The sequence below is a fragment of the Amycolatopsis sp. NPDC059027 genome (assembly GCF_042739735.1).
In the GTDB taxonomy this organism is placed as follows: Bacteria; Actinomycetota; Actinomycetes; order Mycobacteriales; family Pseudonocardiaceae; genus Amycolatopsis.
This window is the reverse complement of the sequence record NZ_JBHYIK010000015.1, coordinates 96,981-148,937: the sequence shown is the minus strand read 5'-3', so window position 1 is coordinate 148,937 and position 51,957 is coordinate 96,981. Positions and strand designations below refer to the sequence as shown.

Here is a 51,957-nt window from a genome sequence, read left to right as displayed (position 1 = left end):
GGATCTCACGAGATCTCCGCCCAATCACACGAGATCGCTACCCGATCACGCGAGTTCGCCGTTCGGGAGGTCAGTCCCAGTCGAGGGCGCCGCCGGACTGGTACTCGATGACGCGGGTCTCGAAGAAGTTCTTCTCCTTCTTGAGGTCCATCGCCTCCGACATCCACGGGAACGGGTTCTCGGTCTCACCGAAGATCGGGGCGAGGCCGATCTGCTGGGCGCGGCGGTCGGTGATGAAGTGCATGTACTGCTCGCACAGTTCGTGCGACAGCCCGAGCATGCCGCGCGGCATGGTGTCGCGGGCGTAGGCGACCTCGAGCTCGCACGCCTCCTGCAGCATCCCGCGCACCTCGGCCTGGAACTCCTCGGTCCACAGGTGCGGGTTCTCGATCTTGATCTGGTTGATGCAGTCGATGCCGAAGTTCAGGTGGATCGACTCGTCGCGCAGGATGTACTGGTACTGCTCGGCGATCCCGACCATCTTGTTCCGGCGGCCCAGCGAGAGGATCTGCGCGAAGCCGGTGTAGAACCACATGCCCTCGAAGATCACGTAGAACGCGACGAGGTCACGCAGGAACGCCTGGTCGGCCTCCGGCGTCCCGGTCTCGAAGTCCGGGTTCTCCAAATTCTGCGTGTACTTCAGCGCCCACGCGTCCTTGTCCGAAATGGACGGAACCTCGCGGTACATGTTGAACAGCTCGCCCTCGACGAGGCCGAGGCTTTCGCAGATGTACTGGAAGGTGTGCGTGTGCACGGCCTCCTCGAACGCCTGGCGCAGCAGGTACTGGCGGCACTCGGGGTTGGTGATCTGGCGGTACACGGCGAGCACGATGTTGTTGGCCACCAGCGACTCCGCGGTGGCGAAGAAGCCGAGGTTGCGCTTGAGCATCGTGCGCTCGTCCTCGGTCAGCCCGTCGGCCGACTTCCACAGCGCGATGTCGGCCTGCATCGCGACCTCGGTCGGCATCCAGTGGTTGTTGCAGCCGGCGAGGTACTTCTCCCACGCCCAGCGGTACTTCATCGGCAGCAGCTGGTTGACGTCGGCGCGGGCGTTGATCATCCGCTTGTCGTCGACGTTGATCCGGGCGGCGCCGACCTCGATCTCGCCGAGGCCGGTGGCGTCCGTGGTCTCCAGGTTGGTCACTTACGGCTCCAATGGGGGTTCGGGGGCAGGTCCGTGAATGCCACATCGAGAGACTCTGGGTCCCTCGATGTGGCATTCACGGACCACGCGGGGATTACTGGCAGGCTTCGCAGTCGGGGTCGTCGATGCGGCAGGCGGCACCCTCGGTGGCGACGAAGTCCACATCGGACACTTCCGGCATCTCCTTCGGCTCCGCCTGCACTGCCGGAGTCACCGGCACCGCGGCCTCAGGCGAGGGCGAAGGCGAAGGCGACACCGCCGGAACCGCGGCGGGGGCCGGGGTGGCCGAGACCGCGTTCAGCTTGCCGTCCGTGCCGCGCAGGGTGCTCTTCTCCACGTGCGTCGCGGACTGCGCCCGCAGGTAGTACGTGGTCTTGAGGCCCTTGTGCCACGCGTACCGGTACAGCTCGTCGAGCTTGCGGCCGCTCGGCGCCGCGATGTACAGGTTCAGCGACTGCGCCTGGTCGATCCACTTCTGCCGCCGGGAGGCGGCGTCCACCAGCCACTTCGACTCGATCTCGAACGCCGTGGCGTACAACGCCTTCAGGTCGTCCGGGACGCGGTCGATCTGGCCGAGGCTGCCGTCGAAGTACTTCAGGTCGCTCACCATGACCTCGTCCCACAGCCCGCGCTCCTTGAGCGAGCGGACCAGATGCGGGTTGACCACGGTGAAGTCGCCGGACATGTTCGACTTGACGTACAGGTTCTGGAACAGCGGCTCGATGGACTGCCCGACACCGCAGATGTTGGAGATCGTCGCGGTCGGCGCGATCGCCATCACGTTGGAGTTGCGCATGCCCACGGTCTTGACCCGCTCGCGCAGCGTTCCCCAGTCCAAAGTGGACGAGAGGTCGACGTCGAGCGCGTCGCCCTGGCGGGCGTCGATGAGCAGCCGCATCGAGTCGATCGGCAGGATTCCCTTGCTCCACAAGGAACCTTCGAAGCTCTGGTACTGCCCGCGCTCCTCGGCGAGGTTGGTCGAGGCCGAGATCGCGTAGTAGGAGATGTGCTCCATGCTCTCGTCGGCGAACCGCACCGCGGCTTCGGACGACAACGGAACGCCCAGCTCGAACAGCGCGTCCTGGAAGCCCATCAGGCCGAGGCCGACCGGGCGGTGACGCAGGTTCGAGCGGCGTGCCTCCGGTATCGTGTAGAAGTTGATGTCGATCACGTTGTCCAGCATGCGGACGGCGGTGCGCACGGTCTGCTCGAGCCGCTCGGTGTCCAAACCGGACGGAGTGACGTGCTTGAGCAGGTTGACCGAGCCCAGGTTGCAGACCGCGACCTCGTCGGTGCTGGTGTTCAGCGTGATCTCGGTGCACAGGTTCGACGAGTGCACGACGCCGATGTGCTGCTGGGGCGAGCGCAGGTTGCACGGGTCCTTGAAGGTGATCCACGGGTGCCCGGTCTCGAACAGCATGGTCAGCATGCGCCGCCACAGGTCGACCGCGCGAACCCGGCGGAACACCTTGATCTCGCCGCGGTCGGCGGCGGCCTCGTACTCGCGGTAGCGCTGCGCGAAAGCGTTCCCGTAGAGGTCGTGCAGGTCCGGGGTCTCGTTGGGGGAGAACAGGGTCCACTGCCCGTCGGCCTCGACACGGCGCAGGAACTCGTCCGGCACCCAGTTCGCGGTGTTCATGTCGTGCGTGCGCCGCCGGTCGTCGCCGGTGTTCTTGCGCAGGTCGAGGAACTCCTCGATGTCCACGTGCCAGGTCTCGAGGTACGCGCACGCCGCGCCCTTGCGCTTGCCGCCCTGGTTCACCGCGACCGCGGTGTCGTTGGCGATCTTGAGGAACGGCACGACGCCCTGCGACTGGCCGTTGGTGCCCTTGATGTGCGCGCCGAGGCCGCGGACCGGGGTCCAGTCGTTGCCGAGCCCGCCCGAGTACTTCGCCAGCAGCGCGTTGTTCTTGTACGCCTGGAAGATCGAGTCGAGGTCGTCGTCCACAGTGGTCAGGAAGCAGGACGACAGCTGCGGGCGCGTGGTGCCCGAGTTGAACAGCGTCGGCGTCGAAGCCATGAAGTGGAAGCTCGACAGCAGTTCGTAGAACTCGATCGCGCGGGCCTCGCGGTCGTCCTCGCGGATCGCCAGTCCCATCGCGACGCGCATGAAGAACGCCTGCGGCAGCTCGAAACGAACGCCGTCGTGGTGCTGGAAGTACCGGTCGTACAGCGTCTGCAGTCCGAGGAACCCGAAGTCGAGGTCACGCTCGGGCCGGATGGCCGCGGTGATCTTGTCCAGGTCGAAGGACGTCAGCTCGGCGTCGACCAGCTCCAGCTGGACGGCACGGCGCAGGTAGGCGCGGAAGTACGGCGCGTACTCGGTCGCCATCTCGTCCTGGCTGGCCTGGCGCGGCGCGCCGGCGAGGTAGCTCAGCGCCTCGCCGCGCAGCTTGTCCAGCAGCAGCCGGGCGGACACGTAGGAGTAGTTCGGTTCCTGCTCGACGAGCACGCGGGCGGCCATGATCTGCGCGAGCGCGAGCTCGTCGGCGCTGATGCCGTCGTAGAGATTGCGCTTGGTCTCGGCGAGCACCGGCTCGGCGGAGACGTCGTCCAGTCCGGCGACGGCTTCTCCCACAACGTGGGACACGCGCGCCCAGTCGAGGGGACGCAGCGAACCGTCGGCGCCCTTGACGGTGAGGGCGGCCTCGGCCGGGACCGGCGCGGTCGCTTGACGGGCCTTCGCGCGCTCCTCGCGGTAGAGGACGTACGCGCGGGCGACCTTGTGGTGCCCGCCGCGCATGAGCGCGAGCTCGACGAGGTCCTGGATCTGCTCGATGTGCAGGGCGGGCTCGGGGCCGGCGTGGCGCAGCAGCGAGGTCTCGACCTGCTCGGTCAGCTCGGCGACCACGTGGTGGACGCGCGAGGACGCGGCGGCGTCGTCACCCTCGACGGCGAGGAACGCCTTCGTCAGCGCGACCGAGATCTTGTTGGCGTCGAACTCCGACACATTGCCGTCGCGCCGGATCACCCGGACTCCGGCTGGCTTGTTGTCCGGAGAGGAGGGTGGGCGATGGCTGGTGTCGACTGACATGCATGACTCCCAAAGGGCGCGTCGGATCGGCGCATCGTCCCCCGGACGAAGCGCTGCTGGTCGGGCAAAGCGTTAGCCGGCAAGTACTCTGAGCGGACTCCCCGCCGCTGGGTGCTGTCGGTCCCCAGAGACTACATGTAGGGGTTGGGGGCCGCACGTGCCCCAATGGGTGGCGTGTCGCGCACTCACCCTGGCGGGTTAGGTGATCACTGAGAGCGCCCTGATCACCGGTCTGCGGGTCACTCCGCAGAGATCGTCAGCCGCCGAAGCGCAGGGTGAAACCGGCCAGTTTCGCGCTGGCTACCGGACGGTGCCCGGCGAGGTAGCCGAGCGGCCCCGCGGGGTTGATCTGCCAGTCCGAGGACGCCAGCCGGGCGCCCGCCTTCGACGCGACCGGGCTGCGCTTGAGCCGTTCGTCGAGGGTCTGGACCACCTCGAAGACAGCAGGGACGGAGAAGGGGAGACCGAGGCGCGGCGTGAACGCGGCGGTCGCGATCCAGTCGTCTTCGGTCGCCGCGGACCCGGTGAACGCGTGGCCGCCCGCGAACTCGAACGCGGCGAGATCCTTCGGGATGCCCCACAGCGCGCGCCCGCCTGCCAGCGACGTCGCGCTGTCGACCCAGATGCCGGTGATCGACGCGGCCGGGCGGCGGCCGTGCACGGCCACGGTCGCGAGCAGTTCGTGGTAGCTCAGCTGTCCCGGTGGCCGGTAGTCGATCCACGCGGTGACGACCGTCGCTCGCCCGCGCCAGACGAGGGGACGGGCTCCCTCGGGCAGGGCCGGAATCTCACTGACTGGGACGCGCCAGATGGACAGCCAGGCGTCCCCGGCGAGGTTCCACGGTTCGGGCGGATAGTCACTCATGGAGCCATGGCAGGTAGTCGGGGAGGTCCTTGTCGACGCGCATGGCGAACTCCGGTGGGCGTTTCTGCAGGAACGACACGACTCCCTCGACCGCGTCGGAGCTGTTGCCGAGGCCGCCGATCAGCCGGGAGTCGAGTTCGTGCACGGGGAACGGCGAAGGTGCGCTCGCCATCCGGTAGAGCAGCTGACGGGTGACCGCGACCGACACCGGCGCGGTGGTGGCGATGATCTCGCGCGCGAGCGCGTAGGCCTCGTCGAGCACGGTGTCCGCCGGGTACAGCCGGTGGACGAGCCCGGCCGAGAGCGCTTCCTCCGCACTGACGAGACGGCCGCTGATCATCCAGTCGAGCGCGGTGCCCATGCCGACGAGCCGGGGGAGGAACCACGCGGACGCGCCCTCGGGGTAGATCCCCCGCCGGGTGAACACGAACCCGAACCGGGAATCCTCGGCGGCGAGGCGGAAATCGCACGAAAGCGTGATGGTGATCCCGCCGCCGACGGCCGCTCCCCGCAACGCGGCGATGACCGGTTTGTTCATCGTGAAGATCCGCTTCGAGCACCGGCCGGCGGGCTCCTGCCACGCCGCGTCCGGCCCGGCCGCCGGGTCGAAGTCGAAGCCGCCCTGGGAAAGGTCCGCACCCACGGAGAAATCCTTGCCCGCGCCGGTGAGGACCACGACCCGGACGTCCTCGTCGCGGTCGGCCCGATCCATCGCGTCGCCGAGCTCGTCGGCCATCCGGATCGTGTAGCCGTTGCGGGCCTCCGGACGGTTCAGCGTCACGGTGGCGATCCGCTCGGAGACCGCGTAGGTGATGTCGGCGTAGTCGGCCATATCCCCGACAGTAAGCCAGCTCACCACTACTGGCAAGGTGTCAATAGTGTGTCCGAGGGCTTCTTCGGTGCCGTAGGCGTACTTTCCGCCCGGGGAACTGTCCCAGGTAGTGAAACGTCGGCACAGGTCAGAGGCCTCGCTACGTCCCAGCCGCAGTCTGGGACGGGCACGTGTTGCCCGGCGTGCCCGGCGTCGAGCACGCTCGAAACGTCGTGGGATATGCGGCAGCGATCCGGACACGGATCGCCGATCAGGGGAGGCACAAGATGACCCGTCGTTCCACCATCGCCACTGTTCTCGGCGCCGGCGCACTGACCGCCGGGATGCTCACCGGTACCGCGGGCCCGGCTTCGGCGACGCAGGTGAGTCCCATGGGTGACCACTGTTCGCGTCCGTTCTGCGGCACCCTCACCAACAACACCTCGCACAGCGTCAAGGTCTGCCGCAGCTGGGGAGCAGCCGGCTGGGACGGGGCCTATCAGCCCGCGGACAAGTGCAAGCGGAACAGCTACGGCTACGTGCTTCCCCACACGACATGGGGCGATCCCCAGAACGTCGATATCGACGCCTTCTACATCCCGCCCGGCACGGTCTACACCGGCGGCGACGGTGGCGGCAGCACCGGATGGTCGCACCAGAAGAGCGGCTGGTGGAAATTCAGCGATCTGACGCACATCTACATCAACTTCGAATTCCACTGAGGCGGACTCCGCAGGGCGCGCGGTTCGTCACCCGACGTTTTTTTTGCCCGGCCGGGTGGTGATGTCGAGCGTGTCGCCCGCGGTGATGGGGTAGTGGTTCCGGTCCCGCGGTCCCCCGGTGCGGGGGGACGGTTCCGCGGTCATCCGGGCGACACCCTTCGCCGTCCAGCGGATGGCGAACGGCCCGGCCGCGTTTTCGAAACGGCACTGCCACACACCGGCGGGAAGCCTCGCGGGAACGCCCTGCCCGCACGCGCGGATCCTGGCTCCGCGGAGCCAGCGGCGCAGTTGCTCCACGGCGAGCGCGGCGGGAGTGGGCGGGCCACCGTCGGGCTGCAGGACGACGGGGATCTTCGTGCCGCCCCAGTTGTAGAAGAAGACCCGCCGGTAGTGTGCGAACAGGCCTACGAGGTACTGCCGGACGGCGTGGTCGACGGCCTTGTCCGCCGGCAGCGGTTGCTGCAGGGGTACGTCGTAGCTGGTCCCGGTGTTCCAGATCGGCGGATGCACGCCGGCGCGGTGAAAGGCGTGGTCGATGTCGCCCGCCAGCCGCAGCATCGTTTCCGGCGGTTCGGCCGAGCCTGCCTGGTAGAGCTTGACACCCGCGACGTCGCAGTAGTCGTAGCCGCCCAGCGCGGCGAAGCGTTCGAGTGTCCGCTGCGCCGAAGAGTTCTGGAGCATGCCCATGGACGGGCACACCACAGTGGCGCCAGGGTCGGCGGCTTTGATGAGATCGTGGGCGCGGCGGGTCATCGCGAACAACGTTTCGACGCTGCCCGAATAGAAATGCGCGTCGTTGACCATGGCCCACACCTCGTAGCCGCCGATACGCCCGCGATAACGCTGGACCACGGCCTTCACGAACTCGTCCCAGTCATCGAGGACTTGCGGTGCCGAGGTCCGGGAACCGTCTTCGTAGAGTGTGCGCGGCCCGGCGGGGTCGGCCCAGGCCGGAGTGCCGCCGAAAGTGAACAGGCTGGACATCCCGGCGTTGCGAGCACCGTCCACCAGCCGGTCGAGCACGGACCAGTCGAAAACGTGCCTGCTGGGTTCGACGGTGGCCCAGCGGGTGTGGCTGTCCCAGAACCGGACGGAGTCCACCCCGAACGTCGGCATCGCGCCAGTCGAGGAATTCACGGTCACTCCGAACAGACCCGGATCCAGCGGAGTGGGGGTCTGCGCCCACATCGGCTCCGGCGGTTCCGGTAGTTCTGCTTCCACGGCCGCCGGAATCGGTGTCGTACTTCCGCGCACCAGCAGGAAAGTCGAAACCAGCACGGCCGCCAGCACGACGACTGCGATCCGCCGGGCACCGGGCCCAGGCCGGGGCGGTACGCGCTCGCCGCCTCCGATGCCGGGAAGCGCCGCCGGCGCTCGTGGTGGCCCGGCGGATGCCTGCTCACCGAGCGCGTTCGACCAGTATCTGTGTAATCGTGCCTTTGCCGTCCTGTCCGCGCCGCATGCCGTCGCTATCGATTCGAGGGTGGCGAAATCGGACGGAATGATCTCGGCGTTGCAATATCGGTGCGCCGACGACCGGCTCAGATGACAGGCCCGGCCGAGTTCCGCGTAGCTCAGACCCCGGGAACGCTTGAGTTCGCCCAGCAACCGGGCGAGTTCTTCCTTCGCCCCTGGCGGCGCCATAGACCCGCTCCCCTGATCGATGCCCTCGCGCAGTCCGAGAATGCCACACCGGGTCGGCGGGGACCACTCCGATGATCCGGCGCCCGTCCCATATCTTCGCCGTTCGCGCTGGTCAACGCGGTGGGACGGGCTGAGACGTCCCACTCTCGTTCCAGCCGGTGCCGTTCGCGGGCGAAGCGGATCACAGTGGTCCATGACGGCGAAAAGCCGGTTATCGAGGGAGGAACGATGCTGAAGAAGAGCACTATGATCGCGGCGCTCGTCCTGACCGTCATGGGGGGCACGACCGGGACAGCAGGGGCGACATCGGATTCGGTGCCCGCGACGAGCGATGTCCATCGCCCCTTCAAGATCCACGCGCCGCATACCGGTGGTTGGGCCGACGGCAACGTCTGGTGGCACTACGACGCGCGTCAGGGCCGTTCGTTCGTGTCGCTGAACAATCTGAACATCCACGACACCCGGTGCGACGCGCACTCGGTGACACTCTGGACCTCGCCGCCGTTCTCGGTGGCCAACGACCAGGGGTGCAACACGAACATGCACGTCAACAACGTGCAGATCCCCGGCGTCGATCCCAAGACCCAGACGTGGGTCATGGTCAAGCTCGGCCGGGTCAACCGCAATGACGAGGACTGGAGCGCGCCCACGATCGTTCGCCGGTAAACCGGGGCCGAAGAGCGCGGGGCCGATACCGCTGGGGGTGGTATCGGCCCCGCGCTTCGTGGTTTGCCGGTGCCCTCGTCGAAGCCGGTCGAGCCCAGTCGCCGGCAAAAACAATCAGGCGTGCTTGATTTTTCCGGCGGCCGGTGCGAGCCTGGGGCGGACGCAAGGAGGCGTGCGATGGCGGACCTCGGCGTGATCCTCGGTGATCTCGCGGCGGAAACACAGACGATCGACGACGTGGTGGCCGGCCTGCCCGCGTCGGACTGGGCGCGGCCGACCCCCGCCCAGGGCTGGACGATCGCGCACCAGATCGCGCATCTGGCCTGGACCGACGAGAAGTCGCTGATCTCGGCGGCGCATCCGGAGGACTGGCAGAACGAAGTCGAAAAACTGCTCCAGATCGGCGAAAACTACGTCGACGCGGGGGCGGTCGAGGGCGCCGGGAAGGCGCCCCGGCAGCTGCTCGAAGACTGGCGGACGGGCCGTACCGCGCTGGCGAACGCGCTGGCCGCCGTGCCCGAGGGACAGAAGCTGCCCTGGTACGGCCCGCCGATGAGCGCGGCCTCGATGGCCACCGCGCGCATGATGGAGACCTGGGCCCACGGCCAGGACATCTTCGACGCGCTCGGCCTGGTCCGCGAACCGACCATGCGGCTGTGGCACATCACCCGGTTCGGGACCCGCACCCGTGACTTCGCCTTCAAGCTTCACTCGCTCGCCCCGCCCGCCGAGGAGTTCCGGGTCGAACTGGCCGCGCCGGACGGCTCGACGTGGGTCTTCGGGCCGGAGGACGCCGAGCAGCGGCTCACCGGCAGCGCGGTGGATTTCTGCCTGCTCATCACGCAGCGGCGGCACCGCGACGACACCGATCTCGTCGCCACCGGGGACGGCGTCGACGAGTGGCTGGGCATCGCGCAGGCGTTCGCCGGACCGCCAGGGGCGGGCCGCAGGCCGGGGCAGTTTTCGTGAGCGCCCAGCCGCTGCGGATCGGGAACGCGTCCGGGTTCTACGGCGACCGGTTCTCCGCCGTGCGCGAGATGCTCACCGGCGGCCCGCTCGACGTGCTGACCGGGGACTACCTCGCCGAGCTGACCATGCTCATCCTCGGCAGGGACCGGCTGAAGGACCCGAACCGCGGCTACGCCAAGACGTTCCTGCGCCAGCTGGAGGAAAACCTGGCGCTGGCCAAGGAAAACGGCGTCAAGATCGTGGCCAACGCGGGTGGTCTCAACCCCTCCGGGCTGGCCGGCGCGCTGCGGGAGCTGGCCGCGAAACTCGGCGTCGACGTCTCGATCGCGCACGTCGAAGGCGATGACCTGATCGCCCGCGCCGACGAACTCGACCTCGGAAAACCCTTGACCGCCAATGCTTATCTCGGTGCCTGGGGCATTGTGGAGTGCCTGAACGCCGGTGCCGACGTCGTCGTGACCGGGCGCGTCACCGACGCCTCGGTGATCGTCGGGCCCGCCGCCGCGCACTTCGGCTGGGCCCGTGACGACTACGACGCGCTCGCGGGCGCGGTCGCCGCCGGGCACGTCATCGAATGCGGGACCCAGGCCACCGGCGGGAACTACGCGTTCTTCACCGAGCACACGATCGGCGTGCCGGGCTTCCCGATCGCCGAGATCGAGGCCGACGGTTCCAGCGTCATCACCAAACATCCCGGCACCGGCGGCGTCGTGAACGCCGGGACGGTCACCGCGCAGCTGCTGTACGAGATCGCCGGCGCCCGCTACGCCGGGCCGGACGTCACCACCCGCTTCGACACGGTCAGCCTCACCGAGGACGGGCCGGACCGGGTGCGGATCAGCGGGGCACGCGGCGAGGCGCCGCCCCCGACGCTCAAGGTGTGTCTCAACAGCCTCGGCGGCTTCCGCAACGAGACCACATTCGTCCTCACCGGACTGGACATCGAGGAAAAAGCCGCGCTGGTCAAGGAACAACTCGAAGGCGCTCTCAAGCAGCGACCCGCCGAGGTCAAGTGGACACTCGCGCGCACCGAGCACCCGGACGCCGACACCGAACAGCGGGCGAGCGCGCTGCTGCACGTCGCGGTCAAGGACGCCGACTCGAAGGTGGCGGGACGGGCCTTCAGCGGCGCCGCGATCGAGCTGGCACTGGCCAGTTACCCCGGGTTCCACGTCACCGCACCGCCTTCGGATGCCTCGCCGTACGGGCTGTACACCGCGTCCTATGTGGACGCCAAGGAAGTCCCGCACGTCGCGGTCCTCCCGGATGGGTCGCGGGTGGACATCGCCCCCGCCGCCGACACGCTCGTACTGTCCGAAGTGGAGGAACCGGAGCTACCGGAGCGGCTACCGGACGGGCCGGTGCGCCGAGTCCCGCTGGGCCGCGTGATCGGCGCGCGCAGCGGCGACAAGGGCGGCAACGCCAACCTCGGTGTCTGGGTACGGTCCGAAGAGGCCTGGCGGTGGTTGGCTCATCGCCTCACCGTGCAGGAGTTCCGCCTGCTGCTGCCCGAAACCGCGGACCTGCCGGTGACCCGGCATCTGCTGCCGAACCTGTGGGCGATCAACTTCGTCGTCGAAGGCATCCTCGGCGAGGGCGTCGCGTCGCAGGCACGGTTCGACCCGCAGGCCAAGGCGTTCGGCGAATGGCTGCGGTCACGGGAGATCGACATTCCGGAGGCGCTGCTGTGACTCTCGATCCTTTCCGGACACCCGAGCGCGACGAGCTGCGCAAGACCGTGCGCACGTTCGCCGAGCGCGAGGTCCTGCCGCACCTCGACGACTGGGAGCGCGACGGCGAACTCCCGCGTGAGCTGCACAAGAAGGCCGGGGACCTCGGCCTGCTCGGCGTCTCCTTCCCGGAGCCGGTGGGCGGTGGTGACGGCAACTATCTCGACTCGGTGGTCGTTGCCGAGGAAATGCACTACGCCGGCGGATCCGGCGGGCTGTTCGCCTCGCTGTTCACCTGCGGTATCGCGGTCCCGCACATCGCCGAGGCCGGGGACCCGGTGCAGATCGAACGCTGGGTCCGGCCGACACTGGCGGGCGAGAAGATCGGCTCGCTCGCGGTGACCGAGCCGGACGGCGGTTCCGACGTCGCGGGCATCCGCACCAGCGCGGTACGGGAGGGCGACGAGTACGTCATCAACGGTGCCAAGACGTTCATCACCTCGGGCTGCCGCGCCGACTTCGTGACCACCGTCGTGCGCACCGGCGGCGAAGGCGCGCACGGGCTTTCGCTCATCGTGGTCGAACGCGGGACACCCGGGTTCACCGTGTCGCGCAAGCTCGACAAGATGGGCTGGCTCTGTTCCGACACCGCCGAACTGTCCTATGTGGACGTACGGGTCCCGGTGGAGAACCGGATCGGCGCGGAGAACAGCGGATTCGCCCAGGTGGCCACCCAGTTCGTCGTCGAACGGCTCTCGCTGGCGGTGCAGGCTTACGCGCACGCGCAGCGGGCGCTCGATCTGACGCTGGACTGGTGCCGGCTGCGGGAGACCTTCGGGCGGCCGCTGATCTCCCGGCAGCTCGTGCAGCACAAGCTCACCGAGATGGCACGGAAGATCGACGTCGCCAGGACCTACACCCGCCAGATCGCCGTCCGCCACGTCTCAGGCGAGGAGGTCATCGCCGAAGCCTGCTTCGCCAAGAACACCGCGGTCGAGGCGGCGGAGCACGTGGTGAACGAGGCCGTCCAACTTCACGGTGGGCTCGGCTACATGCGGGAGTCCGAAGTGGAACGACACTACCGCGACGTCCGCATCCTCGGTATCGGCGGCGGCACCACGGAAATCCTCACCGGCCTCGCCGCGAAGCGATTGGGATACACCTCATGACGACACTGCGGTCCTCAGCGGACATCCGGTCCGGCGAGTTCGCGGCGAACCGCGAATCGATGCTGGAGAAGCTCGCCGAGATCGACGCCGAGCAGGCGAAGGCGGTGGCGGGCGGCGGCGAGAAGTACGTCGAGCGGCACCGCAAACGTGGCAAGCTCCTGGCCCGGGAACGGATCGAGCTGCTGCTCGACGCGGATTCGCCGTTCCTCGAACTGTCGCCGCTCGCGGCGTGGGGCTCGGACTACCGGGTCGGCGCGAGCCTCGTCACCGGCATCGGGGTCGTGGAGGGCGTCGAGTGCATGATCTCGGCGAGCGATCCGACAGTGAAGGGCGGCGCCAGCAACCCATGGACGGCCAAGAAGAGCTACCGCGCCGCGGACATCGCCGCGCAGAACCGCCTGCCGACGATCAACCTCGTCGAATCCGGTGGCGCGGATCTGCCCACGCAGAAGGAGATCTTCATCCCCGGCGGGCGGATCTTCCGCGACATCACGCGGGCCTCGGCCGCGGGCTGCCCGACGATCGCGCTGGTGTTCGGCAACTCCACCGCGGGCGGCGCGTACCTGCCGGGCATGTCCGACTACGTCGTGATGGTCAAGGAACGCGCGAAGGTGTTCCTCGGCGGGCCACCGCTGGTCAAGATGGCCACCGGTGAGGAATCCGACGACGAGTCGCTGGGCGGCGCCGAGATGCACGCCCGGACGTCCGGGCTCGCCGACTACCTTGCCGCCGACGAGGAGGACGCCATCCGCCTCGGCCGGAACATCGTCAAGCGGCTCAACTGGACCAAGCAGGGACCGACGCCGAAGCCGGACTACGCCGAGCCGCTGTACGACACCGAAGACCTGCTCGGCATCGTGCCGCCGGATCTCAAGAGCCCGTTCGACCCGCGCGAGGTGATCGCCCGCGTCGTCGACGGTTCGGACTTCGACGAGTTCAAGCCGCTGTACGGCTCCAGCCTGGTCACCGGCTGGGCGAGCATCCACGGGTACCCGGTCGGCATCCTTGCCAACGCCCAGGGCGTGCTGTTCAGCGAGGAGTCGCAGAAGGCCGCGCAGTTCATCCAGCTGGCCAACCAGATCGACACCCCGCTGGTGTTCCTGCACAACACGACCGGCTACATGGTCGGCAAGGAGTACGAGCAGGGCGGCATCATCAAGCACGGCGCGATGATGATCAACGCGGTGTCGAACTCGAAGGTGCCGCATCTGTCCGTCCTCATGGGAGCGTCCTACGGCGCCGGGCACTACGGGATGTGCGGCAGGGCCTACGATCCGCGGTTCCTCTTCGCGTGGCCGAGCGCGAAGTCCGCGGTGATGGGCGGGGCGCAGCTGGCCGGTGTGCTGTCCATTGTGGCCCGCGCGGCCACCGAGAGCCGGGGCCAGGAGTACAACGAGGAGAACGACAAGGCCATGCGCGCGATGGTCGAGGGACAGATCGAAGCCGAGTCGATGCCGATGTTCCTGTCCGGCATGCTCTACGACGACGGCATCATCGACCCGCGGGACACCCGGACCGTGCTCGGGCTCGGGCTTTCCACCATCCACAATGGACCAGTGAAGGGCGCCGAGGGCTTCGGCGTCTTCCGGATGTAAGGGCGGCGTTCGAAGTGATTCAGAACCTGCTGGTCGCCAACCGCGGCGAAATCGCCCGCCGCGTGTTCCGGACCTGCCGCGACTCCGGGATCGGCACCGTCGCGGTGTTCTCCGACGCCGACGCCGGGACACCGCACGCGACCGAGGCCGACGTCGCCGTCCGCCTGCCGGGCAATGCCCCTTCCGAGACGTACCTGCGTGCCGATCTGCTCGTCAAGGCCGCCGCCGGCAGCGGCGCGGACGCGATCCACCCTGGGTACGGGTTCCTGTCCGAGAACGCCGCGTTCGCCCGTGCCGTCCTCGACGCGGGGCTGACCTGGGTCGGGCCGCCACCGGAAGCCATCGCGACGATGGGCTCCAAAGTGGAGTCCAAGCGGCTGATGGCGGCCGCCGGGGTTCCCGTACTGTCCGAACTGGACCCTGGCGAGGTCACCGAGGCCGATCTTCCCTTGCTGGTCAAGGCGTCCGCCGGTGGCGGCGGACGCGGCATGCGTGTGGTCCGGAAGCTGGACGAGCTCGCGGAAGCCGTCGAGAGCGCCCGTGCCGAGGCCGGTTCGGCCTTCGGCGATCCGACCGTGTTCTGTGAGCGGTACCTGGAGACCGGGCGGCACATCGAGGTCCAGGTACTGGCCGACACGCACGGCACGGTATGGGCGCTGGGGGAGCGGGAATGCTCGATCCAGCGGCGGCACCAGAAGGTCGTCGAGGAGGCGCCGTCCCCGCTCGTGGACGCCGCGATGCGCGAGGAGCTGTTCGAGGCGGCCCGCAAGGCGGCCAAGGCGATCGACTACGTCGGCGCCGGGACGGTCGAATTCCTCGCCGGGCCGGACGGCCGGTTCTACTTCCTGGAGATGAACACCCGGCTGCAGGTCGAGCACCCGGTGACCGAATGCGTCACCGGCACCGATCTCGTCGCGTTGCAGCTGCGCGTCGCCGAAGGCGCCCGGCTGCCCGCCGACCCGCCGCCGACCACCGGGCACGCCATCGAGGTCCGGCTCTACGCCGAAGACCCCGCCGAAGGCTGGCAGCCGCAGAGCGGAACACTGCACCGCTTCGATCTGTCCGATGTGGACCGTGAATTCGAGCACGGTCCCGGGCTGCGGCTCGACTCCGGTTTCGTGAGCGGGTCCGTCGTCGGCGTGCACTACGACCCGATGCTCGCCAAGGTGATCGTCTGGGCGCCGGACCGCGCCTCGGCGGCCCGGCGGCTGGCGAAGGCACTGGCCGGCGCGAAGATCCACGGCGTCGTCACCAACCGCGAGCTGCTGGTGAACATCCTGCGGCACGACGCCTTCCTCGCCGGGGAAACCGACACGGCGTTCTTCGATCGGCACGGGCTCGACGTCCTCGCGAAGTCACTGGCCACAGTGGACACGGAACGGCTCTCGGCACTCGCGGCGGCACTGGCGGACGCGGCGGGTAACCGGGCCGCCGCGACGATGTGGAGCAGGCTGCCCAGCGGCTGGCGCAACGTCCGCTCCGCGGGCCAGCGTAAGCGATTCTCCGCCGGGGACAACGAGTACGAGGTCGTCTACACGCTGACGAGGGACGGCCTGCGTGCCGAGGGCTACGACGACGTCACGCTCGTCAGTGCCGAGCCGGAACGTGTCGTCCTCGACGTCGCGGGTGTCCGGCGCACCTTCGACGTCGCACGCTACGGCGATAAGTCCTATGTGGACTCTGTGCTGGGGCCCATCGCGCTGAGCGTCGTGCCGCGCTTCGCCGACCCGGACGCCGCGCTGGCGGCGGGATCGCTCGTCGCGCCCATGCCGGGCACGGTGGTGCGGCTGGGCGCTCGGGTCGGCGACACCGTGGCGGCGGGGGATCCGGTGCTGTGGCTGGAAGCGATGAAGATGGAACACCGGATCACCGCCCCCGCCGACGGGGTGGTGACCGCACTTCCGGTGACGGTCGGGCAGCAGGTCGAAGTGGGCACGGTTCTGGCAGTGGTGGGAGACGAAGCGGTGGGAGACGGGGCATGACGATGAACTTCACCGAACCCGAGGAGCGGACCGAGCTCCGCAAGGCGGTGGCGGAGCTGGGGAAGAAGTACGGCGGCGAGTACTACATGAAGCAGGCTCGCGCCGGCGCCAAGACCGACGAGCTGTGGCACGAGGCCGGGCAGCTCGGCTACCTGGGCGTCAACCTGCCCGAGGAGTACGGCGGCGGGGGTGCCGGCATCGCCGATCTCGCGGCGGTGCTGGAGGAACTGGCCGCGGCGGGCTGCCCGCTGCTGCTCATGGTGGTGTCCCCGGCCATCTGCGGCACGGTGATCTCCCGGTTCGGCACCGAGGACCAGAAGAAGACGTGGCTGCCCGGCATCGCCGACGGCAGCAGGCGGATGGTCTTCGCGATCACCGAACCGGACGCCGGGTCCAACTCGCACCGGATCACCACCACCGCCAAGCGCGACGGCGACGGCTGGATCCTCAGCGGCCGCAAGGTCTTCATCTCCGGTGTCGACGAGGCCGACGCGGTCCTCATCGTCGGACGCACCGAGGACGCCAAGACCGGCAAGCTCAAGCCCGCGCTGTTCATCCTCCCCACGGACGCGCCCGGCTTCGAGTACACGAAGATCCCGATGGACATCGTGGCGCCGGAGAACCAGTTCTCGCTGTTCCTCGACGACGTCCACCTGCCCGCCGAGGCGCTGGTCGGCGAGGAGGACGCGGCGATCGCGCAGCTGTTCGCCGGGCTCAATCCGGAACGCATCATGGGCGCGTCGTTCTCCCTCGGCATCACCCGCTACGCGCTCGACAAGGCCGTGGGCTACGCCAACCAGCGACAGGTCTGGGGCGTCCCGATCGGCTCGCACCAGGGGCTCGCGCATCCGCTCGCGGAGATCAAGGTCGAGCTGGAACTGGCGAAGCTGATGACGCAGAAGGCCGCGACGCTGTACGACTCCGGTGACGACTTCGGCGCGGGGGAGTCGGCGAACATGGCGAAGTACGCCGCCGCCGAAGCCGCGATCCACGCCGTGGACCAGGCCGTGCAGACCCACGGCGGCAACGGCCTCGCCACCGAGTACGGCCTCGGCACGCTGCTGACGTCGGTGCGGCTGGGGCGGATCGCGCCGGTGAGCCGGGAGATGGTGCTCAACTTCGTCGGCCAGCACAGCCTCGGCCTTCCCAAGTCGTACTAGGAGCCGCTTTGTCTACTTTGGACGGTAAGACCATCATCATGTCCGGCGGCAGCCGGGGCATCGGCGAGGCCATCGCGCTGCGCGCGGCCCGCGACGGCGCGAACGTCGCGCTGCTGGCGAAAACCGCCGAACCGCACCCGAAACTGCCCGGCACGATCCACACCGCGGCCAAGGCGATCGAGGAGGCGGGCGGGCACGCGCTGCCCATCGTCGGCGACGTCCGCGACGACGAGGGCGTCGCCGCGGCCGTCGCGAAGACCGTCGAGCAGTTCGGCGGGATCGACATCGTGGTGAACAACGCGAGCGCGATCGACCTGACCCCGACCGAGGCCGTCAGCATGAAGCGCTACGACCTCATGCAGGACATCAACGCCCGCGGCACGTTCCTGCTCTCGAAGCTCGCCATCCCGCACCTGCGCGCCGCGGCGAACCCGCACGTGCTCACGCTGTCGCCGCCGATCAGCCTCGACGAGAAGTGGTTCACCGCCGGGCATCTGGCCTACAGCATCGCGAAGTACTCGATGAGCCTGGTGACCGTCGGCCTGGCCGCGGAACTGAAAAAGGACGGCATCGCGGCCAACTCGCTGTGGCCGAGGACCACGATCGACACCGCCGCGATCCGCAACGTCGTCGGTGCCGAGCTGGCCTCGCGCAGCCGCACGCCGGAGATCATGGCCGACGCCGCGCACGTGGTCCTGACCAAACCGAGCCGCGAGGTCACCGGGAACTTCTTCATCGACGACGAGGTGCTGGCCGCCGAGGGCGTCACCGACTTCGCGAAGTACCGCATCGGGGGCTCCGAGGAGGATCTGCAGCTCGACTTCTGGGTCGAGCCGTCCTGATGCTGCGGGAACCCCAGCGCGAAACCCCGCGCGAACCCCAGCAGGAACGCAGCCGGACGACGCGGCGGCGGCTCGTCGAGGCCGCCGTCGACTGCCTGGCCGAGCGGGGCTGGAACGGCGTCACCGTCGGCGTGATCGCCGAACGGGCCGGGGTCTCCCGAGGTGCGGCGCAGCACCATTTCCGCACCCGGGAGGACCTGGTCGCCGCCGCGGTGGAGATGCTGGGCGAGGCCCAGATCGACGAGCTGCGCGCGCAGGCCGCCGACGTGCCCGAAGGGGCATCGCGGTTCCAGCACGTCGTCGACATGGTGCTGAACATTTACACCGGAACGATGTTCCGCGCCGCGCTCCAGCTGTGGGTGGTGGCCTCCACCGACGCGTCGCTGCGCGCGACCCTGGTGCCGCTGGAGGCCAGGGTCGGGCGGGAAGCGCACCGGGTGACCGTCGAACTCCTCGGCGTCGACGAGTCGCGGCCCGGCGTCCGCGAACTGGTCCAGGCCACTCTCGATCTCGGGCGTGGCCTCGGCCTGGCGAACCTGCTGACCGACGACACCCGCAGGCGCCGCCGCGTCGCCCGCGAATGGGCGCACACCCTGGAGGAGAAGCTGGCAGGAACCGGACCTGTCCCGGAAACGTCTGAAAAACTGGCTAACACCAATGGCCCAATGAGCGATAACTCAGGGTAAGTGCCACACGAGGAAGGTCAGTCCGGTGTCCGGATCTGGGGAAACAGTCGAGCTCACCCACCGCGCGATCGCGATGTTGAAGGCGGTGGCAGCCGGACGGGCGACGATGTCGTGCAGCTGTGAACCGGACCTGTTCATCGACGGTTTCGCCTGCTGCGATCAGATGACCGCGCACGCGCTGGCCCACGCCGGGTACATCCGTCCCGCCACCGAGACCGCCACCGGCTGGGTGCCCGCCACGCTGACCGAGGCGGGCCAGGCCGCGATCGCGGTCAAGGTCGCGGCCTGAGCCGACCCGTCACGGGCGCTCCCCGGCGGCGGCGAGGACGTCGAGGATCGCCCGCGTGACGTCGTCCGGCCGGTCGGTGTGCAGCGAGCTGTGCCCGCCGCTGTCCAGGACCACGTGCTTGCCGCCGGGCGCCGCCACTTCGCCGTAGAGACGCAGCTTCGCGTCATTCTGCGCGGCGAGGTCCTCCTCCGACAGGAACAGCGCCTGGCCGGGGTCGATGCCGAGCGCGGTGACGACGGCGAGCGGAACGTCGGGAACCGGCCCGCCGTCGCGCAGTTCCCCGGTGACGGCGAGGGCGGTCCGATTCTCCTCCATGCCGCGCAGCAGCAGGGCGGGGTCGAGATGCCGGGTGACCGCCTGCTCGCGGAGTTCGTCCGGCCATTCCGCGAAGGCCCTGGCGAAGATGCCGCGGAAGTGCTCGACCAGTTCGTCGGTGAACTCCGGCATGGACTCGCTCGCCGGAGCCTGGGTGGACAGGCGCAGCGGCTCCGGCATGACCCGGTCCCAGTCCTCGTGCAGGGGCTCGAGCAGCACCAGCCCGGCGACGAGCTCCGGGTGACGTTGCGCGAACCGGCGGGCGTACGCACCGCCGAGGGAGTGGCCCACCAGCACGTACGGCACCGGGATTTCCGCTGTGCCCAGGAGTTCGACCAGTTCGTCGACGACCTGGGCCGCGGTGCGCGGCCAGTTCGCCGCCTCGCTCCAGCCGGTGCCGCCGCGGTCGTAGAGCACCGACGTCGTGTGCCCGGCGAGGCGCCGGTGCAGGTTCCAGTAGTCCAGGCCGGTGAGCCCGGCGCCGGGCAGGAACACCACGCTCGGCGCGCCTTCCCCCGCCCGGTCGAGCATCAGCTGCCTGCCGTGCACGCGGTAGTACCGGCCGATGGGCGGGTGCTGTGGCGACATCGGGTCCCTCCCTCATTGATCTCGATGGTGAGAATGATATCAGTTATGAGATCATTGCCGCGTGGACACCATGACGCTGCTCCTGCACCCGGTCCGGCTGCGCATCGTGCAGGCCGTCGCCGACGAGCGGGTCTTCACCACCGCGCAACTCTGCGACCGGCTCCCCGACGTGTCCAGGGCGACCGTCTACCGGCAGCTTGCGCTGCTCGCCGACGGCGGCCTGGTCGAAGTGGCAGGCGAGCAACGGATCCGCGGCGCCGTCGAGCGCAGTTACCGGCTCCGGCGCGGCCACGCGGTCATCCCCGCCGAGGAGGCCGCCCGGATGACCGCCGACGAGCACCGGCGCGGGCTCGCCGCGGTCGTCGCGTCGCTGCTCGCCGAGTTCGACGTCTATCTCGCCCGCGACGGTGCCGACCCGTTCACCGACGGCGTCTCGTACAAGCAGTTCTCGCTCTGGCTCGACGAGGAGGAACGCGCGAGCCTGACCGCGGAGGTCCGCGCGGCCATCGCGGCGCGGGTCGGCAACCGGCCGCGAACGGGACGGACCCGGCACCTGCTCGCGCCGATCTTCTTCCCGGCGGAGCCGGGGCCGCCGTCCTGACCGCGGCGCGACCCGCCGGATGGCGGAGCAGTGATCTCGCCCTCACTCGTTCGGCCCAGCGATCGCGGGAGATCTTTTCTGTTCAGCTCCGGTACCACGACAAACGCGGACGGCGGGCGGACAAGAACTGTCAACGCCCCTTCCCCCGCAGGCCCAGGGCCGGAACCGGACCACCACGGCCTCGTGGATCATGATAAAAAACGGGCCCCGATCCGTTCCGTGGCAAGGCGAAGGGTGAGGCGAGAAGTCGTGAGCGCGGCAGCCCCCATCCGCCGTCGTACCCGGATTCCCGGCTGTGTCCCGACTTTTCGCCTACCGCGACTCAGGAGTTCGTGAGCCCTCGTGCAGAGTAAAGATGAGTCCGGCAAGGCATACGACAAGTCGATCCGCAAGAGGCTTACGCGCACTGTTCTCATCCCCAGTGTGACGCTGCTGGTGCTGTGGACCGCGGTCTCGTCGTACTTCTTCATCAACGGCCTGTATGTGCGGCTGGTCGCGGTGTCCGTGCGCGAGGTGTCGATCCCCGCGGTCACCGCGCTGTCGTCGCTGCAACAGGAACGCCAGGCCGCCCTGCGCTACCTGGACAATCCCGCCGGCGGCCAGTCGCGGTTGCAGGCACAGCAGAAGAGCACCGACGAGAAGCTGGACGGGTTGCGCGCGGCGCTGGACTCGGCGATTTCCACCGCGCCCGACGAGATCGCCACCAAGGTCACCGCGCTGAAGCGCCAGTTCGAGCAGCTGCCGGTGCTGCGCTCGCAGGTCGGCTTCCGCAGCATCGACCGCGCTCAGGTCAACGGCTACTACAACGGCGTGCTGGACACCGCGGCGAACCTGTTCGACACCCAGGCGCGCGTCGTGCCCGACGCCACGGCGGTGCAGGGCGCGATCTCCGCGACCTCGGTCTTCCGCGCCGGCGACCTGATGTCGCGCGAGACGTCGCTGGTGTCCTCGGCTTTCACGGCGGGCACGTTCGCCCCCGACGACTTCCTCCAGTTCACCCAGCTGTCCGGCTTCTACCGCACCCAGCTGAGCCAGATCGCGCCGTTCCTCGAACCGGAAATGCGCGACCGCTACCAGGCGCTGGTGGCGAGCGACGCCTGGAAACGGTTGGAGAACAGCGAAAACCTCCTGGTCAAACACGGCCCGTGGGCACGCGGCGAGCAGAACACCGTGCCGGTCACCGAGTCCGATTGGGACAGTGCGACCACCCAGGTTTCCCGCGCCCTCACCGATCTGACCATCGGGCAGGCCGACAAGGTCTCCGCCGCCGCGATCGACGACGGGAACGCCCAGCTGCGCAACGCGATCATCGGCAGTGTGATCGCGCTGCTCGCCTCGCTCGCGGCGATCATCGTCGCGGTGCGGGTGTCCCGCTCGCTCGTCGACCGCGCGCTGATGACGCGTCTCGAACGCCTGCGCGCCGACTCGCTCGACCTCGCCCGCAACCGCCTGCCCGGCATCGTGGACCGGCTCAAGAACGGCGAACCCGTCGATCTGTCGGAGGAACTGCCCCGGCTCGACCACGGCCGCGACGAGATCGGCCAGGTGGCCGAGGCGTTCAACGTCGCCCAGCTGACCGCCGTCAACGCGGCGGCGAGCGAGGCGAAGGCTCGCAGCGGTGTGCACAACGTGTTCCTCGGTATCGCGCACCGCAACCAGGTCCTGGTCCACCGGCAGCTGCAGATCCTCGACGAGATGGAGAGCAGGGAGGAGAACTCGACCCAGCTGGCCTCGCTGTTCCAGCTCGACCACCTCGCCGCCCGTGCGCGCCGCACCACCGAGAACCTGATCATCCTCGGCGGCAAGCAGCCCGGCCGCCGCTGGCGCAAACCGGTGTCCCTGATGGAGGTGCTGCGCGCCGCGGTGTCGGAAACCGAGCAGTACTCCCGGGTCCAGGTCGACCAGGTCGCGGACGTCGCGATCGTCGGGTCGGCCGTCGCCGACACCATTCACCTGATCGCCGAGCTGGTCGACAACGCCACGTCGTTCTCGCCGCCCGGATCCCCGGTCGAGGTGACCAGCCGGGAGGTCGCCCGCGGCGTAGTGGTCGACGTCTCCGATCAGGGGCTCGGCATGAAGGAAGGCATCCGCGAGTGGGCCAACGCGATGATGGCCGAGGCCCCCGAATTCGACGCGATGGCCCTGCGCGCGGACTCCAGCCTCGGGTTGTTCGTGGTGGCACGCCTGGCATCCCGGCTCGGGATCACCGTCACGTTCGACATCTCGCGCTACGGCGGCACCCGTGCCACGGTCCTGGTCCCCACCCGGCACCTTGCCGGGGAACAACCGGAGGAACCGGACGGAGCGGAGCCGGGGAACGGATCGACGCAGGAGGACACCGTGGTCGTCGAGCCGGTGGGCGCCCCGAGTCCCACCCCACGGAAGCGGGAGCGCGAATCCCATTCGTTCACCGGCCAGATCCCGGTGGTGCGGGAGACGAAGCCACGGCCTTACCCGGCACACGCGCTGACCCCGCCCGATGCTTCCGTTGCCGAAGCGAGCGACGCCGCACCGGACGCCGCGAGCGCGGAATCCGCCGACGATCGGCCCCGGCTGCCCCGGCGCGAACCGCAGCAGAATCTCGTCGCCCAGCTCCAGGACGATCCCGACGAGGGCGGCTTGTTCGACGGGGGTGGCGCCAGCGAGGCGACCGCGCGCACGTTGACCGCCTTCCACAAGGGAACTCGCAGGGGGCGCGCCGAGACCGACGAAGCCTAGCGCCGCGGGCACCCCGGAAAGTCCACAAAGGAACGTCCACAGAGGAAAGTCAAGGTCTGTTCGCATGAACGAGTACGGGAACTCCAAACCCGATCTCAACTGGCTTCTCGACGACGTCGTCAGCCGTGTCGTCGGCGTGCAGAACGCCATCGTGCTGTCCGCCGACGGGCTGCTGATGGGCAAGTCGGCGGGGATGAGCAAGGACGACTCGGACCAGCTCTCGGCGATCGCGTCGAGCCTGCAGAGCCTCGCGAAGGGGGTGAGCAGGCAGTTCAACCGCGGGCAGGTGCTGCAGAACATGATCGAGATGGAGCGCGGGTACTTCTTCGTCTCCGCCGCCGGGCAGGGCGCCTGCCTCGCCGTGCTCGCCGGGGAGAACACCGACGTCGAGATGATCGCCTACGAGATGAGCCGCCTGGTGAAACGGGTCGGCGACTATCTGACCATCGGCCCGCGCGAGGCCGCTACGGTGCTGCGGGAGGCCACGTGAGCGACGCTTGCGAGCGAACCATGGATGTCATGCGCCAAAAGGGATTCAACACTGTCTCGCGGAGCGAGGCGATCGCGTGAGCGACGCTTGCGAGCGAACCATGGATGTCATGCGCCAAAAGGGATTGAACACTGTCTCGCGGAGCGAGGCGATCGCATGAGCGGCGAGATCAGCTGGTACGACGAGGCCGCCGGGCCGCTGGTACGGCCCTACACCATCACCAGCGGCCGGACGCCGTCCGAGCAGGCGTGGCTCGACCTGTCCACCCAGGTGATGACGCTGAAGTCCGCGCAGGAGCCGGTGGGGCTGGGGCCCGAGCACACCGCGATCGTGCGGTTGTGCCGCGAACCGTTGTCGGTCGCGGAAATCGCGGTGTTCGTGAAGCTGCCGCTCGGCGTCGTCCGGGTGCTGTGCGGTGACCTGATCGAACGCGGCCTCGTCCTCACCCGTTCCCCGTCGCGGCAGCCGTTGCACGCGCCGGACCACGAGACTCTTCAGGCGGTGCTCGATGGCCTCATCAAGCTCTGAGGGCAAGGGGATGGACATGATCCCCGTGCCGGTCAAGATCATCGTGGCCGGTGGGTTCGGGGCGGGGAAAACGACGCTGGTCGGTTCGGTCAGCGAGATCCCGCCACTGTCCACAGAGGAGGTACTGACCGAAGCCAGCGACGGCGTCGACGATCTGTCCGGATTGGACCGCAAGAAGACCACCACCGTCGCGCTCGACTTCGGCCGGATCACCATCTCGACGCGGCACGTGCTGTACCTGTTCGGCACCCCGGGCCAGGAACGCTTCTGGTTCATGTGGGACGACCTGGCGCGCGGCGCGATCGGGACCATCGTGCTCGTGGACACCCGGCGGCTGGAATCCAGCTTCGCCGCCATCGACTTCTTCGAACGCCGCAAGATTCCCTTCATCGTCGCGGTGAACTGCTTCGACGGCGCGCCCCGCTACACCGCCGACGAGGTCCGCGAGGCCCTCGTCATCCCGGACCGGGTGCCGATCGTGATGTGCGACGCGCGCGACCGCGATTCCAGCAAGATCGTGCTGATCCGCCTGGTGAAACACGCCATGGCCGCCGCCCCGGTACGCGCCTAGAACGTCGGCTCGCGTACTGGGAAGGTCGGTTCACGTCCCCAGGGAGTCGGTTCACGAACCGACTCCCTGGGGACGCCATCCGACCATCCGGGTACGTGAGTTCGCTGGTGGGGTCAGGCGGGGGCCATGCGGAGGTTGAAGTGGCGCAGGATCTTCGGGGCCTCGACGATGCGGTAGCCGGGGACTTGTTCCGGGTTTTTGGCGATGTCGGCGAGTACGTCGGCGACGTAGTCGTAGTGGGCCTGCGTGTAGACCCGGCGTGGGAGGGCGACGCGGACGAGTTCGAACGGCGCGGGCGTCACGAGTTCGTTGTCGTCGTCCAGGGTGCCAAGGTAGAGCGAACCCAGTTCGACACACCGGATCCCGCCCGCCAGATACAGTTCGCAGGCCAGCGAGTGCCCGGGGAACCGGTTCGCCGGGATGTGCGGCAGCAGCCGCCCGGCGTTGAGGTAGAGCGCGTGGATCCCGGCCGGGCGCACGATGTCCACGCCCGCGGCGGCGGCCTGCTCGGCCAGCCGTGCGGCGTCCGCCGCGCGGGCGGCGAGGTAGTTCGGGTCGAGCACCTCGAGCACACCCTTGGCGACGCGGTCGAGGTCGTGTGCGCCGAGACCGCCGTAGGTCCGGAACCCCTCGGTGGCGATGAGGTTCGTTTCGCAGCGTTGCGCCAGTTCGCCGTCGTTCAGCCCGATGAACGCGCCCATGGGGGAGATGCCGTCCTTCTTCAGGCTGGCGACACAGCCGTCGACGAGGCCGAACGCCTCTTCGGCGACCTCGCGGGGCGTGCGGCCCTGGTAAGCGCTTTCCCGCTGGGTCACCAGCCAGGCGTTTTCGGCGAACCGCGCGGCGTCGAGGAAAATCGGCACGTTGTGCGCGCGGCACAGCCTGCTCGCCGCGGTGAGGTTGGCCATCGACACCGGCTGCCCGCCGCCGCCGTTGTTCGTGATGGTGATCAGCACCATGCCGATCCGGTGTTTCTCCGGACCGGTCAGCAGCCGCTCCACGGCGTCGAGATCGATGTTGCCCTTGAACGGCTCGTCGCTGTCCAGATCGGCGAACTCGGCGCACGGCAGGTCCCGCGCCTCGGCGCCCAGCAGCTCGACGTTCGCCCTCGTGGTGTCGAAATGCGTGTTGCTCAGCGAAATCCTGCCCGCCGCGAGCACGCTCGAGAACAGGACGCGCTCCGCGGCCCGGCCCTGGTGGACGGGCAGGACGTACGGGTAGTGCGTCAGCTCGCTCAGCGCGGTACGGAAGCGGTGGAAGGAATCGGAACCGGCGTACGAGCGGTCCGCGGCGGCCGCGGCGGCCTCCTGGGCGGTGGACACCGCGCCGGTGCCCGAGTCGGTCAGCAGGTCGATGGTGACCATGTTCGCCGGCAGGTTGAACGCGTTGTAGCCGGCCTCGGCGAGCGCGCGTTCCCGCTCCGCGCGGGTGGTGATCGGGATTTCGGCGACGACCTGGGCGCGATAGGGCGGGAAGGTGTGCAATTCAGTTCCTTAATAAACGGAGGCTGTAATAGACGGAGTCTTAATTGGCGGGAACGGGGTGGCAGGTTGTCAACGTTGTCAGCTTGGTTCGCCGAGCAAGGTGCGGCGCCCCGGTGGCATGACCTGATAGGCCTCGGAGGACAGATATACGGTAATTCCGGCGCCGATATCTCCTAACCGAAGCGAAACGTGCGCGATCAGACCAACGCCGTGTCTCAGTGGCCTTTCCGTGACCGCGTCGATGGCTTTGTCCAGTATCGTTCCATCGAGGTCGTACTGCGCCATGATGGCCAGTACCCTGGCGCGGGCCACTTCGTCGTCGGGGACGTAGCTTCGAATGGGGAGGTAGAGACTGTAATTGCTGGGACGGCCTTCGTCTCCCTCGACGAAGGAATAGCTCGAGATGAGCGGCCGCCCCTCGAACGGCCCTTTTCCGCCGCCGAGCACGGCGCAGAATTCGCGGATGTGCAACGGGTCGACGCCGGGTACGAGCTCGGCGGCACGCTCGACGTCGGCGGACTCGGCGGCCTCGTGCGAGACGTACACCTTGACCCGTGACAGCGGGCCGCCGTCGAGGTCCAGCGCGAAGAAGGCGAAGTTGTCCAGTTCCCCGCGGGGCAGTGCGTGCTCGATGACCGGATCGAAGGCGGCGTCGATGCCCAGCCGCCGGAAACCCTCGTTGACCAGGGAATCAGCCATGGTGGGACCGCTGATCTGCGGATTGAGGTAGACCTTGATCTTGGGTTCGTGGCCGGGCCGGAAGATCAGCGAGTACCACATCGTGAACGGGCCCTGCCGTTCCTCGTGGGGGAGGAACAGGTCGGCGATCGCGTCCAGCCTGCGGGTGTCGAGCCGGTACGGTTCCGCGACGGTCCCGAGGAACTCGCCCGGTGTTCTGGCCCCGACGTTTTCCCCGAGTACTCTCACCACGTATTCGCCGGTCGCGTCGAAAGCGAGGGAGAATTCGATCGGGGTAGTGTCGTCGGCTACGTTCGAATTCCACCCCGGTGGCGTCGCGACGCTGTTTTCGCCGCCGGGTCCGAGTAAACCTTCGAGCAGTTCCAGATGCCGCCGGTCCTTTCCGTCGAAACCGGCCACCCGGCAAAGCCGGTCAAGTTGTCCGCCGGTGTGTTCGTAGAGTGACAAATCCGTTGTCGACACACCCGCTCTGGCCATGGTAGTGCGCTCACCGCTCATTCGTGCTGTCGGCCCGGACCGCGCCGCCGTGATCCGGTGGCGCGGTTTCGAGGTCGTCACGAGATTAAACGGTGCATTCTCCGAAGCGCTACCCCAGGCGCCGGGACGTCGTGATGATCACGTGGTTCCCCAGCGTGCGTTCGCCTCGGCAAGTTCACCTGAACATCATCTGGACAGAATGACGAACTGTCGCTAGTGGACCCGGCGGTCTGTCGTCGCCGGACCCCGTCGTGCACGGACGGTGTCCATTGTGGCTCGCGATCTTCGGGGAAGATGTGACCAAGAACACGTGTCCGGAGGCCGCGCGAGGCCGTGCCTGACATGCCGGGCGACGCGTCAGGTACGGCCCCGCGCGGCGGGTCTCAGCCGGTGTAGCCTGCCACGATCTTGGTGAAGTCGTACTTGCCCTGGGAGATCCCGCTGCATTCGCCGCCGCCGGAGCAGTCGCGGTTGGTGGCCCAGAAGGTGAACCGGGCCAGGTGGTGACCGGCCGCGTAGTCCCGGATCGCCTTGAAGTTCGCGACCGTGACGACTTCTCCCGCGTTGTCGGTCTTGCCGTTCATCGAGGACAGTCCACTGTGCCGGTAGGCCACGTCGTCGTTCCAGCCGAACGTCGTCTTGAGCTGGTTCTTCAACCCGTCGACCGCGCTCTTCGTGTGCGCGGCCATGTCCCCGCCGTTCGAGAAGTCGAAGGGCATGACCGACCACACGTCGACGTTCGCGCCGATCGCCTTGGCCTGGTTGATGAGCCGTTTGCCCCAGGTGTTCGGGCCGGTGGTCTCGGTGCCGATGGTGATCACCACGCGCAGCCCGGGATTCTTCTGCTTGGTGAGCTTGACGGCGTTGAGGATGCGGTCCTGCACCGCCGCGTTCTCGAACTCGTCGGTGTTCTCGATGTCGAGGTCGATGGCCTTGAGCTTGTAGGCGTCGATCACCTTCTGGTACGCGCCGGCGAGCGCGCTCGCCGAGCTGCACTTGGCGCCGAGCTTCGTGCCGGACCAGCCGCCGAAGGAGGGGATGACGTCCCCGCCCGCGGACCGGATCTGGTTGATCATCGTGGCGTCCGAGCCGGTCAGCGCGCGGGTGCCGTCCCATTTGGGGGTGCAGCCGCCGTCCGACAGCATGAACGCGAGAGTAAACGCTTTCACGCCGGTCGCGGACATGGCCGCGGAGGCGCTCGTCTGACCGCCCCATTGGTAGAGGTAGGGCGAGGCGAGCACGGGATCCGGGGCCGCGCTCGCGGCGGGGGCGAGGCCGACCGCGGTGACGGCCGCCGCACCGGCGGCAGCCGCGAGGGTGGCCAGGCGACGCAGGGTTTTCATAGGCCCTCCAACGAGTTCACGCACCTCGACGGGCGTGCTGGGGTGGAGCGCCTCCGGTGCCTGATGCGGCGGGATCAGCAGGAGGTCACTGTGTGCTCACACACCGTGGACTAGACCAATGTGCTTGTCAACGCTCCCGATGAGAGGGAAGCCGCGTACTCGACGTGCCCGCCCGGCTGCGGCGCGTGGCGGTGTGACCAGGACAGATGCCCCTGAAGGCGGAGTGACACCAGCCGGGGCGACCGGCTACTTTGCCGTGATGGTGGGGGAATCCGCGATGGCAGCCGGGAACGGGCGCCGTCGCGGCCGGGTCCCGCTGATCGCCGGGGCCGCGGACTGGGCGCTGTGGCGGCTGCCGCGCCGCGGGCTGGTCTGGTATCTCCTCGCCGTCGACGTCGTGGCCGTGGCGGGCACCGCGCTCGCCGCAGTCCGGTTCCCGCCGTCTCGGCCGGTCCTGCTGCCGTTCGTCGTGCTCCTCGCCGGATTACTGGTCTGCGCGGAGCTGTGCCGGACAGTCGAGCGGGTTCGGGTGGACGTCCTTGACTCCGGCATCGACCTTCCGTGGATCTTCGCCGGTGTGCTGATCCTGCCGCCAGGGCCCGCCGCCGGGCTGGTCGTGATCTCGGGCGCGTATCGCTGGCTCCGCGTGCGTCGCCGGCTGCCGCACCGGCAGGTTTTCGGTGTGGCCGCGACGGTCTGCGCGGCGGTGCTCGCGTCCGCGTTCCTCGGTCTCACCGTGGGCGATCCGCTGTCCGGGATCGGCGCCGATTCCCGCGTCGTCGGGCTGATTTTCGCGTCGGGCCTGGTGTTCTTCCTGGTCAATGCCGCTCTGGTGCGCGTGCTCGGCGCCGCGGCGCCGTCCGGGTACGCCTTCGACGCGGCGATGGTCGCGCTGGGTGTCGTCCTCGCTGTGGTGCTGGTGGGTGCCCCGCTCCTGGTGCCGCTGCTCGCCGGTGCCGTCGTGGTCCTGCACCGCGGTTCGCCTGCCCGGGGGCGCGGAGAGGTCACGCTCGACTCGCTCACCGCGGTGCTCACCGCCGAATCCTGGCGGGAGGCGGCGAAAGCGGAGGCCGCCCGGCTGCGGCGAGGTCCCGGCGCGGCCGCGCTGCTGCTGGACCTCGACCGTTTCGGTCAGCTCAACGACTGGCACGGCCGTGGGATCGGCGACGCCGTGCTGCGCGCGGTCGCCGACGCCCTGCGTGCCGAGGTCCGTTCGGCCGATCTCGTCGGACGTTCGGGTGGCGGGGAGTTCGTGGTCCTGCTGCCCGCCACCGGCCGGTTCGACGCGCTGGCCATCGCGGAACGGTTGCGGCTGCGGGTGGCGGCCACCGCCGTTTCGCTCAAGTCGGCGGGCGACGCGCCGCAGTTCGCCGGGACGACCGTGTCGATCGGGGTGGCCGCGCTTCCCGGTGACGGGGACACTCTTGACGATGTCCTCGCGGCGGCGCGGGGAGCGCTGGGCCGCGCGAAGCGGTCCGGGCGGAATCGGACTGTGTGTGCCGAGACCGGTCCGGCCGCTTAGCCGACGGTGATGGCGTCGAGCTTTTCGCGGAGGTAGTCGGCGGCGATGACGTCCGGATACGCCGTGTGGCCGATCGGCGGGCCCAGTGAGGTGATGCGGGCGTCGTGATCGGTCTCGTAGAAGAAGATCAGCGACACCAGGTCCTCGTCGGGGGCGTTCGCGTCGGGCGGGAGGACGCGGTGGCGGGTGGAGCGCCAGCGGCCGCCGGTCCAGCGGGCCATCAGGTCGCCGATGTTGACGGTGAACGCCGCCGGGTCGAACGGCGCGTCCTCCCATCGCCCGTCGGACGTGCAGACCTGCAGCCCGCCCAGCCCGGCCTGGCGGTCGAGCACGGTCACGGTCCCGAAGTCGGTGTGCGGGCCGATGCGGAACTGGTCCGGCGCCGGCGTTCCGACGTGGGTCATCGGCGGGTACCAGTTGACGTTGAAGGTGTACGTCGGGTGGCCGGTGTGCCGGGTGAAGTGGTCTACCTCCAGGGAAAGCGCGACGGCGAACGCCGTCAGCAGTTCGTCCGAAAGGGCGCGCATGCGTGCCATGTACTCGTTCGCGGCGGCCTCGAGTTCCGGGACCTCGGCGGGCCAGACATTGCGCTGGAACCAGAAACCGTCGATGGCCGGGTTTCCGACGCCGGTGTCGGCGCCGGACGAGTACGACTCCTTGAGATCCGGCGGGGTCTCGGTGCCTTCGGCGTAGCCGTTCGCTTCGGCACCCGGCGGCAGCCAGCCACGACCGCCCACGGAAACCGCGTACCGCTGTTTGACGTCTTCGGGCAGCGCGAAGAACCGGCGTGCCAGTTCCCGAGTCCTGGCGCGCAGTTCGTCGGGGACGCCATGACCGGTGACGAGCAGGAAACCCGAATCCCGCAGCGCGCGGTCGAGTTCGGCGGCGACCGCGGCGCGGCCGGACGGGGTGCCCTCGAACCAGGGGGAGAGGTCGACGAGCGGAACGGACGACGGCATGGCGGCCCCTCAGTGACTGTCCGAAATGGATTCTTCGACGCCGATGTCCTCGAACCACAGTTCCGGGTGCTCGGCGATGAACGCGGTCATCAGCGCGACGCACTCGGCGTCGTCGAGCAGGGTGATCCCGACGCCGTTTTCGGCGAGCCAGTCGTGGCCGCCGTGGAACGTCGTGGCTTCGCCGATGACGACGTGGCCGATACCGAACTGCCGGACCAGTCCGCTGCAGTACCAGCACGGCGAGAGTGTCGTGACCATGATCGTGTCGCGGTAGTGCGGGCGGCGCCCGGCGGCGCGGAACGCCGCGGTCTCGGCGTGCATCGAGGGGTCGCCGTCCTGGACACGCCGGTTGTGCCCGCGGCCGAGCAGCGCGCCGCCGGTGGTGAACAGGGCGGCGCCGATCGGCACCCCGCCCTCGGACTTGCCCAGCAGGGCTTCCTCACGGGCGACGGCGAGCAGTGGCGCGGGGTCGAGTTCCTGCATGTGCCCACTCTCCGGTGCCGGGGAGCCGCTGGCAAGCCGGTGGGGGCCGGCCTGCGCCAAGGGGCACGTCCGGTCGAGGCGGGCGTGCCCCTCCTGAGGGAACGCGGGTCAGCAGTTGGCGTTCGTGGACTGGGCGCGGGTGTCCCACGCCGGGTTGCTGTCCGGTCCGTCGATCTCGACGTTGTTGACGTACCAGTAGTAGTGGCCGTAGTAGGGGCTGCCGAAGTGCAGTTCGTAGGTACCGCGGACCTTGGTGCGCATCGGCGCGGCGTAGATGTTCACCGCCTGGCGCGGACCGACGTCCTGCCGGATCTCGTCGGCCTTCGTGCTCGACCAGGTCCATTCGTGCCCGTACGACGCCTTGAAGCCGAGTTCGAAGCTCTTCCCGATCTTGACGTTGGCGCTGATCTCGACGCCGATACTGTTCGTCGTGCTCTGGGAGGACTCCCAGCGGATGACCCGCGTCGAGTTGCTCCCGGAGCAGTTCGTCGCGCCACCGGCGAGCTGGTACTGACCCCGGTACACCTGCGGGGAACCGGACGGGTGGAAGTCGCACACGTCGGTGCGGCCCTGGTTGCACTGGTCGAGCAGCTGCCGGACGGTCGGCTCGTCCTGAGTGGACGCCGCCGCGATACCCGGGGCCGCCGCCGTGGCCGCGACGGCGGCGAGGCTCGCCGCGAGGATTCCCGCTTTTCTGGTGGTATTGCGCATTTCTCTCCTCGTCTCAGCTGAGGCCGACGGTGACGGCCTGGTTGTCGATCTGGCTTCCCACGTCCGGGACGTTCCCGGTGTACGGGCCCTCGCGGGAGTTGTCCTCGCGGTAGAGCCAAACCCAGCAGTTCGCCCAGGACTGCACCGAGGAGATCCGCTTGCGCCAGAACCCTTGCAGATCGAGCCACCAGTCGACCTTGTCGTCCTTGACGCACGGTTTCGGGACGGTGATGGTCAGCGAAGCGCCGCCGTAACTCGGCTGATCGAACACCGTCGCGCCGATGACGTCACCGGAAACGCTCGCCAGTTGTCTGCCGTGGACGGTGGCTTCGGAGACGCTCCGGTAACAGCTGAGATTCTTCGAACCGGCCGAGTAGACGCAGTGTTCCGCCGCGGGCGCGGCGGAGGCGGCAGGGGTCAGCGTCATGGCGAGAACGGCGGCGGAGCCGGCCAGCACCGCCATTCGCTTTCTTCCGGTCTTTCCCGGGGAAATCCTCATCGCGGGCAGGCTCCTTTCCACGAGGCGGATACCTCGTGACCTGGGTCGATCACCGTGACGGCGCCGACTCTAGGGAGAAAATCCGTCGCGGTCCAGACTGGGATTAAGAGATTTTCCGACACGGGAAAACGGTGCGTATGAACAGTCGCTCATGACAAAAGGGGACAGTTCGGTGAGCGGTTCCCCGATCGTGGTGGGCAACAATACCGTGGTGCCGGTGACGTGTTACGTCCTGAACGACGCGTAGAGGACACTCAATGTCCCTTACGCGTCGTTCGCGACATTAAAACCGCGCGGTGAGTGTCTCGACGGGACTCCGTGGCTGTGCTGTCAGACTGCGGGCATGTACACGACCTCGGAGCGGTTGCTGCGGCTGCTGTCCCTCCTGCAGGCGCGGCGGGACTGGCCGGGCCCGGAGCTGGCGGACCGGCTCGGCGTCGACGTCCGCACCGTCCGCCGGGACGTCGAGCGGCTGCGGAACCTCGGCTACCCGGTGCACGCCACGTCCGGTGTCGCCGGCGGGTACCGGCTGGGTGCGGGTGCCGCGCTGCCGCCGCTGCTGCTGGACGACGACGAGGCGGTGGCGGTCGCGGTGGGACTGCGCACGGCCGCGAACGGCACGGTGGCCGGGATCGAGGAGTCGTCGGTGCGCGCGCTGGCCAAGCTGGAACAGGTGCTCCCGGCGCGGCTGCGGCACCGGGTGAGCGGGGTGCGCGCGGCCACGGTTTCACTGGGCGGGGGAGGGCCGGTGATCGATGCCGAGGTGCTGACGGCCGTCGCCGCCGCGTGCCGCGACCACCAGCGGCTGCGGTTCGGCTACGGCGACCGCGACGGCGTGGTCACCGAGCGGGAGGTGGAACCGCTGCGGCTGGTGCACACCGGGCGGCGCTGGTACCTCGTGGCGTTCGACGTCGGCAGGGACGGCTGGCGGACGTTCCGGGCCGACCGCGTCGACGGCGTCCCGGTGCCGGGGTTCCGGTTCACCCCGCGTGAACCACCCGCCGAGGATCTCGCCGCGTACGTGACGCGGGCGATCAGCTCGGCGCCCTATCCGCATCAGCTCGTGCTGCGGGTGGCCGCGCCGGCGGCCGTGGTCGCCGAGCGCGTCGGCCCCGCGGTGGGGACCGTCGAGGCGATCGACGAGGGCAGCTGCCGGGTGCGGACCGGGGCGCAGGGACTGGATCCCGTGCCGTTCCACCTGGCCCACTGGGATTTCGACTTCGTCGTGGAGGAGGCCCCGCCCGAACTCGTCGAACGGCTACGGCTGGTCGCCGACCGCTTCGCGCGAGCGATCCGCTGACGGGATCTCCGGTTCGTCCGTGGCCTGCTCCGGGACTTCGGGCCCGGCGGCGCGGGCGCGGCGGGCGAGGACCGCGATCGAGGCGAGCGAGATGACCGAAAGCACGATGATGTAGGCCGACACCGACATCGACGTCCCGGTGGATTCGAGCAGCAGCACCATGACGAACGGCGCGAGCCCGCCGCCGGCGACCGCGCTGATCTGGTAGCCGAGCGACGCGCCGGTGTAGCGCATCTTCGCCGTGAACAGCTCGGCGAAGAGCGCGGCCTGCGGCCCGTACATGATGCTCAGGAACAGGCTGCCGACGAAGCTGGCCACCACGAACCACAGCAACGACTTCGTGTCGATGAGCAGGAACATCGGGACGGCCCACAGCAGCAGCCCGGCCGCGCCGAAGGCGTAGATCCGGATCCGGCCGATCCGGTCGGAAAGTCCCGCCGCGAACGGGATCACGGCCAGCTGGGTGGTGCTGATGATCAGCGTCGCGGTGAGCACGGTGGTGCGGGACATGCCGAGGTCGCGCGTCGCGTAGTCGAGTGTGCCGGTGAGCAGGATGTAGAACGTCGCGGTGTTGACGGCGAAGGAGCCACCGGCGAGCAGCACGGTGCCGAGATGGTGGCGCAGGATGTCGCGCAGTGGCGAGGACGCGCGCTGCTGCGCGGCCAGTTTCGCTTCCGCCGCACGGTATTCCGGGGTCTCCTCGACGCGGGCGTGGATGTACCAGGCCAGCACGAGCACGAGAACGCCGACCAGGAACGGCAGCCGCCACGCCCAGGACAGGAAGTCGGCGGGCGGCGCGACGCGCGAGGCGATGAGGAAGACGGAGTTCGCGAGCACCACGCCGATCGGCACGCCGAGCTGGACGAGGCTGCCGTAGAGCCCGCGCTTGCCGGGCGGCGCGTACTCGGTGGCCAGCAGCATCGCGCCGCCCCACTGCGCGCCGACCGCGATGCCCTGGACCAGCCGCAGCAGTACGAGGATCAGCGGGGCCGCGATGCCGATCGAGGCGTAGGTCGGCAGCAGGCCGATGCCGGTCGTGGCCAGGCCCATCACCGCGATGGCCAGTACCAGCACGGGTTTGCGGCCGCGCCGGTCGCCCAGCGTGCCGGCGATGATCCCGCCGACCGGCCGGGCGAGGAAGCCGACCGCGAAGGTCGCGAAGGAGGCGAGGACACCGGCCGCCGGGTTCGCGGCGGGGAAGAAGGTCTTCCCGAACACGAGCGCGGCGGCGATGCCGAAGACGAAGTAGTCGTACCACTCGACCGAAGCGGCGAGTGAGGCCGCGGTCGCGGCCCGGCGGCGTTGTTTGATCGACAGGCTGGCGGCGGGGTCCGTCATGTTCGCGCCCTTCGTCCGAAGCAGGGACTTCGTGGTCCGGGCAAAGTAAGCAACCGCTCGGTATGTGGTCAACGTCTCAGCGCACTTTCTCGATACCGACCGGATACCGCGTCACCCTGATGGCGGCGAGCAAACTAGATTGCTAGCATGCTTGCATGGGTGCCGAAGTGAAGCAGTTCAACGTCTATCTGCCCGTGGACCTGATCAGGCAGGTGAAGCACTTCGCGATCGATCACGAGATGTCGCTCTCGGCGCTGGTCACCGAGGCGCTGCGCGCTCACCTCGCCGCCCATGGGCAGCAAGACGAAGACCGTTCGTGAAAGAGGAGAAGGACATGACGACCAAGGGTGTCGAAGGCGTCTACCTGCACACGCACAACTGGGGGAAGACGGCCAAGTTCCTGGAGGCGCTGGGCTACAAGGTCGAGTTCGCCACCGACCACGGGTCCGGGACGCTCCGGCACGAGGAGGGGCCGTATTTCGTCGTCGCCGAGGTCCCCGAGGACCAGGAGCCCGAGGCCCAGCTGGTGCTACGGGTCGAGGACGCCGACGCGTTCCGTCCCGACCCGATCGTCGAGGTGGTCACCCCGTTCGAGGAAACGCACTGGGGAACCCAGCGGATGGTCGTGCGTGATCCGGACGGCCGCCGGTGGAGCGTCGAAGCGCCGCTCAAGAAATGACCACGACACTGGGGGAGACCGTGCCGCGGCGCGGTCTCGGCATGCTCGTGGTGATGGTCGGGGTGCTCATCGCGGGGGTCGACGGCACGATCGTGGTCCTCGCGTTGCCCGCGATCCAAAGCGGTCTCGGCGTTTCGCTGGCCTCGGTCACCTGGGTGGTCGTCAGCTACCTGCTGGTGGTCACGGTGCTCGCCACCCAGCTGGGCAGGCTCGGCGACATGTTCGGCCGGGTGCGGATGTACGAGGCCGGGTTCGCGATCCTGGTGCTCGGCTCGGTGCTGTGCGCGCTGTCGTGGGACGCGCCGACCGTCATCGTTTCCCGCGTGGTCCAAGGGATCGGGGCCGCGCTGATCGCCGCCAACAGCGGCGCGGTCATCGCCGAGCTGTACCCGCCGTCCGAACGCGGCCGCGCCTACGGGTTCAACGCCGTCGGGTTCTCGCTCGGTTCGGTGATCGGCGTGCTGCTCGGCGGCGTCATCGTGACCTACGTGTCGTGGCGCTGGATCTTCTGGATCAACGTGCCGATCGGCGTCGTCGCGCTGGTGCTGGCCCTCCGGGTGCTGCGGGACCGGGGCGAACGGCGGCGCCGCCGATTCGATCCGCTGGGCGGGATCACCTTGGGGGCGGGCCTTTTCGGGGTGTTGTGGGCGATGACCGGGCTCGCCACCGGACCGCTGGACGCGACGATGATCGCGTGCCTGGCCGGCGGCGTCGTACTCCTGGTGGCGTTCGTGTTCATCGAACTGCGGCAGAAGGACCCGACGCTGGATCTGTCGCTGTTCCGGATTCCCGCCATGGCCCCTTCGCTGCTGGCCGCGTTGTTCCAGGGACTCGGCAGCTTCGCCGTGCTCTTCCTCGTGATCATGTACCTGCAGGGGCCACGCGGTCTCGACCCGGTCGACGCGTCCCTGCTGCTCGTGCCGGGGTATGTACTCGGCGCGGCGGCGGGGCCGTACGCCGGGCGGCTGGCCGATCGCCTCGGCCCGGTGATCCCGGCGACCGCCGGGCTGGGGATCTCCGTCGTCGCGCTGGTGATCTTCGCCCAGATGACCACGACCAGCAGCCTGTGGCTCACCGCGATCGGCAACGTGGTCATCATGATCGGGGGCAGTTTCTTCTATCCCGCCAACAGTTCCGCGGTGATGACGGCGTCTCCGCCGGAGTGGCTGGGGATCGCTTCCGGGGTGCTCCGGACGTTCTCCAGTATCGGGATGGTCTTCTCGTTCACTACCGCGATCGTGGTCGCCTCGTACGCCATCCCGCGCGATCTGGCGTTCGCCATCTTCGTCGGCACCACCAGGCTGCACGGCGAGCTCGCCACGACCTTCACCAAGGGGCTCAGCGCGGCGTTCTACGCCATGATGGGCATCATGGCGCTGGCCGCCGTGTGCTCCGCCGTCCGTGGCCGGGTCGATGCGCCGAAGGCGGTGGCTAGTTAGCGACCGCTTGGTATGTGACTCAGGCTACCTTCGTGCCGAGCATGCGGAGGACGAGCTCCCCGTACTCCTCGCCGAGCGCCTTCGGGGTCTTGCGGGAGCGCTCGGTGTACCAGCGGGCGACGTCGACGCCGAGGGACAGCACGGCCCTGGCCGCGGTGCGCGGGTCGCCGACGGTGAAGACGCCCGCCCCGGCGCCTTCGGTGATCACGTCGCGGACGATGCGCTCGATCTTGCGCCGCAGGTCGGCGACCACTTCGAACTCCTCGTCCGGCAGCGCGTGCAGCTCGTACTGCACGACGCGGGCGACCGTGTGCCGCCGGGCGTGCCAGGCCACGAAGTCCTCCACGATCCGGCGGATCCGCTCCACCGGGTCGGCGACCTTGGCGACGACGCTCTGCACGACCGACAGCGTCTGCTCGTGGCCGCTGCGGCTGATCGCGAACAGCAGCGCCGCCTTCGACGGGAAGTGCACGTACAGCGCCGCGGGACTCATCCCGGCGGCGCTCGCGATGTCCCGGGTGGTGGTGGCGTGGTACCCGCGCTGGGCGAAGGATTCGACGCCGGCCAGCATCAGCCGCCGTGCCGTCTCCGGTTGCACGTCCGGCCACAGCTCGGCCGACAGGGACATGGTCATCCGCGGATCCTTCCAGAGCCGGCACGTCGGCGGGCGCGCTTGCCGCCGCCGCGATCACTCCCATCCTACTAAGCAATCGCTTAACGGCCTGCGGGAACCGGTACGCGGGCTGGTCAGTGCTCGCCGTCCCGGTCGTCCGCCGGGCCGTCGTCCCTCGCTGTCGTGGCGTCCGGACCGGCGCGCACCGCCGAGGTGACCGCGTGGTAGATCGGTGTCGGCTCCTCGTGTGCCCGGCCGGTGTCCGCCGGCGCTGCCTCGTGTTTTCCGCGATCTCCCATGGCACGGCATCCTGCCCGACAGCGCGTGCGTGGGTGCTCGTCCGCGCGCCGGGTCCGCACGGGCCGCCGGGTGTCCGGAAAGTCCGGGCCGGTCCCTCACAAGTGGGGGGGCGCGGCCGGGAAACCGTGGTGTGTGCACACCATGGGTAGGACCGCCGGACGGGCGTCCGCGAGCGAGGCTCACCCGGATGGCAGAGGCGGCGCCGCGCGGGGAACGGCACCTGCGTCGCGGTGGCCGGTCATCTTCACTCGCGTGGGGGAAGGACGTTTCCGGGGCCGCCGCTGCTGGATTCGGCCAACCCGCCCCATCTGGGTGAAGGGTGCCGTGGTTGATGCGGGCTATCGTCGTTTCGGGCCTGCTTTCGAGAAGTGCGCGGGGAGGGTTCCATGTCGGTTTCCGATTTTCTGGCGATCAAGATCGGTCGCGGGTTCGACGGTTTGGACGTGGACGGGGATGGCCGGCTCACCGAAAACGATCATGTGGTGATGGGGCAGCGGGCGGCATTGTCGCTCGGGTACGAGCCGGGAACGCCCGCGGAGCGGAAGATCATCGACGCCTATCTGAAGATCTGGCACGAGGTGAGTTCTGGTCCAGCGCGGATCCGGAAGCGCCGGGCAATTGGTGGATGGGACGCCCCATTCGCGGCTGAACTGCGCGCTTCGCGTCTTCTCCGCGCCAGTGGCCTCCGCCAGGGGTGGGCGGAGGCCACTGGGGTGTCAGCGCCGGTCAGCCGGTGACGTCGAGGTGGGCCGGGACCGGGGTCGGGGCCGGGGCCTTGCCGTTCGCGTCGGGCTTGTCGCCGGCGGGCTTGTCCTCGTTGCCGCCCTGGTCGTCCGAGGGCTTGCTCGGCGAAGTGGGCTTGTCGGCCGGTTTCGTCGGTTCGGGGGGCGCGGTGGTCGAGGTGCCACCGTCGCCGTCAGCCTCGGGCGTGCAGGTCGCCGAGGCCAGGCTCAGCTTCTGGATGCCGTCCACGCCGATCTCGATCGCGGTGACCGTGATCGAGCCGTCCTTGTTCTTCGTCTGCTTGTTCAGGGTGACCGAGGCCAGGCCGGGCACGCTGATCGTGGTGTTCGGGGCGGCGGCCGCGTCCAGCTTGGTACCGCCGATCGACGCCTTCGCCAATGACGAGGAAGCCTTGCCGTCCTTGCAATCACTGGTGATCGCCGAGGCGGTCAGCAGCGGCTTGTCCGAGTGGATCAGTACGCCGGGGTTCACGCTGACGTCCTTGATGCTCGCCTTGGCGAAGTCCTTGCCCGCCTGGGCGTTGAGCACGTTCAGCGTGAACATCCCGCCCGGCAGCGAGAACTCGGCGACCGATTTCTGGTCGAAGCCCGCCGAACCGCGCACGGAGGGCAGCGGGTCGATCTTCAGCAGCCCGCTCGCGGCGATCGCGTAGGCGGAGTTGTCCTCGTGCTCGGTGGCGCTCGCCGCGGGGGCGAGCAGGGTTCCGGTCGCGAGGACGGCGGTCAGCGCGCCGACGCCACCGGCGACGGTCTTGCTCTTGGACAATGGGGTGCCTTTCACGGTGGAGGATAACGGTTTCTCGGGGGAGGTGAAGCGGAACCGCCGCGGCTACGTGATGTTCACGATCGTGCCGAGCGGAACCTTGACGAGTGCGTCGAGCGCGTCTTTGGGCACCCGGATGCAGCCGTCGCTGGTGGCCTTGCCGACGAAGCTGTCGTCCGGCCAGGTGTGGATGCCGACCGTGCCCGGCCCGCCGCCGAAGGTCTGGTGCGAGTCCGAGTGGAAGCTCAACGGGAGCACGATCGGGCTGTACTTGTTCACGGTTTCCGCGATCGAGGCGAGGATGTACGCCCGCCCCTGCGGGGTCGGGTACTCCGGCTTGCCGGTGCCGATCGTCCACTGGCCGAGTTTCTTGCCGGATTGCAGCAGTTCCAGGGAGAACGTGTCGCGAGCGACGTTGACGACGTAGTCGTTCCGCGCGTTCTCCGTCTTCCCCGCGTCGACATGCACCCAGCCCGCGGCCGCGTTCGGCCGGGTCGGCAGCAGCACCTCGGCCCAGGAACCCTGTTCGGCGATCACCGGGACCCAGGTCGGCGAACCCATCTGGATCGACGGGAGCTTCGCGATCGCCTTCCCGCCGGCACTGGTGTAGACGATCAGGTCTTCCTTGGGGTGGATGACCTTTCCGGTCGGCTGCGCGCCGGAATCCTTGACCGCCTCGGGAACCGAGCCGAACGTGGTGGCCTCGGGCAGTGCGGTCAGGTCCTCCCGGCTCACCGCGGCCGGGGCCGCCTCGGGGGTGTCACTGCCGCACCCCGCGGTCAGGAACGCCAGGCAGGCGACCGCCGCGACCACGAACCACGCCCGATTCCGTCCCGGCTGCCGGGGACGACTCGGAATAGCGCAGATTTCCATCTATCACGATCCTTGAATGGATGATTTCACGCAGGAAGGAATAGCGCGGTAACCAAGTGCACGAATCGAATGGTCACTTGCCCGCTCAGCGAGATCCGCCGCGCCAACGGATCCTGGGCGATACGCCTAGGGGATATTCACGCGTAACTCGAAAGACTGTCAATCGCTAACGGAACGTCTACGTGTCTGCCCTTCGAGCGACAAGTTTTCTCACCCGGGTGGGTGTAGGCACGCATACTAGCGACACACACAGGCGTACTGCTAGTGGGTCACCGAGGCTAAAAAGTCGACGTTTCTGAGTCTTTCGCGTGGATGGATGCTGATCAGGATGACAAATATTCCGGTGACCAGCGGCGCCGGGAATGACTCGTTTGACGGCGGCAATGCGCGCCGGCGTGGGCCTGCTGTCCGGTTTCATCCGATCGAGTGGAATGGTCAGGCGGGCGGTAACGCGCAATGGTACATACCATTCCGGTGGTATTCGGCGGCCAAACGCCGTTGTCAGCCAGGTTCGGCGCCCCGGCGTCCACGCGGGAGTGGGTCCGGCCGGGCTTCGGCGCCGGTCCGACGCGCCACCCGTCGGGCGCTTGCCGCCCGGGCCTGGACAGCGTCCGCTCCAGGCCCGTGATCCGGTTAACAGCGACAAATCGTCGACTTCCGCCACGGAGCGCGGCTATCCTGCTGCGCTAAGCAGCCGCTTAGGCACGGGAGGCCCTCGATGCCCGACGCAGCGACCTCGCAAGGAGCCGGAATGGTGATCGGAGTCCTCAAGGAAGCCCAGCCGGGGGAGACGCGGGTGGCCGCCACCCCGGCGACGGTGGGCAAGCTCCGGGCGCTGGGGTACGACGTGGTCGTCGAACCGGGCGCCGGGCTGGCGTCGGGGTTCTTCGACGAGGCCTACGCCGAGGCGGGCGCCACGATCGGTGCCGTCGCCGACGCGGACGTCGTGTTCGGGGTGAACGCCCCGTCGGAAGAGCAGCTGACGGCGGTGAAACCGGGCGCGACGCTGGTCAGCCTGCTGTCCCCGGCGCTGAAGCCGGAACTGGTGGAGGACCTGGCGCGGCGGCCGATCACGGCGCTGGCGATGGACGCGGTGCCGCGGATTTCGCGGGCGCAGTCGCTGGACGTGCTTTCTTCGATGGCCAACATCGCGGGGTACCGGGCGGTCGTGGAGGCCGCGCACACCTTCGGCCGGTTCTTCACCGGTCAGGTGACCGCGGCGGGCAAGGTGGCCCCGGCCAAGGTGCTGGTCGTCGGTGCCGGGGTGGCCGGGCTGGCCGCGATCGGCGCGGCGGGCTCGCTGGGCGCGGTCGTGCGGGCGACGGATCCGCGGCCGGAGGTGGCCGACCAGGTCAAGAGCCTCGGCGGGGAGTACCTGTCCATCGAGGACTCCGAGGCCGAGGTCTCGGCCACCGGATACGCCAAGGAGATGGGCGACGACTACAAGGCGCGCGAGGCCCAGCTGTACGCCAAGCAGTGCGAGGACGTCGACATCATCGTCACCACCGCGCTCATCCCCGGGAAGCCGGCGCCGCGGATCATCACCGCGGAGATGGTCGCCTCGATGAAGCCGGGATCGGTGATCGTGGACATGGCCGCGGCCAACGGCGGCAACGTCGAGGGCACGGTGGCGGGGGAGAAGATCGTCACCGCCAACGGGGTCACGATCCTCGGCTACACCGATCTGGCGGGCCGCCTGCCCGCGCAGGCGTCGCAGCTGTACGGCACCAACCTGGTGAACCTGCTGAAGCTGATGACGCCGGAGAAGGACGGCAAGCTGGTCGTCGACTTCGACGACGTCGTGATCCGCTCGATGACCGTCGTCAAGGACGGCGAGCTGACCTGGCCGCCCCCGCCGGTGCGGGTCTCGGCGGCCCCGGCGCCCGCGGCTTCCGAGCCCGCGGCCGAAAAACCGGTCAAGAAGCCCGTGCCGGCGGGCCGCAGCCTGGGCCTGGTGCTGGTCGCCGCCGCGGTGTTCCTGGGGCTGGCGGCGCTGGCCCCGGCCGCGCTGCTGCCGCATCTGACGGTGTTCGCGCTGGCGATCGTGATCGGCTACTACGTGATCGGGCACGTGCACCACGCGCTGCACACGCCGTTGATGTCGGTGACGAACGCGATCTCCGGGATCATCGTGGTCGGCGCCGTGCTGAACCTGGTCAGCACCGCGGGCACGGTCGTCGTCCTCGCCGTGGCGGCGACGCTGCTGGCCTCCATCAACGTCTTCGGTGGCTTCGCGGTGACCCGCCGCATGCTCGCCATGTTCACCCGCAGCTGACCGCCGCCGTCCCCGACCCGGTACTGAGAGGCCCTGAGATGACCGTGCACACCGCGAGCCAGGCGGCCTACATCGTCGCCGCGCTGCTGTTCATCCTGGCGCTGGCCGGGCTGTCCCGGCACGAGACGGCGAGGGCGGGCAACTCCTTCGGCATCGCCGGGATGGCGGTCGCGCTGGTCGCCACGATCGCGCTGACGCTGGACCAGGGCATCAGGGGCGCCGCGTTCGGCCTGCTGGTCGCCGCGATGCTGGTCGGCGCGCTGATCGGGCTGTGGCGGGCCCGGGTGGTGCAGATGACCGGGATGCCCGAGCTGATCGCGCTGCTGCACTCGTTCGTCGGGCTCGCCGCGGTGCTGGTCGGCTGGAACGGTTTCCTGCTGGTCGAACACGAGCCCGGCGGCGTCGAGGCGCGGCATCTGGACTCGCTCGGCACGCTGGGCATCCACCACGCCGAGGTGTTCATCGGGGTGTTCATCGGCGCGGTCACCTTCACCGGCTCGATCGTGGCCAACCTCAAGCTGTCCGCGAAGATCAAGTCCGCGCCGCTGACGCTGCCCGGCAAGAACCTGCTCAATCTGGGCGCGCTGGTCGTGTTCGTCGCGCTCACCGCCTGGTTCGTGATCGATCCGCAGTTGTGGCTGCTGATCGCGGTCACGGTCGTCGCCCTCGCGCTCGGCTGGCATCTGGTCGCGTCCATCGGTGGCGGCGACATGCCGGTGGTCGTGTCGATGCTGAACTCCTATTCCGGCTGGGCCGCGGCCGCGTCGGGGTTCCTGCTGGAGAACGATCTGCTGATCATCACCGGCGCGCTGGTCGGTTCCTCCGGTGCGTATCTGTCGTACATCATGTGCAAGGCGATGAACCGTTCGTTCGTCTCGGTGATCGCCGGTGGTTTCGGGATCGAGGCGGGTCCGAGCGGGGACAAGGACTACGGCGAACACCGGGAAATCACCGCGGAAGGCGCTGCGGAACTGCTGACCGGCGCGTCGCGGGTGATCATCACGCCCGGCTACGGCATGGCCGTCGCCCAGGCGCAGTACGGCGTGGCCGAGCTGACCCGCAAACTGCGCGACAAGGGGGTCGAGGTCCGCTTCGGCATCCACCCGGTGGCCGGCCGGTTGCCGGGACACATGAACGTGCTGCTGGCCGAGGCCAAGGTGCCCTACGACATCGTGCTCGAAATGGACGAGATCAACGACGACTTCGCCGACACCGACGTGGTCCTGGTCATCGGCGCCAACGACACGGTGAATCCCGCCGCGACGGAGGACCCCGGCAGCCCGATCGCGGGCATGCCCGTGCTCACCGTCTGGGAAGCCGCCAACGTGGTCGTGTTCAAGCGTTCCATGGCCTCCGGTTACGCCGGGGTGCAGAACCCGTTGTTCTTCCGGGACAACTCCGCGATGCTCTTCGGCGACGCGAAGGACCGGGTCGGCGACATCCTCACCGCTCTCTGAACCGGTTACCGGCCGCGGCGGAGTGCGACGCACTGCCAAACGAGAAAACCCATGGCCAGCAACAGATAGCTGTTGCCGGCCACATGCTCCAGCGGCCGCCAGGTGAGCTCGCGGAGCTGGGTGGCGGGCAGGAACGAATGCGGTGCGACGGCGAAGACCACGAGGACGGCCACCAGAGCGGCCACCGCGCGGCGGCTTCGGGCGCGGGCGCCGAGCAGGACGGCGGCGGGGACGATCCACACCCAGTGGTGCGACCACGAGATCGGTGAGCACACCAGCACCATGGCCGCGTTGAGCAGGAGTGCCATCGGGGCGTCGGCGCGGCGCATGGCCCCCACGGCGAGCAGCAGGGCGGCCGCTGTCGTCACCACGATCGCGACGAGCGTCGGCGTGGGCGGCAGCCCGAGCCGGTGGACCGCGCCCTGGATCGACTGGTTGGTGGCGTAGACCGATCCGCTCAACCCCGAGGCCGTGGTCAGCTGGCCACCGAACCAGTAGTCCGCCGATGCCCTCGGCGCCACCGCGAATCCGGCCAGCCCGGCGGCGAGGAACGTGACGACGGCGGTCCCCGCGGCGCGGAAGTCGCGCTTCAGCAGGAAGAACAGGACGAAGCCCGCCGGGGTGATCTTCACCGCCGCGGCCAGCCCCAGCAACAGGCCGCGCGGCCAGCGTGTCTTCGGGGCCAGGCAGTCGATCGCCACCAGCGCCATGAGCACGAGGTTGACCTGGCCGAACCACAGCGTGTTCCGGACCGGTTCGAAGGCCAGTGCCGCCGTCCCGGTCAGGACCGCGGCGAACACGGCGGTGCGGCGTCCGGTGTGCGGCCGCACCACGACGTACACCGCCGCGCCCAGCGCCGCCAGCGAGATCCCGAGCATCAGCACCGCGGCCAGTGGAATCGGCGGGGCCAGGAACACCAGGAACACCACGGCGGCGAACGGTGGATAGATGAACGGCAACTGCAGGCCGCCCCTGGTCGGCGGGAGCGGTCCGTAGACGTCACGCCCGTGTAGCAGGGCTTGCGCGCCGGATCGGTAGACCTCCAGGTCCACCGGCCACAGTGTACAGACGATGGCGACATTTCCCGCTGTCACCACGGATGCGGCCACGACCAGCGTCACCACCGCCCACCGGCGGGTGCCGAGCGCGTCGAGCCGTCGCCGCAGCATCCCGCCGAACGTCGTCGTGTTTCCCCGGCGCAGGAACGGAACTACCACATCACTGTCCATTGTGCTCACTCCGTCCGGTCGCGAGAGGACTCACGCGGGGTGGCCGGCCGCCCCGCGTCGGCGGGCGACCGGCCACGTCCGTGTCAGCTGGTGAACTTCTTGCAGGACGGGGCTTTCGCCGCGGCCTCCTCGACGCTCTTGTCGGTTTTGGTGTCGAAGTCGAAGTTGACCTTGCCGATCTCGGTGCCGGTGTCCTCGCCGATCTTGATGAACGCCGCGCCGTCCGCCGGATCCGCCTTCCCGACCCTGTCCTTGAGGGTGTCGACCACCTGCTTCAGCTGGCCGAGGGACGCGGTGAGCTTGCGGGAACCGTCGTCGAGACTCGTCATGGGGGCCTTGCCCAGTGCGCGGAACTTGTCCATCGCGCCACCCACCGTCGTGGACACCTGGTCGAGGTGCTTGCCGAGTTCGGCCTTCATCTGGCTGGGCGAGGTGGATTCGTCGAACTGCGGGGCCTTCTTGGCGAGGTCCGTGATGCCGTCGGCCGCGGCGCAGAACTGGTCCAGCCATTTCACGGTGTCGGCGCCGGTGTTCGGCGCGGCCACCGACGTCGGGGTGGGTGCGGCGGAGCGGTCCGCGGCCTTCGGCGTTTCCGGCTTGGAACCGCACGCGCCGAGCCCGAACGCGCAGGTGACCGCGAGCAGCGCCGCGCCGATGGTCTTACTCTTCATGGAACTATCCCTTTCACAACAACATTTCACTGACGCGCCGCGGGCGCGCGGAAGCACCGTTCCGATGCCGGACGACTATGCCGTCCGCTGGATGCCGATCGGTCAACGTCCGATCAACGCGCGGAGTCCCGGCCGTTGACGGCGGCGGGGACGTCGTCCCGTTCGGACGGCAACGCCACCAGGTCCGCGTAGCCGGCTTCCCGGTGGGTTCGCGACAGCTTCTCGGTCCCGCTCATGATCCTGTCCACAACGGACAGTCCGATCGCGGAGAGGATGAAAATGGAGTGCAGGATCGCCTGCCACATCACCGCGGTCACGTCGATCTCACCGGTGCCGTGCACCCGTTCGGGGGGCTTGATAAAGGTCCGCAGCAGGTGGATCGAGGAAATGCCGATGATGGCCGTGGCCAGCTTGGCCTTGAGCACGTTGGCGTTGACGTGCGAGAGCCATTCGGGTTCGTCCGGGTGACCTCGCAGGCGGATCCTGGACACGAACGTCTCGTACCCACCCACGATGACCATGATCAGCAGATTGGAGATCATCACGATGTCCACGAGCTGGAGGACCGTCAGCATGACGTCCGACTCGGTGAACGCGCCGCCGTCGGCGCCCCGGCCGCTGAAGCCGTGCACGGCGAGTTCCCAGGTCTCCAGGAGGAACCGCCAGACGTAGACGGCCTGGGCCACGATCAGCCCGACGTAGAGCGGGAACTGGAGCCATCGGCTGAGGAACAGCGCGTAGCCGAGCCGGTTCGGGCGTCGCCGGCCGGGGTACGCCTCGTTGTGGTGCACGCTCGCCGCCTGCTCGTTCATCGGGGGAAGTGCTGGCCGGGCCAGCCGGGCTGGTGTCCCTGCTGGACAACGGGGCCGACCGGGGCCAGTGGCGCCGTCATCACCATCGGCGGAGGTCCCTGGGCTGGTGGTTCCGGTTGTTTCTCGGCCGCTTCCTTCTTCGCGTTGGCGCGTTCGACGATGTATCCGAACACCACCGTGGTGATCAGCGAAATGGAGATCAGCGCCTCGGCCATGAAGAACGCGCCGAAGTCGGCGATCGCGCCGATGGGCGGCGAACCGGGCAGCGCGTTGCGCAGCGGCACCAGTGCGAACAGCAACGCGCCCATGAAGCTGAGCGACGGCCAGAGCAGCCCGCGCCTGCCGCCCGCCGCGAACCAGGCGGCGATCACCGCGGCCAGGCTCAGGCCCCACATGAAGGCCATGATGAACACCGCGAAGGCCATCGTCCCGGTGGACCGCCCCGCCTGGGCGGTGAAGGCCAGCGCGCCGCCGTCGGTCTTCAGGTCGGCGGGCTTGATCTTGAAGAACGAGTCGGCGTTGGTGAACGTCACGCTCACCGGGACCGCGTGGTTCCCGGTCTCGGCAGCGAACAGGACATCGAACTTGTACCGGTCGAACGGGTAGTCGGTGACCACGCCGTCGTGCAAGGCGATCTTGAGGTCGGACACCCCGGGGTTCTTCCCCGGTTTGAGTGACAGGGTCTCTCCTTTGAGCCCGTTGGTGTAGACCGTGATCTCGCGCCGCGGTGCGCCGGTCTCGCCGTCCAGCAGCTGCCCCTGCGGGTGCAGCTCGACCTGGACGGACAGCTCCTGGGCCGCCGCGTCGACCTTCTGGGCGAAGACGGCGACGTCCACCCGGTCGGCCGCGTTCGTGTCCCCCATGACGATCTGGCTCTGGCCATTGCCGCGTTCGACGGCGTACACCCACAGGCTGACGCCGGTGAGCAGCGCGACGACAGCCGCGACGATGACCGCTCTGATCCAACCTGCCAAGCCGCGCTGGGCAGTCCCCTTCGAATTCATTTCATCCTTCTCTGGTCCGGCGTGCGCCTGGCAGGCTAGGAACGCGTGGCCAACGCGTGCTCAACAACCGGTAAACGTGCTGGGGCGAAGGGGTCCTTCATGGCGCCCAGCGCACCGAAGGGCCCCTTCGCAGCGCTGAAGTCCACAAAGGACGGCCCGGGTCGTACTGCCGAAAAGCGGCCGTTACGCTCGCTCGTGGTTATACTCCGCGAAACGCGGCGGGTGGTTTCCCCGCCCGGCACGCGGTGCGGGGAGGAGGGGGCCGGTGGAACAGCCGGCTGGCGCGGTGCGGTTCACGGTGCTCGGACCGGTCCAGGCGTGGCGGGGGGAGGCCGAACTACCGCTCGGGACGCCCCAGCAACGCGCGGTCCTCGCGATGCTGGCGCTCAGACCGGCCCAGGCGGTGTCGGTGGACCAGCTGGTGGCCGGTCTGTGGGGCGAGGACCCGCCACCACGGGCGCTCGGCACGCTCCGGACCTATGTTTCCCGGCTGCGGACGGTGTTCGGAGGCGAGGATCTCCTGGTTTCGGTCGGCAGCTGCTACGCCCTGCGCTGCGGCGCCGAAGACGTCGACGTGGGAGTGTTCGAGCGGCTGGTCGCCGAGGCGGGACAGGCCAAAGCGGACGGTGACCTCGGCGAGGCGGGCCGGCTGCTGACCGCCGCGTTGCGGCAGTGGCGGGGCGAGCCGCTGGCGGGCGTCCCCGGCCCCTACGGCGTGGCACAGCGGACCCGGCTGGCCGAGCGGCGGCTCACCACGCTGGAGACCCGCGTCGAGGTCGAACTGGCCAGAGGTGAGCACGCCGGCGTGGTCGCGGAGCTGACGGCGCTGACCTCCGAACATCCCCTGCGCGAGCGGCTGCGGGAGCTGCTGATGCTCGCGCTGTACCGGGGCGGGCGCCAGGCGGAGGCGCTCGGGGTGTTCACCGACACCCGGCGCACGCTCACCAAGGAGCTCGGCATCGAACCGGGTGAGCGGCTTTGCGCGCTGCACCAGGGAATCCTCGCCGCCGACCCGGATCTCGCGGGCCCGGCACCAGCGGCAGGGCCCAGTGCGGAGCCCGTCGTGCCGAAACCCGCCCAGCTCCCGGCCGACGTCGCCGATTTCACCGGTCGTGCCACCCGGGTCGGTGAACTCGCCGCCGTACTGCGTGCCGGGGCGGATGGTGCCGTGCCGATCACGGCCATCAGCGGGATCGGCGGGATCGGGAAGACCGCCCTCACCGTCCACATCGCACACTCGGTCCGGGGTGACTATCCCGACGGACAGCTCTACGTGGACCTCGAGGGGACGAGCTCCCGCCCCCGCGATCCGGCCGCCGTGCTGGCGGGTTTCCTGCGGGCGCTCGGGGTCGCCGACTCCGCCGTTCCCGAGGAGGCGTCCGAACGGGCGGCGCTCTTCCGGTCCTGCCTGGCCGGGCGTCGGGTGCTGCTGGTGCTGGACAACGCGCGCGACGCCGAGCAGGTCGGCCCGCTGCTGCCCGGTGCGGGCGGGAGCGCGGTCCTGATCACCAGCAGGACGACGATGGCCGGGCTGCCCGCCGTTTTCGTCCCGCTCGAAGCGCTGGAGCGGGCCGAGGCGGCCGCGCTGTTCGGCGCGATCGTGGGGCAGCGGCGGGCCGGCGAGGAACCGGACGCCGTTCTCGATGTGCTCACCGCGTGCGGGTTCCTCCCGCTCGCCGTGCGGATCGCCGCGTCCCGGCTGGCCTGCCGTCCTGATTGGACGATCGCGTCGTTCGCCCGGCGCCTGCGTGACGAGTACCGCAGGCTGGACCAGCTCCGGGTGGGCGATCTGGCCGTCGAAGCGACCTTCGAGCTCAGCTACCGCCAGCTCGGCGCCGAGCACGCCGAGGCGTTCCGGCTGCTGTCCGTGCCCGACACGGCCTTTCTCCCGCTGGCCACCGCGGCGGCGGCGCTGGATCTCGCCGAGCAACGGGCCGAGGACATCCTCGAGTCCCTTGTGGACACCGGACTGCTCGACTCGCCGCGGCCCGGCCAGTACCACTACCACGATCTGCTCAGGTTGTACGCCCGCCGCAAGGCCGAGGACGTCGACCCGGCCGGGGAGCGCGGCGCCGTGGTGGGCCGGGTCCTCGACTTCACGCTGGCCACGACACGCAACGTGTTCCGGCTGCTCGAACCCGGCGACAGTCAGCCCGGCTACGTGGTACCGACCTACGCGGCCGGGCTGTCGTTCGCCGGCCACGACGAGGCCCGTGACTGGCTCGATGTCATGCGGGACAGCACGATGCGCATCGTCGGCCAGACCACGGAGGACCCGGCGGGCGAGCTTCGCCAGGCCGCCGACCTGATGCTGCTCCTCGCCCTGCTCATGGACCGGGTTTCGCCCAGCGGGGACGTGGGGCTGGCGGCGCGGGCGGTCGCCGCGGCCGCGCGGCGCCGGGGTGACCGCGGCAGCGAGATCCGTTCCCGGCACGCGCTCGCCGTGTTCCTCCACCACGCGTGGCGGATGCCGGAGGCGGAGGCCGAACTCACCACCGGGCTGGAGCTGAGCACGGCGTCCGGCGACACCCAGTGCGTCGCCCAGTCCCTGCTCGGCCTCGGGATCTGCGCGGTGGAACGCCGCGGTTACGCGGACGCTCTCGCGCTGCTGGACAAGGCGCGCCCGCTTTACCGCTCTCTCGGGGACAACGCCGCCGTCGCGTTCACCGTGGCCACCAGTGCCTGCGCGCATCTCGGCGTCGGTGACGGCGATCGCGCGCTGGCCGCGGCGGCCGAGGCGCTCGCCGTCAGCCGGGACATCGGGGACAGCATCGCCACGCCGAACGCCCTGCACCAGATCGGGATCGTCCTCGGCGAACTGGGCAGGACCGAGGAGGCGGGTGCTCATCTCCGCGAAGCGATCGCGATGTACAAGAGGGCGCGGCTGCGGACCCAGACCGCCCGTGTGCTGCTCTGCCTCGCCGAGGTGCACCGGAAGGCCGGTGAGTTCGGCCAGGCGCTCGACGTCGCCGAAGAAGCGTTGGCCATCGGAAGGCAGTCGCACCACGCCTATGTCATCGCCGGTGCGCTCGCCGCGCTCGGCAGCGCCCTTGATGGTCTGAACCAGCCCGGCCGCGCGCTGACCTGCCGGCAGCAGGCGCTCGGACTCTTCGAAAGCTGCGGCGCCCCTGAGACCGAACACGTTCGCGGCCTGCTGAGCGGGGCCGTCCCAAGTCCGTGAAGGCCTCCTTCACCACAGCGTTCAGCGCTGTGAAGGAGGCCTTC

General features: G+C 69.0%; 47 protein-coding genes. 25 read left to right on the top strand and 22 right to left on the bottom strand.

What is annotated here, in order from left to right; genetic code table 11:
* Positions 1-70: 70 nt before the first annotated feature.
* The 4 genes from ACFWY9_RS13275 to ACFWY9_RS13260 all read right to left on the bottom strand — a co-directional run bounded on the left by ACFWY9_RS13275 (position 71) and on the right by ACFWY9_RS13260 (position 5,875).
* Entirely contained in the window at positions 71-1,144 is a 1,074-nt protein-coding gene (locus tag ACFWY9_RS13275) for a ribonucleotide-diphosphate reductase subunit beta (protein ID WP_378331480.1), read from the bottom strand.
* 94 nt (positions 1,145-1,238) lie between these two features.
* Positions 1,239-4,178: a ribonucleoside-diphosphate reductase subunit alpha gene (locus ACFWY9_RS13270; RefSeq protein WP_378338955.1), complete on the bottom strand. Its 2,940-nt coding sequence runs from the start codon at positions 4,176-4,178 to the stop codon at positions 1,239-1,241.
* Positions 4,179-4,434: 256 nt separating this feature from the next.
* On the bottom strand, positions 4,435-5,043 hold the full coding sequence (locus ACFWY9_RS13265) for an acetoacetate decarboxylase family protein (RefSeq protein WP_378338954.1): 609 nt from the start codon (positions 5,041-5,043) through the stop codon (positions 4,435-4,437).
* Entirely contained in the window at positions 5,036-5,875 is an 840-nt protein-coding gene (locus tag ACFWY9_RS13260; RefSeq protein WP_378326211.1) for an enoyl-CoA hydratase-related protein, read from the bottom strand. The genes ACFWY9_RS13265 and ACFWY9_RS13260 overlap by 8 nt, the downstream gene beginning before the upstream one ends.
* Before the next feature lie 266 nt (positions 5,876-6,141).
* On the opposite strand from ACFWY9_RS13260, the gene ACFWY9_RS13255 reads away from it, so the two are divergent.
* Positions 6,142-6,576 (top strand): hypothetical protein, encoded by a 435-nt coding sequence (locus tag ACFWY9_RS13255; RefSeq protein ID WP_378338953.1) that lies wholly within the window; start codon positions 6,142-6,144, stop codon positions 6,574-6,576.
* A gap of 27 nt (positions 6,577-6,603) precedes the next feature.
* On the opposite strand, the gene ACFWY9_RS13250 is transcribed toward ACFWY9_RS13255, so the two are convergent.
* A complete protein-coding gene (locus ACFWY9_RS13250) occupies positions 6,604-8,220 on the bottom strand; it encodes a helix-turn-helix domain-containing protein (protein ID WP_378338952.1) in 1,617 nt (538 codons plus the stop codon).
* A 228-nt stretch (positions 8,221-8,448) separates the two neighbouring features.
* Between ACFWY9_RS13250 and ACFWY9_RS13245 the strand changes: the two genes are divergently transcribed.
* The 10 genes from ACFWY9_RS13245 (at position 8,449) to ACFWY9_RS13200 (ending at position 19,248) form a co-directional block, all read left to right on the top strand.
* Complete coding sequence (locus tag ACFWY9_RS13245) at positions 8,449-8,886, top strand: hypothetical protein (RefSeq protein WP_378326208.1); 438 nt, start codon at positions 8,449-8,451, stop codon at positions 8,884-8,886.
* Between the two features lie 177 nt (positions 8,887-9,063).
* Complete coding sequence (locus tag ACFWY9_RS13240; protein ID WP_378338951.1) at positions 9,064-9,855, top strand: TIGR03084 family metal-binding protein; 792 nt, start codon at positions 9,064-9,066, stop codon at positions 9,853-9,855.
* Positions 9,852-11,546 carry an acyclic terpene utilization AtuA family protein gene (locus ACFWY9_RS13235; protein WP_378326206.1) on the top strand — a complete coding sequence of 565 codons (1,695 nt, stop codon included), beginning with the start codon at positions 9,852-9,854 and terminating at the stop codon, positions 11,544-11,546. Before ACFWY9_RS13240 ends, ACFWY9_RS13235 begins: the two co-directional genes overlap by 4 nt.
* On the top strand, positions 11,543-12,694 hold the full coding sequence (locus ACFWY9_RS13230) for an acyl-CoA dehydrogenase family protein (RefSeq protein WP_378326205.1): 1,152 nt from the start codon (positions 11,543-11,545) through the stop codon (positions 12,692-12,694). Before ACFWY9_RS13235 ends, ACFWY9_RS13230 begins: the two co-directional genes overlap by 4 nt.
* Positions 12,691-14,289: an acyl-CoA carboxylase subunit beta gene (locus ACFWY9_RS13225; RefSeq protein ID WP_378326204.1), complete on the top strand. Its 1,599-nt coding sequence runs from the start codon at positions 12,691-12,693 to the stop codon at positions 14,287-14,289. The genes ACFWY9_RS13230 and ACFWY9_RS13225 overlap by 4 nt, the downstream gene beginning before the upstream one ends.
* Before the next feature lie 14 nt (positions 14,290-14,303).
* A complete protein-coding gene (locus ACFWY9_RS13220) occupies positions 14,304-16,271 on the top strand; it encodes an acetyl/propionyl/methylcrotonyl-CoA carboxylase subunit alpha (RefSeq protein ID WP_378326203.1) in 1,968 nt (655 codons plus the stop codon).
* Between the two features lie 2 nt (positions 16,272-16,273).
* Positions 16,274-17,431 (top strand): acyl-CoA dehydrogenase family protein, encoded by a 1,158-nt coding sequence (locus ACFWY9_RS13215; RefSeq protein WP_378326219.1) that lies wholly within the window; start codon positions 16,274-16,276, stop codon positions 17,429-17,431.
* Positions 17,432-17,439: 8 nt separating this feature from the next.
* Entirely contained in the window at positions 17,440-18,273 is an 834-nt protein-coding gene (locus tag ACFWY9_RS13210) for an SDR family oxidoreductase (RefSeq protein ID WP_378326202.1), read from the top strand.
* Positions 18,273-18,959, top strand: coding sequence for a TetR/AcrR family transcriptional regulator (locus ACFWY9_RS13205; RefSeq protein ID WP_378326201.1), 687 nt, complete (start codon positions 18,273-18,275; stop codon positions 18,957-18,959). The genes ACFWY9_RS13210 and ACFWY9_RS13205 overlap by 1 nt, the downstream gene beginning before the upstream one ends.
* A 25-nt stretch (positions 18,960-18,984) precedes the next feature.
* Positions 18,985-19,248, top strand: coding sequence for a hypothetical protein (locus tag ACFWY9_RS13200; protein ID WP_378326200.1), 264 nt, complete (start codon positions 18,985-18,987; stop codon positions 19,246-19,248).
* Positions 19,249-19,257: 9 nt separating this feature from the next.
* On the opposite strand, the gene ACFWY9_RS13195 is transcribed toward ACFWY9_RS13200, so the two are convergent.
* Positions 19,258-20,151, bottom strand: a complete 894-nt coding sequence (locus ACFWY9_RS13195) for an alpha/beta fold hydrolase (RefSeq protein ID WP_378326198.1) — start codon at positions 20,149-20,151, stop codon at positions 19,258-19,260.
* A 70-nt stretch (positions 20,152-20,221) separates the two neighbouring features.
* On the opposite strand from ACFWY9_RS13195, the gene ACFWY9_RS13190 reads away from it, so the two are divergent.
* From ACFWY9_RS13190 to ACFWY9_RS13170, 5 genes are all read left to right on the top strand, one after another.
* The gene (locus ACFWY9_RS13190) at positions 20,222-20,752 is read left to right on the top strand and encodes a helix-turn-helix domain-containing protein (protein ID WP_378326218.1); all 531 of its coding nucleotides are present in this window, start codon (positions 20,222-20,224) and stop codon (positions 20,750-20,752) included.
* Between the two features lie 342 nt (positions 20,753-21,094).
* Positions 21,095-23,470: a nitrate- and nitrite sensing domain-containing protein gene (locus ACFWY9_RS13185; protein ID WP_378326197.1), complete on the top strand. Its 2,376-nt coding sequence runs from the start codon at positions 21,095-21,097 to the stop codon at positions 23,468-23,470.
* 64 nt (positions 23,471-23,534) lie between these two features.
* Entirely contained in the window at positions 23,535-23,960 is a 426-nt protein-coding gene (locus ACFWY9_RS13180; protein ID WP_378326196.1) for a roadblock/LC7 domain-containing protein, read from the top strand.
* A 156-nt stretch (positions 23,961-24,116) separates the two neighbouring features.
* Complete coding sequence (locus ACFWY9_RS13175) at positions 24,117-24,488, top strand: DUF742 domain-containing protein (RefSeq protein WP_378326194.1); 372 nt, start codon at positions 24,117-24,119, stop codon at positions 24,486-24,488.
* Between the two features lie 16 nt (positions 24,489-24,504).
* Positions 24,505-25,059 (top strand): ATP/GTP-binding protein, encoded by a 555-nt coding sequence (locus ACFWY9_RS13170; protein ID WP_378326193.1) that lies wholly within the window; start codon positions 24,505-24,507, stop codon positions 25,057-25,059.
* A gap of 113 nt (positions 25,060-25,172) precedes the next feature.
* On the opposite strand, the gene ACFWY9_RS13165 is transcribed toward ACFWY9_RS13170, so the two are convergent.
* The 3 genes from ACFWY9_RS13165 to ACFWY9_RS13155 form a co-directional block, all read right to left on the bottom strand.
* Complete coding sequence (locus ACFWY9_RS13165) at positions 25,173-26,543, bottom strand: tryptophanase (protein ID WP_378326192.1); 1,371 nt, start codon at positions 26,541-26,543, stop codon at positions 25,173-25,175.
* A 78-nt stretch (positions 26,544-26,621) separates the two neighbouring features.
* Positions 26,622-27,719, bottom strand: a complete 1,098-nt coding sequence (locus tag ACFWY9_RS13160) for a tryptophan dimethylallyltransferase family protein (protein WP_378326191.1) — start codon at positions 27,717-27,719, stop codon at positions 26,622-26,624.
* A gap of 383 nt (positions 27,720-28,102) precedes the next feature.
* Entirely contained in the window at positions 28,103-29,062 is a 960-nt protein-coding gene (locus ACFWY9_RS13155) for a chitinase (RefSeq protein WP_378326189.1), read from the bottom strand.
* A gap of 259 nt (positions 29,063-29,321) precedes the next feature.
* Here ACFWY9_RS13155 and ACFWY9_RS13150 point away from each other — a divergent pair, with 259 nt between their 5' ends.
* Positions 29,322-30,584: a diguanylate cyclase gene (locus ACFWY9_RS13150; RefSeq protein ID WP_378326188.1), complete on the top strand. Its 1,263-nt coding sequence runs from the start codon at positions 29,322-29,324 to the stop codon at positions 30,582-30,584.
* On the opposite strand, the gene ACFWY9_RS13145 is transcribed toward ACFWY9_RS13150, so the two are convergent.
* The 4 genes from ACFWY9_RS13145 to ACFWY9_RS13130 all read right to left on the bottom strand — a co-directional run bounded on the left by ACFWY9_RS13145 (position 30,581) and on the right by ACFWY9_RS13130 (position 33,236).
* The gene (locus ACFWY9_RS13145; RefSeq protein ID WP_378326187.1) at positions 30,581-31,543 is read right to left on the bottom strand and encodes an isopenicillin N synthase family dioxygenase; all 963 of its coding nucleotides are present in this window, start codon (positions 31,541-31,543) and stop codon (positions 30,581-30,583) included. The genes ACFWY9_RS13150 and ACFWY9_RS13145 overlap by 4 nt on opposite strands.
* Before the next feature lie 9 nt (positions 31,544-31,552).
* Complete coding sequence (locus tag ACFWY9_RS13140) at positions 31,553-32,026, bottom strand: nucleoside deaminase (RefSeq protein WP_378326186.1); 474 nt, start codon at positions 32,024-32,026, stop codon at positions 31,553-31,555.
* A 108-nt stretch (positions 32,027-32,134) separates the two neighbouring features.
* Entirely contained in the window at positions 32,135-32,737 is a 603-nt protein-coding gene (locus ACFWY9_RS13135) for a hypothetical protein (RefSeq protein ID WP_378326185.1), read from the bottom strand.
* A 13-nt stretch (positions 32,738-32,750) separates the two neighbouring features.
* Positions 32,751-33,236, bottom strand: a complete 486-nt coding sequence (locus ACFWY9_RS13130; RefSeq protein WP_378326184.1) for a hypothetical protein — start codon at positions 33,234-33,236, stop codon at positions 32,751-32,753.
* A 343-nt stretch (positions 33,237-33,579) separates the two neighbouring features.
* On the opposite strand from ACFWY9_RS13130, the gene ACFWY9_RS13125 reads away from it, so the two are divergent.
* Positions 33,580-34,536 carry a helix-turn-helix transcriptional regulator gene (locus ACFWY9_RS13125; RefSeq protein WP_378326183.1) on the top strand — a complete coding sequence of 319 codons (957 nt, stop codon included), beginning with the start codon at positions 33,580-33,582 and terminating at the stop codon, positions 34,534-34,536.
* Here the strand turns inward: ACFWY9_RS13125 and ACFWY9_RS13120 are convergent.
* Positions 34,495-35,874 carry an MFS transporter gene (locus ACFWY9_RS13120; RefSeq protein ID WP_378326182.1) on the bottom strand — a complete coding sequence of 460 codons (1,380 nt, stop codon included), beginning with the start codon at positions 35,872-35,874 and terminating at the stop codon, positions 34,495-34,497. The two genes, ACFWY9_RS13125 and ACFWY9_RS13120, sit on opposite strands and share 42 nt — an antisense overlap.
* Positions 35,875-36,029: 155 nt before the next feature.
* Between ACFWY9_RS13120 and ACFWY9_RS13115 the strand changes: the two genes are divergently transcribed.
* Genes ACFWY9_RS13115 through ACFWY9_RS13105 form a run of 3 tightly spaced genes read left to right on the top strand, consistent with a single transcriptional unit; the run spans position 36,030 to position 37,992 of the window.
* Entirely contained in the window at positions 36,030-36,194 is a 165-nt protein-coding gene (locus tag ACFWY9_RS13115; RefSeq protein ID WP_378326181.1) for a CopG family transcriptional regulator, read from the top strand.
* 14 nt (positions 36,195-36,208) lie between these two features.
* Positions 36,209-36,553, top strand: coding sequence for a VOC family protein (locus ACFWY9_RS13110; RefSeq protein ID WP_378326180.1), 345 nt, complete (start codon positions 36,209-36,211; stop codon positions 36,551-36,553).
* The gene (locus tag ACFWY9_RS13105; protein ID WP_378326179.1) at positions 36,550-37,992 is read left to right on the top strand and encodes an MFS transporter; all 1,443 of its coding nucleotides are present in this window, start codon (positions 36,550-36,552) and stop codon (positions 37,990-37,992) included. Before ACFWY9_RS13110 ends, ACFWY9_RS13105 begins: the two co-directional genes overlap by 4 nt.
* A 19-nt stretch (positions 37,993-38,011) precedes the next feature.
* Here ACFWY9_RS13105 and ACFWY9_RS13100 read toward each other — a convergent pair whose 3' ends face one another.
* Together ACFWY9_RS13100 and ACFWY9_RS13095 are read right to left on the bottom strand one after the other, a co-directional pair.
* On the bottom strand, positions 38,012-38,626 hold the full coding sequence (locus ACFWY9_RS13100) for a TetR/AcrR family transcriptional regulator (protein WP_378326178.1): 615 nt from the start codon (positions 38,624-38,626) through the stop codon (positions 38,012-38,014).
* A 113-nt stretch (positions 38,627-38,739) separates the two neighbouring features.
* Entirely contained in the window at positions 38,740-38,904 is a 165-nt protein-coding gene (locus ACFWY9_RS13095; protein WP_378326177.1) for a hypothetical protein, read from the bottom strand.
* Positions 38,905-39,291: 387 nt separating this feature from the next.
* Here ACFWY9_RS13095 and ACFWY9_RS13090 point away from each other — a divergent pair, with 387 nt between their 5' ends.
* On the top strand, positions 39,292-39,642 hold the full coding sequence (locus ACFWY9_RS13090) for a hypothetical protein (RefSeq protein WP_378326176.1): 351 nt from the start codon (positions 39,292-39,294) through the stop codon (positions 39,640-39,642).
* On the opposite strand, the gene ACFWY9_RS13085 is transcribed toward ACFWY9_RS13090, so the two are convergent.
* Positions 39,632-40,429: a choice-of-anchor P family protein gene (locus ACFWY9_RS13085; protein WP_378326175.1), complete on the bottom strand. Its 798-nt coding sequence runs from the start codon at positions 40,427-40,429 to the stop codon at positions 39,632-39,634. The genes ACFWY9_RS13090 and ACFWY9_RS13085 overlap by 11 nt on opposite strands.
* 48 nt (positions 40,430-40,477) lie before the next feature.
* Positions 40,478-41,284, bottom strand: coding sequence for a L,D-transpeptidase (locus ACFWY9_RS13080; protein ID WP_378326174.1), 807 nt, complete (start codon positions 41,282-41,284; stop codon positions 40,478-40,480).
* A 751-nt stretch (positions 41,285-42,035) separates the two neighbouring features.
* Here ACFWY9_RS13080 and ACFWY9_RS13075 point away from each other — a divergent pair.
* Together ACFWY9_RS13075 and pntB are read left to right on the top strand one after the other, a co-directional pair.
* Entirely contained in the window at positions 42,036-43,559 is a 1,524-nt protein-coding gene (locus tag ACFWY9_RS13075) for a Re/Si-specific NAD(P)(+) transhydrogenase subunit alpha (protein ID WP_378338950.1), read from the top strand.
* 38 nt (positions 43,560-43,597) lie between these two features.
* Entirely contained in the window at positions 43,598-45,016 is a 1,419-nt protein-coding gene (pntB, locus tag ACFWY9_RS13070) for a Re/Si-specific NAD(P)(+) transhydrogenase subunit beta (protein ID WP_378326172.1), read from the top strand.
* Positions 45,017-45,021: 5 nt separating this feature from the next.
* Here the strand turns inward: pntB and ACFWY9_RS13065 are convergent, their stop codons facing one another.
* The 4 genes from ACFWY9_RS13065 to ACFWY9_RS13050 form a co-directional block, all read right to left on the bottom strand.
* Positions 45,022-46,245 carry a glycosyltransferase 87 family protein gene (locus tag ACFWY9_RS13065; RefSeq protein WP_378326171.1) on the bottom strand — a complete coding sequence of 408 codons (1,224 nt, stop codon included), beginning with the start codon at positions 46,243-46,245 and terminating at the stop codon, positions 45,022-45,024.
* 83 nt (positions 46,246-46,328) lie between these two features.
* A complete protein-coding gene (locus ACFWY9_RS13060) occupies positions 46,329-46,916 on the bottom strand; it encodes a hypothetical protein (protein WP_378338949.1) in 588 nt (195 codons plus the stop codon).
* 113 nt (positions 46,917-47,029) lie between these two features.
* Complete coding sequence (locus ACFWY9_RS13055) at positions 47,030-47,728, bottom strand: TIGR00645 family protein (RefSeq protein WP_378326168.1); 699 nt, start codon at positions 47,726-47,728, stop codon at positions 47,030-47,032.
* Positions 47,725-48,702 carry a DUF4436 family protein gene (locus ACFWY9_RS13050; RefSeq protein WP_378326166.1) on the bottom strand — a complete coding sequence of 326 codons (978 nt, stop codon included), beginning with the start codon at positions 48,700-48,702 and terminating at the stop codon, positions 47,725-47,727. Before ACFWY9_RS13050 ends, ACFWY9_RS13055 begins: the two co-directional genes overlap by 4 nt.
* Positions 48,703-48,997: 295 nt before the next feature.
* On the opposite strand from ACFWY9_RS13050, the gene ACFWY9_RS13045 reads away from it, so the two are divergent.
* Positions 48,998-51,913 carry a BTAD domain-containing putative transcriptional regulator gene (locus ACFWY9_RS13045; protein ID WP_378338948.1) on the top strand — a complete coding sequence of 972 codons (2,916 nt, stop codon included), beginning with the start codon at positions 48,998-49,000 and terminating at the stop codon, positions 51,911-51,913.
* Positions 51,914-51,957 lie beyond the last annotated feature (44 nt).

Bases quoted from the DNA above. Each gene is read 5' to 3' on its own strand.
- ACFWY9_RS13125 (WP_378326183.1), top strand. From the start codon at position 33,580: ATGTACACGACCTCGGAGCGGTTGCTGCGGCTGCTGTCCCTCCTGCAG.
- ACFWY9_RS13100 (WP_378326178.1), bottom strand. From the start codon at position 38,626: ATGACCATGTCCCTGTCGGCCGAGCTGTGGCCGGACGTGCAACCGGAG.
- ACFWY9_RS13105 (WP_378326179.1), top strand. From the start codon at position 36,550: ATGACCACGACACTGGGGGAGACCGTGCCGCGGCGCGGTCTCGGCATG.
- ACFWY9_RS13160 (WP_378326191.1), bottom strand. From the start codon at position 27,719: ATGGCCAGAGCGGGTGTGTCGACAACGGATTTGTCACTCTACGAACAC.
- ACFWY9_RS13265 (WP_378338954.1), bottom strand. From the start codon at position 5,043: ATGAGTGACTATCCGCCCGAACCGTGGAACCTCGCCGGGGACGCCTGG.
- ACFWY9_RS13155 (WP_378326189.1), bottom strand. From the start codon at position 29,062: ATGAAAACCCTGCGTCGCCTGGCCACCCTCGCGGCTGCCGCCGGTGCG.
- ACFWY9_RS13090 (WP_378326176.1), top strand. From the start codon at position 39,292: ATGTCGGTTTCCGATTTTCTGGCGATCAAGATCGGTCGCGGGTTCGAC.
- ACFWY9_RS13245 (WP_378326208.1), top strand. From the start codon at position 8,449: ATGCTGAAGAAGAGCACTATGATCGCGGCGCTCGTCCTGACCGTCATG.
- ACFWY9_RS13175 (WP_378326194.1), top strand. From the start codon at position 24,117: ATGAGCGGCGAGATCAGCTGGTACGACGAGGCCGCCGGGCCGCTGGTA.
- ACFWY9_RS13215 (WP_378326219.1), top strand. From the start codon at position 16,274: ATGAACTTCACCGAACCCGAGGAGCGGACCGAGCTCCGCAAGGCGGTG.
- ACFWY9_RS13205 (WP_378326201.1), top strand. From the start codon at position 18,273: ATGCTGCGGGAACCCCAGCGCGAAACCCCGCGCGAACCCCAGCAGGAA.
- pntB (WP_378326172.1), top strand. From the start codon at position 43,598: ATGACCGTGCACACCGCGAGCCAGGCGGCCTACATCGTCGCCGCGCTG.
- ACFWY9_RS13190 (WP_378326218.1), top strand. From the start codon at position 20,222: ATGACGCTGCTCCTGCACCCGGTCCGGCTGCGCATCGTGCAGGCCGTC.
- ACFWY9_RS13260 (WP_378326211.1), bottom strand. From the start codon at position 5,875: ATGGCCGACTACGCCGACATCACCTACGCGGTCTCCGAGCGGATCGCC.
- ACFWY9_RS13140 (WP_378326186.1), bottom strand. From the start codon at position 32,026: ATGCAGGAACTCGACCCCGCGCCACTGCTCGCCGTCGCCCGTGAGGAA.
- ACFWY9_RS13130 (WP_378326184.1), bottom strand. From the start codon at position 33,236: ATGAGGATTTCCCCGGGAAAGACCGGAAGAAAGCGAATGGCGGTGCTG.
- ACFWY9_RS13225 (WP_378326204.1), top strand. From the start codon at position 12,691: ATGACGACACTGCGGTCCTCAGCGGACATCCGGTCCGGCGAGTTCGCG.
- ACFWY9_RS13060 (WP_378338949.1), bottom strand. From the start codon at position 46,916: ATGAAGAGTAAGACCATCGGCGCGGCGCTGCTCGCGGTCACCTGCGCG.
- ACFWY9_RS13135 (WP_378326185.1), bottom strand. From the start codon at position 32,737: ATGCGCAATACCACCAGAAAAGCGGGAATCCTCGCGGCGAGCCTCGCC.
- ACFWY9_RS13250 (WP_378338952.1), bottom strand. From the start codon at position 8,220: ATGGCGCCGCCAGGGGCGAAGGAAGAACTCGCCCGGTTGCTGGGCGAA.
- ACFWY9_RS13255 (WP_378338953.1), top strand. From the start codon at position 6,142: ATGACCCGTCGTTCCACCATCGCCACTGTTCTCGGCGCCGGCGCACTG.
- ACFWY9_RS13240 (WP_378338951.1), top strand. From the start codon at position 9,064: ATGGCGGACCTCGGCGTGATCCTCGGTGATCTCGCGGCGGAAACACAG.
- ACFWY9_RS13080 (WP_378326174.1), bottom strand. From the start codon at position 41,284: ATGGAAATCTGCGCTATTCCGAGTCGTCCCCGGCAGCCGGGACGGAAT.
- ACFWY9_RS13145 (WP_378326187.1), bottom strand. From the start codon at position 31,543: ATGCCGTCGTCCGTTCCGCTCGTCGACCTCTCCCCCTGGTTCGAGGGC.
- ACFWY9_RS13170 (WP_378326193.1), top strand. From the start codon at position 24,505: ATGATCCCCGTGCCGGTCAAGATCATCGTGGCCGGTGGGTTCGGGGCG.
- ACFWY9_RS13180 (WP_378326196.1), top strand. From the start codon at position 23,535: ATGAACGAGTACGGGAACTCCAAACCCGATCTCAACTGGCTTCTCGAC.
- ACFWY9_RS13110 (WP_378326180.1), top strand. From the start codon at position 36,209: ATGACGACCAAGGGTGTCGAAGGCGTCTACCTGCACACGCACAACTGG.
- ACFWY9_RS13120 (WP_378326182.1), bottom strand. From the start codon at position 35,874: ATGACGGACCCCGCCGCCAGCCTGTCGATCAAACAACGCCGCCGGGCC.
- ACFWY9_RS13115 (WP_378326181.1), top strand. From the start codon at position 36,030: ATGGGTGCCGAAGTGAAGCAGTTCAACGTCTATCTGCCCGTGGACCTG.
- ACFWY9_RS13095 (WP_378326177.1), bottom strand. From the start codon at position 38,904: ATGGGAGATCGCGGAAAACACGAGGCAGCGCCGGCGGACACCGGCCGG.
- ACFWY9_RS13270 (WP_378338955.1), bottom strand. From the start codon at position 4,178: ATGTCAGTCGACACCAGCCATCGCCCACCCTCCTCTCCGGACAACAAG.
- ACFWY9_RS13065 (WP_378326171.1), bottom strand. From the start codon at position 46,245: ATGGACAGTGATGTGGTAGTTCCGTTCCTGCGCCGGGGAAACACGACG.
- ACFWY9_RS13055 (WP_378326168.1), bottom strand. From the start codon at position 47,728: ATGAACGAGCAGGCGGCGAGCGTGCACCACAACGAGGCGTACCCCGGC.
- ACFWY9_RS13150 (WP_378326188.1), top strand. From the start codon at position 29,322: ATGGTGGGGGAATCCGCGATGGCAGCCGGGAACGGGCGCCGTCGCGGC.
- ACFWY9_RS13075 (WP_378338950.1), top strand. From the start codon at position 42,036: ATGGTGATCGGAGTCCTCAAGGAAGCCCAGCCGGGGGAGACGCGGGTG.
- ACFWY9_RS13195 (WP_378326198.1), bottom strand. From the start codon at position 20,151: ATGTCGCCACAGCACCCGCCCATCGGCCGGTACTACCGCGTGCACGGC.